Below are 57671 nucleotides of genomic sequence, written 5' to 3' on the forward strand. Positions count from 1 at the left end.
CCGTAGCGCCGATGGTAGTGTGGGGTCTCCCCATGCGAGAGTAGGGAACTGCCAGGCATCAAACAGTGAAGAAGCCCATCCTGACGGATGGGCTTTTTTGCGTCTGTGGCAGGCTGACAAGCGCAGCGCCATCAGGCAGAACAGCGCACATTGCCGGATGGCGGCTTCGCCTTATCCGGCCTACAGGCAGGGCGAGCCACCGTGGTAGCGTAAATGCAATAACGGATACGGCCGCCCAAGATCATCGACCTCTGCGCGCCCCGTCACCCAGAATCCCATCTTCTTATAGAACCCAACGGCTTGTTCATTCTGTTGGTTCACGTTAGTTGTTAACGCGGGTGCTAACGAAAGCGCATGCTCAATCAACAGCTTACCTACGCCACGGCCCCGAACGTCGGGATCAACAAACAGCGCATCCATATGATCACCGGTGAGTAACATAAATGCGACGGGCTCATCCTGCTCATTAGCGGCGACCCATAAAGGCGCTTCGGGTAAAAACGAGCGGACTAACTCCTCCAGCTCGATACGGTATTCTTTAGACAGAAAATCATGAGTGGCGTCGACCGAACGACACCAGATCGCAATCAGTTTTTCTCCTTCATCATGCCGGGATCGGCGGATGTTAATAACCATATTCTCTCCTTTTCGTTATGCTTATATTCTAACGTATCCGTCGTCGTGAAACTTTCTCACCTTTAACATGCAGACTCGACATTGGCGTAATTTCTGGGTATCTTCAGCTATCTGGATGTCTAAACGTTTAAACGTATGTAGTGAGGTTATCAGGTTATGCCGATTCGCGTGCAGGACGAGCTACCCGCCGTCAATTTCTTGCGTGAGGAAAACGTCTTTGTCATGACGACTTCCCGCGCTTCAGGTCAGGAAATTCGTCCGCTCAAGGTGCTAATCCTCAACCTGATGCCGAAGAAAATCGAAACGGAAAATCAGTTTTTGCGTCTCCTGTCGAACTCTCCGCTGCAGGTGGATGTTCAGTTACTGCGCATTGATGCTCGTGAGTCGCGTAATACGCCGGCCGAACACCTGAACAACTTTTACTGTAACTTTGAGGATATCTGCGATCAGAACTTCGATGGACTGATCGTCACCGGTGCGCCGCTGGGTCTGGTGGAGTTCAATGATGTTGCCTACTGGCCACAGATCAAACAGGTGCTGGAATGGGCGAAAGATCATGTCACCTCAACGCTGTTTGTCTGTTGGGCGGTGCAGGCCGCACTCAATATCCTCTACGGTATTCCGAAGCAGACCCGCACCGACAAGCTCTCTGGCGTTTATGAGCATCATATCCTTCACCCTCACGCACTGCTGACGCGGGGTTTTGATGATTCGTTCCTCGCCCCGCATTCGCGCTACGCTGATTTCCCGGCTGTGCTGATCCGTGACTATACCGATCTTGAGATCCTCGCCGAGACTGAGAATGGTGATGCCTACCTGTTTGCCAGTAAAGATAAACGCATTGCGTTTGTCACGGGTCATCCGGAATATGACGCTAACACGTTGGGCAGCGAATATTTCCGTGATGTGGAAGCCGGGTTAAGTCCAGAGATTCCGTACAACTATTTTCCGAAAAACGATCCCCAAAACAAACCTCGCGCCACCTGGCGAAGCCACGGTAATTTGCTGTTTATCAACTGGCTCAACTATTACGTCTATCAGATCACGCCATATGATCTGCGTCACATGAATCCAACGCTGGATTAATCGTCTGTCGCTGACGATCCTAAAGCGTTTCAGCATATTGAATCAGGCACCTTCGGGTGCCTTTTTTATTTCCGAAATACACCTCATCTTGTAATTAAACTTTATTTTTATTGTTATCAATAGGTTAATTGATAATTTAATTAAAAATGGAAATTGTTTTTGATTTTGATTTTGAAATGAGTAGTCTTAGTTGTGCTGAACGAAAAGCGCACAACGATCCTTCGTTCGCATTGGGAATGCTTTGTTATCAATGACGAGGAGTTACAGAATGAATCAACAGGCAACGACTACCGATGAATTGATCTTTACCAGGCCTTACGGTGAGTCAGAGAAGCAGATCCTGACCGCTGAAGCGGTCGAATTCCTTACCGAACTGGTGGCGCGCTTTACGGCAAAGCGCAATAAGCTGCTCGCGGCTCGTATTCAGCAGCAGCAGGATATCGACAACGGTATATTGCCTGATTTTATTTCGGAAACCGTTTCCATTAGGAATGATGACTGGAAGATTCGCGGCATTCCGGCGGATTTACAGGATCGCCGGGTTGAAATTACCGGGCCGGTTGAGCGCAAGATGGTTATCAATGCGCTGAACGCGAATGTGAAGGTTTTTATGGCCGATTTCGAAGATTCGCTGGCACCGGAATGGAGCAAAGTGATCGACGGACATATCAACCTGCGCGACGCGGTAAACGGCACCATTAGCTACACCAATGAAGCCGGCAAAATCTATCAATTGAAACCCGATCCGGCTTTACTGATTTGTCGTGTGCGCGGCCTGCACCTGCCGGAAAAACATGTGACCTGGCGCGGTGAAGCGATCCCCGGCAGCTTGTTCGACTTTGCTCTCTATTTCTTCCATAACTACAAATCATTACTGGCTAAAGGCAGCGGTCCCTATTTTTACCTGCCGAAAACGCAGGCGTGGCAGGAAGCGGCCTGGTGGAGTGAAGTCTTCAGCTATACCGAAGATCGTTTCAATCTGTCGCGCGGCACGATTAAAGCCACACTGCTGATTGAAACCCTGCCGGCGGTGTTCCAGATGGATGAGATCCTGCACGCGCTGCGCGATCATATCGTCGGCCTGAACTGTGGGCGTTGGGACTACATTTTCAGTTATATCAAAACGTTGAAGAATCATCCGGATCGCGTTCTGCCGGACCGCCAGGTAGTGACGATGGATAAGCCCTTCCTCAGCGCCTATTCGCGTCTGCTGATTAAAACCTGCCACAGGCGTGGTGCCTTCGCGATGGGCGGTATGGCGGCATTCATCCCGAGCAAAGACGTTGAACGCAACAATCAGGTGCTCAGCAAGGTGAAAGCGGATAAAGCGCTGGAAGCCAATAACGGCCACGACGGTACGTGGATTGCGCATCCTGGTCTGGCGGATACCGCGATGGCGGTCTTCAACGAGGTGTTGGGCGAGAACAAAAACCAACTGTTTGTGACCCGTGATGAAGACGCGCCGATTACCGCAGAACAATTGCTGGCACCGTGTGAAGGCGAGCGTACCGAAGAGGGGATGCGCGCCAATATTCGCGTTGCGGTGCAGTACATCGAGGCGTGGATCTCTGGCAACGGCTGCGTGCCGATTTATGGCCTGATGGAAGATGCGGCGACGGCGGAAATCTCCCGTACGTCAATCTGGCAGTGGATCCATCACGAGAAAACCCTGAGCAATGGTAAACCGGTCACTAAGGCGCTGTTCCGCCAGATGTTGGCTGAAGAAATGCGGGTCATCCAGGACGAACTGGGCGAACACCGCTACAGCAGCGGCCGTTTTGACGATGCCGCGCACCTGATGGAACAAATCATCACCTCTGACGAATTAATCGATTTCCTGACGTTGCCAGGCTACCGCCTGCTGGCTTAATTGCCCAGGCTATTTTGTTCGCCATTTTGGCCCTGGGCTGTGCTCAAAATCCTCACGTACTCTTAGTACGCTCCGGTTTTTTGCGCGCAGGCCGTGACCAAACTGCCTTCACCAATAACGCCTGGGAAGCCAGGAAGATAATATGGAGCATCTGCACATGAAAACCCGTACCCAACAGATCGAAGAATTACAGAAAGAATGGACACAACCGCGCTGGGAAGGCATCCGTCGCCCGTACAGCGCGGAGGACGTGGTGAAATTACGCGGCTCGGTCAACCCGGAATGCACACTGGCACAGTTGGGCGCGGCCAAAATGTGGCGCCTGCTGCACGGTGAATCAAAAAAAGGCTACATCAACAGCCTCGGTGCGCTGACCGGCGGCCAGGCGTTGCAGCAGGCAAAAGCGGGCATCGAAGCGGTGTATCTGTCGGGCTGGCAGGTCGCGGCGGACGCTAACCTGGCATCCAGCATGTACCCGGATCAATCGCTCTACCCGGCAAACTCTGTTCCGGCAGTGGTGGATCGGATCAACAACACCTTCCGTCGTGCGGATCAGATCCAGTGGTCCAGCGGTATTGAACCGAACGATCCGCGCTATGTGGATTACTTTCTGCCGATCGTTGCCGATGCGGAAGCCGGTTTTGGTGGCGTACTGAATGCCTTTGAGCTGATGAAATCGATGATTGAAGCCGGTGCAGCGGCTGTTCACTTCGAAGATCAGCTGGCGTCGGTGAAGAAGTGCGGCCATATGGGCGGTAAAGTGCTGGTGCCGACTCAGGAAGCGATTCAGAAACTGGTGGCTGCGCGTCTGGCGGCTGACGTCATGGGCGTACCGACACTGGTGATCGCCCGTACCGATGCGGATGCGGCGGATCTGATCACTTCCGACTGTGACCCGTACGACAGCGAATTTATTACCGGTGAGCGTACCAGTGAAGGCTTCTTCCGTACTCATGCCGGCATTGAGCAGGCGATCAGCCGTGGTCTGGCCTATGCCCCGTATGCCGACCTGGTCTGGTGTGAAACCTCCACGCCGGATCTTGGACTGGCGAAGCGTTTTGCCGATGCCATTCACGCGAAGTATCCAGGTAAACTGCTGGCCTACAACTGCTCGCCGTCGTTTAACTGGCAGAAGAATCTGGACGACAAGACCATCGCCAGCTTCCAGCAACAGTTGTCCGATATGGGCTACAAGTACCAGTTCATCACCCTGGCGGGTATCCACAGCATGTGGTTCAACATGTTCGACCTCGCGCGTTCCTACGCACAGGGCGAAGGCATGAAGCATTACGTTGAAAAGGTACAGCAGCCAGAATTCGCCGCAGGCCCGGACGGTTACACCTTCGTCTCTCACCAACAGGAAGTGGGCACCGGCTACTTCGATAAAGTCACCACCATCATTCAGGGCGGCGCATCATCGGTGACCGCGTTGACCGGTTCGACCGAAGAATCGCAGTTCTGATTAATGCCCGGTGGCGCTGCGCTTACCGGGCCTACGAAGGGATGTAGGCCGGATAAGCAAACGCGCCATCCGGCATGACGTTGTGCCGGATGGGGAGAAGCGATGACGCGTGGCCTGGAGTTACTGATTGCTCAGACGATTTTGCAAGGTTTCGACGCCCAGTATGGTCGATTTCTGGAAGTGACCTCCGGCGCGCAACAGCGCTTTGAACAGGCCGACTGGCATGCCGTGCAGCAGGCGATGAAAAGCCGTATTCACCTCTACGATCACCATGTGGGTTTGGTGGTGGAACAACTGCGCTGCATTACTGGCGGCAAAAGTACCGACGCCGCGTTTTTGCTGCGTGTAAAAGAGCATTACACCGGGCTCCTGCCGGATTACCCGCGCTTCGAGATTGCGGAGAGTTTTTTTAACTCCGTATATTGTCGGTTATTTGACCACCGCTCGCTCACTCCCGAGCGGCTCTTTATTTTTAGCTCCCAGCCGGAACGCCGTTTTCGGACGATCCCGCGTCCTCTGGCGAAAGATTTCTTCCCCGATCATGGATGGGAACCGCTGCTCACCCGCATTCTCAGCGATCTGCCGCTGCGTCTGCCCTGGCAGAACAAAGGGCGAGATATTCGCTACATCATCATGCATCTGCGCGAAACCTTTGGCGAAGAGACCTTGCAGCACTGTCGTCTACAGGTGGCAAACGAGCTGTTTTATCGCAACAAAGCCGCCTGGCTGGTGGGCAAACTCATCACGCCAACGGCCACGCTGCCTTTTTTACTGCCGATTCATCGTACCGATGAGGGTGAACTGTTTGTGGATACCTGCCTGACCACCACGGCAGAAGCCAGCATCGTGTTCGGTTTCGCCCGCTCCTATTTTATGGTGTATGCGCCGCTGCCCGCCGCGCTGGTGGAATGGCTGCGCGAGATCCTGCCGGGAAAAACCACCGCAGAGTTATACATGGCGATAGGCTGTCAGAAACATGCGAAGACCGAGAGCTATCGCGAGTATCTGTTGTATCTGCGCAACTGCGATGAGCAGTTTATTGAAGCTCCGGGCATACGCGGGATGGTGATGCTGGTCTTTACGCTGCCGGGCTTTGACCGGGTATTCAAAATTATCAAAGATAAGTTCGCGCCGCAGAAAGAGATGTCTGCCGCTCACGTACGCGCTTGCTATCAACTGGTAAAAGAGCACGATCGCGTGGGGCGCATGGCGGATACTCAGGAGTTCGAAAACTTCGTACTGGATAAACGCCAGATCGATCCGGCGCTGATGGCGCTGTTGTTTGAGGAAGTGCCGGAAAAGATTACTGACCTTGGCGAGCAGATTGTCATCCGTCATCTTTATATTGAGCGGCGGATGGTGCCGCTCAATATCTGGCTTGAGCAGGTGGAAGGCCAGCAGTTGCGGGATGCGATTGAGGAGTATGGCAACGCGATCCGCCAGCTTGCCGCGGCCAATATTTTCCCCGGCGACATGCTGTTCAAAAATTTCGGCGTCACCCGCCATGGTCGCGTGGTGTTCTACGATTACGACGAAATCTGCTACATGACGGAAGTGAATTTCCGCCATATCCCACCGCCGCGCTACCCGGAAGATGAGCTGTCGGGTGAACCGTGGTACAGCGTGTCGCCGGGCGATGTGTTTCCTGAGGAGTTTCGTCACTGGCTGTGCGCCGACCCGCGAATCCGGCCGCTGTTTGAGGAGATGCACGCCGACCTGTTCAGCGCCGACTATTGGCGCGGCCTGCAGACGCGTATTCGCGAAGGGCATGTGGAAGATGTTTACGCCTATCGCCGTCGCCAGCGATTCAGCGTACGGTTTACCTGATTACTGGAGGCCGGATAAGACGTTTACGTCGCCATCCGGCAATATGCGCCGATCTGCCTGATGGCGCTATGCTTATCAGGCCTACCATACTCCAACCGTAGGCCGGATAAGACGTTTACGCCGCCATCCGGCAATATGCGCCGATCTGCCTGATGGCGCTATGCTTATCAGGCCTACTGAAAATGCCTCTCAGGGGTATTTTGCTTACCGGATCCCGCCGTACGCCAGCGTGACTTCTTTCGCCGCCTTGATCACCATCGCGCCAAACTCGGTAACGCGGTCGTCGGTGATGCGCGAAATCGGGCCGGAGATAGAGATCGCCGCGAACGGCTCGCGATGCTCGTCAAAAATGCACGACGCCACGCAGCGCAAACCGAGTGCATGCTCCTCATCATCAAAGGAATAACCGCGCTTGCGGGTCTGGGCGAGGTCGTCCTTCAGATGAACCGGGGAGACCAGCGTCGCGTGGGTGTACGCATGCAGCCCTTTGCGGTGCAGCAACTGGGTTACCTGTTCTTCACTCAGCTGCGCTAAAAACGCTTTGCCTGCGCCAGAGGCGTGCATCGGCAGCTTACCGCCAATCGGTGCAGACATGCGCATCAGTTGGGTGCACTGCACCTGGTCAATGATAATCGCCTGATGGTCACTCTGATCCAACACCGCCAGATTTACCGTTTCACCGGAATCCTCCATCAGTTTGCGCAGAATCGGATGGACGATTGCCAGCAGATTGCGGCTCTGTAAAAAGCTGCTGCCGACGATGAACGCGTGCGCGCCTATCGCCCAGTGCCCAAGATCGCCCACCTGACGCACAAAGCCCTGCTGCTGCATGGTGGTGAGTAAACGGTGAGTGGTGGAGTTTGGCAAACCAGCCTGCTGTGCCAGTTCGGTCAACGCCACGCTGCCGTTGGATTCCGCGATCCATTCCAGTAGTTTCAGGCCACGGGTCAGCGACTGAACCTGTCCGGCAGCGGGGGCGGTTGTCGCAGCGGGTTTTCTGCCGCGTTTGGCGGGAACGGGTGCAACCATAGCGGACTCCTTTTTCTGTATCGTGGAAATCATTTTCGTTTTATTCAATTATAATGCAAGAAGTCTTGTACTGATCGGATGAGTGAAGCTGAACATGTCTCATGTTGCCCGTTGTTGGCTTTTCCGTCAGCCCTGTTTATGCCACTATGTTTTGTTGACTTTTTCGGTCTGGTTGAGCGTTGTCGGGAGCAAGTGTGAGCAGCAAAGTTGAACAACTGCGTGCGCAGTTAAATGAACGTATTCTGGTGCTGGACGGCGGCATGGGCACGATGATCCAGAGCTACCGTCTGAGTGAAGAGGATTTCCGTGGTGAACGCTTTGCCGACTGGCCGTGCGACCTGAAAGGTAATAATGACCTGCTGGTGCTTAGCAAGCCAGAGGTGATTGCTGCCATACACAACGCGTATTTTGACGCGGGCGCGGACATCATTGAAACCAACACCTTCAACTCCACTCCTATCGCAATGGCGGATTACCAGATGGAATCCCTGTCGGCGGAGATCAACTTTGCCGCCGCGAAACTGGCGCGCGCCTGTGCTGATGAGTGGACCGCACGCACCCCGGAAAAACCACGCTATGTTGCGGGCGTTCTCGGCCCAACTAACCGGACCGCGTCGATCTCGCCGGATGTGAATGATCCGGCATTCCGTAATATCACCTTTGACCAGTTGGTGGCCGCTTACCGCGAATCCACCAAAGCGCTGGTGGAAGGCGGCAGCGATCTGATTTTAATTGAAACCGTCTTTGATACGCTGAACGCGAAAGCGGCGATTTTCGCTGTTAAAGAGGAGCTGGAGGCGCTGGGCGTCGACCTGCCGATCATGATTTCCGGCACCATCACCGATGCTTCAGGCCGTACGCTTTCCGGTCAGACCACGGAGGCGTTTTATAACTCCCTGCGCCATGCCGAGCCTCTTACCTTCGGTCTCAACTGTGCGCTGGGGCCGGACGAACTGCGCCAGTATGTGCAAGAGCTTTCACGTATTGCCGAATGCTACGTGACGGCACACCCGAACGCCGGGTTGCCCAACGCTTTCGGTGAATACGATCTGGACGCCGATACGATGGCGGGTCAGATCCGCGAGTGGGCCGAAGCGGGTTTCCTGAACATCGTTGGCGGCTGCTGCGGTACCACTCCGGAACACATTGCGGCGATGAGCCGCGCCGTCGAGGGATTGGCGCCACGTCAGTTGCCGGAGATCCCCGTCGCCTGCCGCCTGTCCGGTCTTGAGCCGCTGAATATTGGCGACGACAGCCTGTTTGTGAACGTCGGTGAACGTACCAACGTCACCGGTTCCGCCAAATTTAAGCGCCTGATCAAAGAAGAAAAATACAACGAAGCGCTGGATGTTGCCCGTCAGCAGGTCGAAAGCGGTGCGCAGATTATCGATATCAACATGGATGAGGGGATGCTCGACGCCGAAGCGGCGATGGTGCGCTTCCTCAACCTGATTGCCGGTGAGCCGGATATTGCTCGTGTGCCGATCATGATTGACTCCTCAAAATGGGAAGTCATCGAGAAAGGGCTGAAGTGCATTCAAGGGAAAGGCATCGTTAACTCCATCTCCATGAAAGAGGGGGTTGAGATCTTCACCCACCACGCGAAGCTGCTGCGTCGCTACGGTGCGGCGGTAGTGGTGATGGCCTTTGATGAACAGGGCCAGGCGGATACCCGCGCGCGTAAAATCGAGATTTGCCGCCGTGCGTACAAGATTCTCACCGAAGAGGTGGGCTTCCCGCCGGAAGACATTATTTTCGACCCGAATATTTTCGCGGTAGCGACCGGGATTGAAGAGCACAACAACTATGCACAGGACTTTATCGGCGCGTGTGAAGACATCAAACGCGAGCTACCGCATGCGCTGATCTCTGGCGGCGTGTCCAACGTGTCGTTCTCGTTCCGCGGTAACGACCCGGTACGTGAAGCCATTCACGCGGTGTTCCTTTACTACGCCATTCGCAACGGTATGGACATGGGGATTGTGAACGCCGGACAGTTGGCGATTTACGACGATTTGCCGGCTGACCTACGCGACGCGGTCGAGGACGTGATCCTCAACCGTCGTGATGACGGCACTGAGCGACTGCTGGAACTGGCGGAGAAATACCGTGGCAGCAAGAGCGATGAGGCGGCCAACGCCCAACTGGCGGAATGGCGCACCTGGGAAGTGAAAAAACGCCTCGAATACTCGCTGGTTAAAGGCATCACCGAATTTATCGAGCAGGACACCGAAGAGGCGCGTCAGCAGGCCGCCCGTCCGATTGAAGTGATTGAAGGGCCGCTGATGGACGGTATGAACGTCGTCGGCGACCTGTTTGGCGAGGGCAAGATGTTCCTGCCGCAGGTGGTGAAATCCGCTCGCGTAATGAAACAGGCGGTGGCGTATCTCGAACCGTTTATCGAAGCCAGCAAAGAGAAAGGCTCCAGCAACGGTAAAATGGTGATCGCCACCGTGAAGGGCGACGTTCACGATATCGGCAAGAACATTGTTGGCGTGGTCCTGCAATGTAACAACTACGAGATCGTCGATCTTGGCGTGATGGTGCCGGCAGAGAAGATCCTCAGAACCGCGAAAGAGGTGAATGCCGATCTGATCGGCCTTTCCGGGCTGATTACCCCGTCGCTGGACGAAATGGTCAACGTGGCGAAAGAGATGGAGCGTCAGGGCTTCACCATTCCGCTGCTGATTGGCGGGGCGACGACCTCGAAAGCGCATACGGCGGTGAAAATCGAGCAGAACTACAGTGGCCCCACGGTTTACGTGCAGAACGCTTCGCGCACCGTCGGCGTGGTCGCCGCGCTACTTTCCGACACCCAGCGCGATGACTTTGTCGCCCGTACCCGCAAAGAGTATGAAACCGTGCGTATCCAGCATGGGCGTAAGAAACCGCGTACGCCGCCGGTGACACTGGCGGCCGCGCGTGAAAACGATCTGGCGTTTGACTGGGAAAACTATACTCCGCCGGTGGCGCATCGTCTGGGCGTGCAGGAGGTCGAAGCCAGCATCGAAACGCTGCGTAACTATATCGACTGGACCCCGTTCTTTATGACCTGGTCGCTGGCCGGGAAATATCCGCGCATTCTGGAAGATGAAGTGGTCGGCGTCGAGGCGAAGCGCCTGTTTAACGATGCTAACGACATGCTGGATAAACTGAGCGCGGAGAAGGCGCTGAATCCGCGCGGCGTGGTGGGGCTGTTCCCGGCAAACCGTGTGGGCGATGACATTGAAATCTATCGCGATGAAACGCGTACTCACGTGCTGACGGTCAGTCATCATCTGCGTCAGCAAACCGAAAAAGTGGGCTTTGCCAACTACTGCCTGTCTGATTTCGTGGCGCCGAAGCTGTCCGGTAAAGCGGACTACATCGGTGCCTTTGCGGTGACGGGAGGTCTGGAGGAAGACGCGCTGGCCGATGCGTTTGAAGCGCAGCACGATGATTACAACAAGATCATGGTGAAAGCGCTTGCCGACCGTCTGGCGGAAGCCTTCGCGGAATACCTGCATGAGCGCGTGCGTAAGGTCTACTGGGGCTATGCGGCCAACGAGAACCTCAGTAACGAGGAGTTGATTCGCGAAAACTACCAGGGGATTCGTCCAGCGCCAGGGTATCCGGCCTGTCCGGAGCACACCGAGAAAGGCACCATCTGGCAGTTGCTGGATGTGGAAAAACACACCGGCATGAAGCTCACCGAATCCTTCGCCATGTGGCCTGGCGCATCGGTCTCCGGCTGGTACTTCAGTCATCCGGACAGCAAGTACTACGCGGTCGCGCAGATTCAGCGCGATCAGGTAGAAGACTATGCTTTCCGTAAAGGGATGAGCGTCTCTGAGGTTGAACGCTGGCTGGCCCCTAACCTGGGCTATGACGCCGACTGATCGGTCCGGGCGTTTCCCGTCAGCGTCAGCCGTTCAGCGGCGCTGGTGGGAAACGTAATGGCAACGGAGGCCATGTAACATGTTTAGCCTGTTCAAAACCCGAAATAAAATTCTCTTATTCTGGGGGCTGATGGATCTGCTGGCGCTGGGCGCATATTTCTGGCTGTCCACGCGTCAGGGCAACGTACCCTTTTATTCGGATGTGGTTAATTTCACCCACACCTTTTCCGCTTTTGGGGCGAGTGAAGGACCCGGCGCAGCGATCCAGATCGTCTTCTTCGTTGGCCTGTTAATGAAGATTTCGCTCGTCTACACCGCATATTTGTTTCTGTTTAAAGATAAATTGAATTATATCCTGCTGGGCATTCAGGAGGTTTTACGCTTTGCGTCACTGACCTGCTCGGTCTCACTGTTTCCCCTGTTTTTCTCGCTCATCGGCAGCCATTCGGCAGCGTTGGCGCTGTCCGGATTTCTGTTATCCGAATGCGGCAAAGTGGGGTCGCTATGGTGGTATCACAGACGTTCGGCATGACGTGAGCGGGGAAATCCCGACAGGATGTCACGAAACTGTCATCTTTCCTTACAACTAACAGGGTGCTCACCGGGCACCCTGTCTCTTTCTTGCGTTTAAACCCTTATACTGGAAGAAGGCTCATGAACGTTACTTGCCGGATGGCGGCGTATGCGCCTTATCCGGCTTACCGGGCTTATTTGTAGGCCTGATAAGCGCAGCGTCATCAGGCATGATGCTGGCGCCATGAGTCCCGGGAACCTATAACAATAAGGAGTACCTGATTCCGTGTTAACTTTGCTCCACCTGCTTTCTGCTGTCGCCCTGCTGGTCTGGGGTACCCATATTGTTCGTACTGGCGTCATGCGGGTGTTTGGCGCTCGCCTGCGTACCGTTCTGAGCCGTAGCGTTGAAAAGAAACCGCTCGCCTTCTGCGCGGGGATTGGCGTCACTGCGCTGGTACAAAGCAGTAACGCCACCACCATGCTGGTGACCTCGTTTGTCGCCCAGGATCTTGTCGCGCTGACGCCTGCGCTGGTGATTGTGCTCGGCGCTGACGTGGGAACCGCGCTGATGGCGCGTATTCTCACCTTCGATTTATCATGGCTGTCGCCGCTGCTGATTTTTATCGGCGTGATCTTCTTCCTCGGCCGTAAACAGTCACGCGCCGGGCAACTGGGGCGGGTGGGTATCGGCCTTGGCCTGATCCTGCTGGCGCTGGAGCTGATTGTCCAGGCCGTCACGCCCATGACGCAGGCCAGCGGCGTGCAGGTGATTTTCGCCTCGCTGACCGGCGATATCATGCTGGATGCGCTAATTGGCGCGATGTTCGCGATAATCAGTTACTCCAGCCTGGCGGCGGTACTGCTAACGGCTACCCTGACGGCGGCGGGGATCATCTCCTTCCCGGTGGCGCTGTGTCTGGTGATTGGCGCCAACCTTGGCTCCGGCCTGCTGGCGATGCTCAACAACAGCGCGGCCAATGCCGCGGCTCGCCGCGTCGCGCTCGGCAGTCTGTTGTTCAAGCTGGTGGGCAGCCTGATTATTCTACCGTTTGTACACCCACTGGCGAATCTGATGGATGAATTGCCGCTGCCGAAATCCGAGCTGGTGATCTATTTCCACGTCTTCTACAACCTGGTGCGCTGCCTGGCGATGATTCCTTTTGCCGAGCCGATGGCGCGCTTCTGTAAGCGCATCATCCGCGACGAGCCGGAGCTGGATGCACACCTCAAGCCGAAGCACCTTGACGTCAGCGCGCTGGATACACCGACCCTTGCGCTGGCCAATGCCGCCCGTGAAGCGCTGCGCATCGGCGATGCGATGGAACAGATGATGGAAGGGCTGAAAAGGGTGATGCACGGCGAACCGCGCGAAGAGAAAGAGCTGCGCAAAATGGCGGATGACATTAACGTGCTCTACACCGCCATTAAGCTCTACCTGGCGCGAATGCCGAAAGAGGAACTGGCGGAGGAGGAGTCGCGCCGCTGGGCGGAGATTATCGAGATGTCGCTCAACCTTGAACAGGCGTCGGATATTGTGGAGCGCATGGGCAGTGAAATTGCCGACAAGTCGCTGGCGGCGCGCCGGGCGTTTTCGATTGAGGGGTTAAAAGAGCTGGATGCGCTCTATGACCAACTGCTCAGCAATCTGCAACTGGCGATGTCGGTGTTCTTCTCCGGCGACGTGACCAGCGCCCGCCGGTTGCGCCGTAGCAAACATCGTTTCCGGATCCTGAACCGTCGTTACTCGCATGCGCACGTAGACCGTCTGCATCAGCAAAACGTACAAAGCATCGAAACCAGTTCTCTGCACCTGGGGTTACTGGGCGATATGCAGCGTCTGAACTCGCTGTTCTGTTCTGTGGCCTACAGCGTGCTGGAACAGCCGGACGAAGACGATGAGCGGGATGATTACTAACCGGCGGTAATGCCGAATGGCGCAGCGTTTATCCGGCCTACAATGAGCGCAATCTGTAGGCCGAATAAGGCGTTTACACCGCCATCCGGCAACGTCGGTTAAAAGCAGTGACCAGCTTCAATGGCAACCGCATCTTTACCGGCTTCGAACACGTACGTGGTGTTCGGGCCGCCAAGCACCGCCTGGCCTTTGCTCACTTTAATCCAGTTCCCTTCCGGCAGACCGATCACCGTCAGTTCTGGCGCGACAACCAGTAGCTCGCGAATACGCTGTTCACGCGTTTCGCCTTTATGACCTTCCGGCAGCGCGTTGGTGAAATGCGGGTTAATCTGTAGCGGGAACAGGCCCAGCGCATCGAAACCTTGCGGATCGACAATCGGCATGTCGTTGGTGGTGCGGATGGTCTGGCAGGCGAGGTTCGCACCCGCGCTCCAGCCGATGTACAGCGCACCGCGTTTTACCACGTCAACCATCGGCGCCAGCAATCCGCGTTCGCGGCTCTCTTTCAGCAACTGGAAGGTATTCCCTCCGCCGACGATCACCACTTCCGCATTTTCAATTGCCGCCAGCGGATCGGCGACGCTGTGAATGCCCACCACCTTGACGCCCATGGGGGCGAAAATCGCTGCCGTTTTTTCCGTGTACTCATCCCAGGTCTGGGTCACGCCTGCGAAGGGAATAAACACCGCCGAGCGGCGACCGTTCAACTGTTCCGCAATCAGCGGCAGCGCGTGTTCCATCCAGTCTTTACCTGGCAACGTCGAGTTACTCAATAAAAGCAGTTCCATCATTTCTCCGTAAAATCAGAAAATTACAAAACGCGATAATGTACCACTGACAGTGTAGCGTCTTACTGACATGGCTCACGATGTTGGAAGGGGATTGTGGAAAGGCAAAGCCATGTTTTAACGATGCGCCCGGTTCCTGGCGCATTCATCAGCACTGACCGGTATTCACTGTCGGACGATTTTCTCGCTAATTTGCGATGAAACAGGCGCGACAGACGCATTAAACAGCGCGAGACATTTCCAATATTTAAGTTTGAAAATGATAACTATTTTTAATACGGTAAATGCAGAATAGCGTTTAGCGGTTTTATATTTATTATTGCTGATGTTTTTTATTCAATATTCCTGAAGGTTAAAAGGGATTCTTATTTTAAAATTTAGAAAGTGTTCTATTTAATAAGACAGTCAAAATGCGGCTCTGTCATAGCGTTAACCAGGAACAGACGGGCATTAAGTGGAAAAGGTATACGGCGCTCGCTCGCCCTCTGAAGCCTCGAACCCGGTGTCTGAAGGGGAGGTATCGTCTGGATGGGGCCATGCAAGCAATTTTCATATTTGTGTAACTAAATATTTCATATCGAATATATAATTTTACGTAACTAGCTGAAATATGGGAATTTTACCAAAAATTTAATTTTATGTATCTTTTTGTTTTACCTACAATCAGTAAGGTAAATTCCGAAAAAAAGATCGATTACAACGATCGATATTTCTTCAGTAATAGCCTTTGTCTATTGGTTTTGTTTTATCGATCAGGTTTGACAATCAATATTGCTCATGTACTATTCTGGTTGAATCAATATTATACCGACAGCAACAGAGTGGGCGTGCCGGACTATGTCAGAATAAATAATCTCGCCGGATAACAGACTCCCTACTGAGAATAAATGAACGGGCTGTCCTTGATATAGGGAGCATAATCTGTATGACAAAGGAATATGTAAAGAAGTGCCATATTGCCAGTTGGCCTGAAAATGATTTTTATTTTTCCAGGGGAATTTCCGTTCTGTCCAGGAAATTGATTAATTCTCATTCCGGCTCAGACTACCTGTTTATTCACCTTAATAGCTACACATTAAAGAGTTTCTTTCGATCATTCTCTCAATTGAGTAAGAGTGGTTATCAGCTGATCATTATTTCCAGCCAACGACTCATGCCACTGGCTTTTTTCTGGCACCTGAAATGTCAGGCTGTTAGCGCCATCTTTGAATCGCGTTGTTCTGTTAACGATATCATCCGCGGTCTGGACACTGTCGCGACGGGGCGTCAAATCGTATGGTCATTCCCGGGACCTGCCTGTCGACTCTCCTCAAGAGATGTTTTGCTTCTGCGACATTATCTTGAAGGCGGAAGTATGAGTTATTTGCAGGAGAAACATTGCCGCGCCTATTCCACCTTGCAAGGATGGAAAACCACTGTTGCTCGTAAATTCAAAGTAAAGAAACTCGAACATCTGCTTATTCCGAACTGAATAACACGCTCAAAAATCAGTTTTCTTTTCTTCGGCCGGCCCATGACACTTTCATAAGCCGCAGAGAAGTGCTCGTCAAATATGGACTTTATTAACTATGGATTTAGATATGAAACGCGTCTTTTACCATGCTTTTTTCCCTGCATTATGCTTAACGGCGTATCCGCTTGCGGCGGCAGAAACGCTCCCCACGCCTTATCCTCCCGTACAAACAACTACGATGCCGGGCGATCTGACGTCGAATCCGGACTATACCAATCACTGGGATTGGGTGAAAGAAACGTGGGAAAAAGGCTATTCCACTTTTTCCATCAAAGACAAAAAATATATTGCGAACCAGGAAATCGTCCTGCTTAACCCCGCATATTCCAAACAGGTCGTGACGTTATTAAATGAGTCGTACAGTTACAACAATACGTTAAACTCTGTTCAGCTTAATATCGGCGACGGTATTTATGATGCTGCGGGTTCTGAAGCGGTGAATACCACGGTTAAAGGCGAATACACCAATAGCAAAGGGAATATTGAAACGGGGGTTTTACAACTGAACAGTGGTGGTAAAGCCTTCCATACGCTGGTTGAAAATAACGGCGCCCTTACGCTGAATGGCGATTCCGAAGCCTATGACACCGTGGTGAAAACAGGCGGAAGACAGACTGTGGGGGGGCGTGGCTATGCCCAGGCGAACCTCATTGATGGCGGCACGCAGGTGCTTTCTGTCACCAGCACCGCGCGGGTTGAAGATACGATTGTGCAAAATGGCGGCCAGCAGATTATTTACAGCGGGACCGCGAAAAACTCGCATATTGGCGCGGGCAGCTATCAGCTTGCCAGCGGGCTGGCTCTGGACACATTCCTGTATAACGGCGCATTCCAGCAGGTTTATAGCGGAAAAGGCGCTGAATACGTCGCTGACCGGGATACCACGGTGTATGCGGGCGCGCGACAAACGATTACCTCCGGAATTTCAGAAAATGCGCAGGTTTATGGTACGCAGGTGATCACTGGCGTAGACGGTCAATGGAGCGGTGGAGACTGGATTTCCGACAGCAATTCAACAGTGCGCGTCAATGGACAACAGGCGAAGGACGCCACCATTCATGCGGGAGGGTTGCAACGAATTCAAACCGGTAATGCCGACGGGACGCAGGTCTATGGCACGCAACTGGTTAATGGTCAGAAAGGCGGTTGGTCCGGTGGAAGCTGGGTTGAGCAGGAAGGCTGGACGGGCGGTATTCGCGCCAACGCGACCAATACAACCGTTCATGCCGGAGGCCTCCAGCAGCTCGCCTGGTACGGTGAAGCCAGTAACACGGTCATTGATGGCGGACGCCAGGAGGTGCTCGCGCGGGGACATATTTCGAACACAACGCTTCGCAATGGCGGGAGCAGCCTGATTGCCTATGGCGGTTACTCAACTGACGCGCTGACGGTAGAAGAGGGTTCGCTGACGATGGAAGGCGGAAGCGTACATGACTGGACAGGGAATCTGGGCAAGGGGGCCTGGGCAGCCGCCGTGGACTTACAAAGCCCCTCGTCGGTTCTCTACCTGAAACACAATGCTGACACCACCGAATCCGTCGCGACGATTAAAGCCTTAACGAACAATGGCGTGGTCAATTTTAGCGCGTCAGAGGGTCACACGGCGGGGCAGTTTAACCGTCTGGAACTCACCACGCTTGAGGGTAACGGTACTTTCGTCATGAACACCAATTTATCCGGTGGCACAGGCGATTTTCTGAATGTTTCTGAATCTGTCAGCGGGCAATTTAATGTCACAGTGCAGGATTCAGGAAGTGAGTTACGTAGTCGCGCTGCTGCGCCTTACCATCTGATTTATGCGAACGGGAGTGTGGCCAATACGTTTGCGATGACAAACGGCAGCGTCGATCTTGGCGCATATAAATACTATCTGGTGCACGGCGCTGACAGCGACAAAGACAACTGGTATCTGTCGCCACAAGCGAATACGCCAGAGCCAGGCCCCAATCCTGATCCAGGCCCAGGCCCTTCTCCGACTCCAGAACCAGAGGTAAAACCGGATTTATCAGAAAGCGCTAAAGCGGTAATTGCCATGGCGAATGTGACCCCCACCCTATGGGATGCTGAGCTGACAACGCTGCGGACACGCCTCGGTGAAATTCGTCAGATGCGTGACCATGAAAATGGCGTCTGGGGCAAATATATCAGTAGCCGCTACCGTGTATCCACAGAGCACGTAGGTTACCGTCAGGATGTGAATGGCGTGATGTTCGGTGGTGATACGCGTTTTGCGTTGGAAGATAGCGCATTCATTGTGGGCAGTATGACTTCTTATACGCGTGCGGATCTCGACGCATCCAGCACAAATGGTAAAGCCGACAGTTATGGCATCGGGCTGTATACGACCTGGTTACACAACAGCGGTTATTACGTTGATGGCGTATTGAAAGCTAACTATTTCCGCACTGAGAATAACCCTTACTTCAACGGCGGACGCACACATGCGAAAGATAATACCGTTGGCGGCGGCCTGTCTGTCGAAGCCGGGAAGCATATTGCGCTGGAGAGTTGGTTTGTAGAACCGTACATTCAGGCATCGTGGTTTATGGGGGACAGAACCCATTACAAACTCGACAGCGGCATGTCGGTTAAAGCGGATGCAACCCGGTCTCTGAAAGGGGAAACGGGGTTAACCTTCGGTAAGAATGTGGCGTTGGCGGATGGGACAATGCTACAGCCTTACGCGAGACTGGCTGTTCGTCATGAGTTTATGAAGAACAATGATGTCGTTATTAACCACACCGAGAAGTTTACCAACGATCTGTCTGGCACAAGCGGTAAATACGGTCTGGGGATGACCGCAAAACTGAACGATCGGTGGTCCGCCTGGGGAGAGGTGAGCTACGAAAAAGGCCAACATATCGAGACGCCTTACAGTGGCCAACTGGGCATCCGCTACAGTTTCTGATTGCGCGGATTAATCGTTAATAAAAGCCCGCGCAGCAAACGCGGGCTTCATTATTTGAAAAAAACGTGTCGGTACCAGCATCCCCTTTAGAGAATCTCGTGCCCTGGTTGGATTAAGCTTTCTGTTCTGTCGTGGAGAGCAAGCCTAATATTCTTCGGGTCAGCTCTTCCTCGTAGCCCTCCCGAACAGGGTGGTTGAACCTGACAAGGGGAGCAGAACTTTTGGTTTGCTCATACGATTTTTCAAGCAAGCCCGGTTCGCTACTCATGCTGCTTATCACCGTGGATAACACATTGATAGCCACCTGTGAGGCATGCAGGTCGAGGGTCAAATCATCAATGGCTTTCTCAAGGATTTCAACGCGTTCATTTAAGTCAGTCATTTGATCTCCTGGTGGTTGTTAAAGGACTGCATTAAAAGGGATACGTCACACCTCTGCCTAAGCAGGCAGTGCCTGCGTCAACTTTTCTCCTGAAAGAAATGAGCGGCAAATAACGGGTTATAACGTCCCGGTACCGCCGTCAGAACACCAGACCTGCCCGGAGGTATAGCTGTTCTCCGCAGAAGCCAGGGTGACATACAACGGCGCAATCTCAACGGGCTGACCAGGACGACCGAGCGGCGCATTGGCACCAAATTGCTCGATTTTCTCCTGTGGCTGACCTCCACAACACTGCAACGCTGTCCAGTAAGGACCGGGGGCAACGGCGTTTACCCTGATACCTTTCGACGCCAGTTGTTTTGCCAGCGATTTCGTAAAAGCCACGATCGCCGCTTTAGTCTGCGCATAGTCCAGCAGGATCTCACTGGGCTCATAGGCCTGCACCGAGGAGGTATTGATAATTACGCTACCCGTCTGGAGGTGGGGGATTGCCGCTTTCGTAATCCAGAACATGGCGTAGACATTCGTTTTAAAGGTGGCATCAAACGCCTCCGTGGTGAGGTTTTCGATCGACTCACAAAATTGCTGGCGCCCGGCGTTGTTAACCAGAATATCGAGCCCGCCTAAAGACTCTGCTGCCTGATTAGCCAGCTGCTGGCAAAACGATTCATCGCGGATATCGCCAGGAAGCGCCACGGCTTGTCTTCCTGCTTGTTTAATCAGCGCGACGACTTCGCGAGCATCTTCTTCTTCATCGGGCAGATAATTGATTGCCACATCCGCCCCTTCGCGGGCATAAGCAATTGCCACCGCCCGGCCAATACCGGAATCCCCGCCGGTAATTAACACTTTTTTGCCAGTAAGCCGACCGCTGCCCTGGTAGCTTTCTTCACCATGATCGGGAAGTGGTTGCATTTTCCCGGCAAGCCCCGGAAAAGGTTGTTTTTGGTGTGGAAAAGGCGGAGCGGGAAAACGTGCTGAATTCGTTTTATTTGTTTCCGATTTCCCATTATATTTGTCAGCCATTCAGTTACCTCTCATTATTTTCTCATTAGAGCTATTAAGCGTAGAACAAAATTGACGAACTGTGTCTTAATGACTCCGCTGCGACTAAATTCTCTAAGGTCGAACGCGTGAATGATGAGATTTATCCTGATTTAATCACGAGGCTTTTAATTCTCTCTTATGTCAGTGCGTTAGTCTTACTTTATTGCAAAATAAAATAAAGAATAAACGAGACGGTGTTTTTCATAATCAGTTGAAAAATAACGCAACCTGCTCAGACGGCAAGCATGGATTTAATTTGACTAAACTCAGACAACCACTAACGTTAAGCACTGAACAACGATGGATACGAAATAAAATTTGTATCTGACTGACGCAACCGATATATGAGGTGATATATGGCAGAGCATCGTGGTGGTTCCGGTAATTTCGCTGAAGACCGAGATAAAGCATCTGAAGCGGGCCGAAAAGGTGGTCAGCATAGCGGTGGGAACTTTAAAAACGATCCGCAACGTGCATCTGAAGCCGGCAAGAAAGGTGGGCAGAACAGCCACAGTGGCGGTCGCAAATCTGATAATTCCTGAGGGTTAGCGTCAGGTTCATCTTTTAATTAAAAGAGTGTCCTGCGGGTCTGCTTAGGGCTCGCAGATATTTCTATCCACATAAGGTTTTTTATGAATATGAAAAGTATTGAAGATGTATTTATTCATCTTCTTTCAGATACCTATAGTGCTGAAAAACAATTAACCCGCGGACTGACGAAACTGGCAAGAGAAGCATCAAATGAAAAACTCAGTGCGGCTTTTACTGCACATCTTGATGAAACGCAGGGGCAAATAGAACGCATTGATCGGATAGTTGAGCAAGAACCGGCAATTAAAATTAAACGTATGAAATGTGTGGCGATGGAGGGATTAATTGAAGAAGCGAACGAAGTTATCGAGAGTACTGAAAAAAATGAAGTTCGCGACGCGGCGTTAATTGCAGCGGCGCAGAAAGTTGAACACTATGAGATTGCCAGCTATGGTACGTTAGTTACGCTTGCCGAACAGCTGGGGTATAAAAACGCGGTAAAACTTCTGGCGGAAACCCTGAATGAGGAAAAAGAAACCGACCTAAAATTAACGGATCTGGCGGTGAGTAATATCAATAAAAAGGCTGGGAATAAATAACCCTTTGACGACTCTCGTTTTGCTTTGTATCGGCAGAGCCGCACACTGACGGATCCCTGTCAGTGGCTTTGCCAGTGAGAGACTTTTTCCGCTAAGACTGCCAGGCTGTAACAGACCGCCTTTTTGATGACGGTCTGGCATTCCCCGGAAAAACGTTCCCGCCGGGTAAATGTTTGCCCACGGAAATTCCATGCGAACCAGACCGTACCGGCAGGCGTGCCGTCGTCACCACCGTCCGGGCCAGCATAACCGCTAATGGCCATGCTGATATCCGTACCCGCGCGTACGCGTACGCCTTCTGCCATCTCCCTGACCGTCTGTTCACTCACGGTGGTATATTTTTCCAGTGTGCTGGCTTGTACGCCCAGCATTTTTTGTTTTGCGCTATCGCTGAAGGTTACGACGCCAATATCATAAAATGCAGCGGTATCAGATTCGGCACAGAGCGCGGCAGCGAGATTGCCGCCCGTGCAGGATTCTGCTGTCGTTAAAGATAAGCCACGGTCAATAAAGATGTTGGCGATGTGTTTGGTTAACTCGCCTGTCGTTTTTGTTTCGCTATCTGCCGGTTTGCTCATCATCGTCCTCTTAATCATTATCAGGAATAACTGAAATATGGCCATTGCGTTCGAGTATGGCATATTTGATTTTTCCTGGCTCCGTAATACCCTGATTTTGCCGGGCGGCGACTAAAATATCATCGAGCGAGATATCGACCTTTTTCATTTTCTCCATTAGCGGTACACCGTGCTCAAAAAGAATAACGGGAGAACCGTCAAGCACAGATTCAGCATTCTTTATCTTTTTTTTCATCAACCCAAATAGCATATCAACCACGACCAGTGTGACAATAGTAATCATTGAACCCGTGACGGAAAAATCATTACCCAGTAATGCCTGTTGGGTGGCCTCGCTGATAATCAGTAGTAAAATCAGGTCGAAGCTGGTCATCTGTAATAATGCCCGGCGACCTGCAATTTTAAAGACGACCAGTAAAATAAGATAAATGGCTAACGCCCTGAGCACCATTTCCATACTGACCTCCTAGGGATAGATAAACTGCCTGAACTGAATCTCAGGTTCGTTATTTAATTGAATCACATTCTTTACATTACCAAATTTGATGGGAGTAACCTGTAACCAGATGGATAACTGATGCTCATTTTCTGTCGTGTTATAAACCAGATAGAGCGTTTCTCCTTCGCTATACATCGTGTCAGGTTGCGGCCAGATATGTTCTGTTTCAAAAAATGAATTAAATCCCCCGCCGATTCGGTAAGTGTTTTTTCCAGGGTGATTAAGTATGGCTGAAATTTTTAAAGGAAGCTGGGTTTGCAAACGTCCAAATCGTTCAAACTGTAATACCACATTCCCGGTGGTATTTCTGCTCATGGTCTCACTGAAATAACCACCAGAAAAAACGCCGAATAGCGCCAGGGTCATAATACAGAGTAAGGCAACGAATCCCCTCATATGAGATTTCGCTTCGAAGTTCAGAAAACGCTGGCTCTCTTCAATTCCGGGTATTTTGGTGTTTTCTCTGGCCATCGCTTAACCTCGCCGTTTCGCTTGTATTTTGCCAGTCAAATGATTCTTAACGATATTGTCTTTTAAGACACTTCCCGTTTGCCAGATTAAGGAATAGCAACCAGACTTAATAAGTCAAGTGGACGATGAAATGAGGGCAATATGAAATTATCCGTCGCACCCTTGTTATGGTGTTTTTTTATTCCTGCGGTTTTTGCAGACGATAATGGTGGGTTGAAACAAGATACGGCACCGCCGCCGCCACATGCGCTGGATGACGGGTATCGTGGTACCGAAGATGCACGCATCATGACGGTCCAACAAGCCAAAACCATGCATGACGGCGCTACCATCTCGTTGCGCGGCAATCTTATTGATGATCAGGGTGGGGATAAATTTGTTTTCCGTGACAAAACCGGCAGTATCCATACCCTCATTCCGCTTTCTGTCTTCGATGGCCGCACCGTAAAACCCGATCAAATGATCGGTATCAACGGCAGTCTGGACACAAAAACGCAACCGCCAGTGGTACGCGTTGACCGAATTCAGAAGTAGTTTCAACTCCCCCCGCGCATCGAATTGCGTGAAGGTTGAGACAAAAAAGAGCGCTCATTGGCGCTCTTTTTACCCCTTCTTATCCCGCACGGGCAAATTCCGCTGCTTCAACAATCAGCGCGTCATCCGGGCGCACGCCGGTGTACATCGCGAACTGCTCGACGGCCTGCAATGCAATCACTTCCGCGCCGCTGATGGTCTTTTTACCCAGCTTCCGTGCCAGCGTAATCACCGGGGTTTCCGGCGGCAGGGCGACGACATCGAACACCACGCTGGCGTTGGCGACCATTGGCTCGCTGTACGCCAGTTCATCGCTCTCTTTGCCACCGGCCATGCCAACGGGCGTGACGTTGACCAGAATGTCACAGGCAATGCCTTCCGGCAGCGGCTGCCACTGAAAGCCATACTGTTTTGCCAGCGCCGGGCCGCTGTCCCGGTTGCGAGCGGCGACGATCACATCGCGAAAACCGGCGTCGCGAAAGGCGGCAATCACCGCTTTACCCATCCCGCCGCTGCCGCGAATCATCACCCGCGCAGCGGTGTCGAGCTGGTGGCTGGCGATCAGGCTTTTTACCGCGATGTAGTCGGTGTTGTAGCCCGTCAGCCTGCCGTCGTCATTGACGATGGTATTGACGGAATCAATCACTTTCGCCGACGGATCGACGGCGTCAAGAAACGGCATGCAGCTCTCTTTGAACGGCATCGAGACCGCGCAGCCACGAATGCCTAACGCGCGAACCCCTTTCACCGCCGCTTCAATATCCTGGGTGGTGAATGCTTTGTAGATGAAATTTAACCCCAGCTTTTCATAGAGATAGTTATGAAAACGGGTCCCAAAGTTGCCGGGCCGACCGGCAAGCGACATGCACAACTGGGTGTCGCGGTTAATCATGTTAAATCTCCTCGGCATGCGACAGTAAATACTGTTCGGCTTCCTTAGACCAAATCCCGTGATGGCGTTCCAGAATAGCGCACAGCGCGGGATCGTCAATCTGGTTGAGGGCGGTTAACGGTAATGCTTTCCCGGTATAGACCAGCTTTTTACCGCCGCCCACTTTCGGCAATTCCAGCGTGGTCTCACCTGCGGCATTCAGTCCAAGAATGTGTGTCACCACTTTGGCCGCCTGCACTTTCTTCTCTTCAATCAGTGTGACCGCCGCGCGCATGTCGTCAGTATTTCCGCCCGAGGTGCCCACATAGTGAGTGAAGGCGTAATGTACGTCGTAGAAGTTGATCGGCGCGCTGAACTGCTTATCCTGCGGGCCGGCAAAGAAGTTCATGCAGCCGTCGGGAGCGAGCAGAGAAGAGGCCAGGGTGACCAGCTGTTCGCTCGGCACGAAGACAAAAATATCATCAAAACCGTGGCCGCCGCTCAGCGTCATCAGCGTGTCGTACGAGGCATCCTGCGCGTGCAGGTAGTGGATCAACGTTTGTGGTTCAGAAGGATAGTGTTTACGGGCATAGCTCAGCTTGTCGTCGTTGGTATCGGTCACCACCAGTAGCGCCGGGTTGACTGGGCCATGCAGCGCGTAGTCGATTGCCAGCAGCCCCATCGGTCCCGTCCCGCCGAGGATCAGCGTGCGACCCTGCGGACGAATCCCCATGTTGTGGTTATAGCTGCCTTCCTGCAGGTGATAGTTTGCGTTGAACGCGCCGATCACGCAGGAGAGCGGCTCAACCAGCGATCCTTCAAAGTAGGTTTCGCCTTCGTAAGCCAGCAGGCAGTCCTGCTCCATCACCACATTGGGGATCACGACGTGCGTGGCTTCGCCACCCACCCACGGGAAGGAGTAGCCGGGGCAATCCGGGCGATCCGCCAGTTGCAGGTTCGCCTGGATCACATAGCGCTGGCCGGGCTGAAACTTGTGCCGCCACTTTTTCCCCACGGCGATAATATCGCCGCAGAACTCGTGGCCGATGATGATCGGGTGGGTTGCCACATCGTCTGGCACCTTTTTATGATCCTCACCCTGATTGGCCTCTTTCCAGGAGGAGAGGCACAGGCTGTCGGTGACCACGGTTGCCAGAATTTCATCGTCCTGCATCTCAGGAAGTTCAAACGTTTCCAGGCGCAGATCGCGTTTGCCATAAAGGCGCAGAGCTGTCGTTAACATATATTCCACCTCATGTTGAGCGAGAGCCCCGGCTTACCACCGGGGCGAAAAAATCAGGACAGGAAGCCCAGTGCGTTACCGATAATCCCCAGACCAAACAGGGCGAAGATCAGCCATACCGGGTTAATTTTTTTGTTGAGCAGACGTACCATCAGCATCGTCAGCCCCAGCGCCAGCAGGCCGGGGCAGAGCTGGTCGAGGATGTTCTGTACGGTCATCGTGACGGTGCCGCCGTCTGCGCCAGGGGTTTGCGATACCACCAGCGGCACGTTGATACTGGTCCACTTGGTGACCAACACCCCCATCACGAACAGGCCGAGAATCGATGCGCCTTCGGTCAGTTTTTGCAGCAGGTTGCCGCCCATGTCGCTGACGATGTTGACTCCTTTGTTGAAGCCAATTTGCAGGCCGTACCACTTCATCGCCAGACGGACCGCGTTGAAAATAAAGAAGAACAACAGCGGGCCGAGAACGTTGCCGGACAACGCCAGCGACGCGCCGAGCGCGGCGGTGATCGGTCGCAGCGTGCCCCAGACCAGCGGGTCGCCAACGCCCGCCAGCGGTCCCATCAGGCCAACTTTGATGCCGTTGATCGCGCCATCGTCAATTTCCGCCCCGTTCGCTCGCGCCTCTTCCATGGCGGCGGTCACGCCAATCACCGGACCGCACACCGCGGGCGTGGTGTTGAAGAACACCAGATGACGCTTGAGAGCTGCCACCTGATCTTCCTTCAGCGGATACAGGCGCTTGATGGCGGGGATCATGTCGTAGCAAAAGCCCAGCCCATGAATACGTTCAAAGTTGAAAGACGCCTGCTGCAGGTTGGAGCGGACAAACATGCTAAACAGGTCAGATTTGGTCAGTTTTTTCTGTTCCATGATGGGCTCCGTTAGTCATCAAGCTGGTCAAGGGCGGTGGTGGAGGCGGTCTGCGCCTGCGGTTCGGCTTTACGCCACTGCGGGTTTAACTGGATGTAGACCAGCGCAATAATCGCGCCGACGCCGCCAAAGGCCAGCAGGCTCAGGTCGAGGTAACCACCGGCGATAAAACCGAGGAAGAAGAAGGGCATCAGGTACTTCACGCCCATCATGCGCAGCACCATGGCGTAGCCGACCACCACGATAAAGCCACCGGCAATTTGCAGGCCGCGAGTGACGAATTCCGGGATGGCATTCAGCATATTGCTGACCATATCAGCACTGACAAACAGCGAGACAATCAACGCCGGGATGGCGACGCGTAGCGCCTGTACGCCCAATGCGGAGACGTGGAGGATGTCGATGGTGCGAAAACGCGCGTCTTCTGCGGCCTTATCCGCCGCATGCTGGAACACCACGGTGATAGTACGAGCGAAGACGGTCAGGACCTGGCCTGCCGCCGCCACTGGCAGCGCGATAGCGATACCGGTCGCGATGCTCTGCTGGCCGACGATCACCAGAATGGCGGAGATAATACTGGCGAGCGCGGAGTCCGGAGACTGCGCGGCGCCGACGTTCATCCAGCCAAGCGCGATCAGCTCCAGCGTCCCGCCGAGCATCACCCCGGTTTTTAAATCACCGAGGATCAGGCCGATAACCGTACAGGCAATGAGCGGGCGGTGGGTCTGAAATTCATCCAGCACGCTGCCCATCCCGGCAATACAGGAAAATATAAATATGGCGATAATTTGTAGGGTACTGATTTCCATAATGGGTCACCTTAAAGTGTGAACATCCCTGCCTGTTAAAGCATACGTACACAGGCGCTTTTATTTATTCAGCGAACGACTGTTCTTTTATTTTTTCGAGAATATTAATGGATGGATCGGAGGCGACCACGCGCAAATCCAGGTTGACGCCAAATTTATCCAGTTCGCGAAACGCATTAATATCATCGTCATCTAAGGATACGGCTTTGGTTAATTGTTTTTTACCCGGTCGCCAGGCCATGCCGCCAATATTTAAGGTGGCAATTTTCACGCCCTGTTTGACCATTGCCAGCGCGTCCTGTGGGCGGGTAAATAAATAAAATACCGTTTCGTCCTGATATTGCGGATTATGATAAACCGCGACGGCTTTTTCGATATTCACCACGTTGACCTTCATCCCCGGCGGGGCGGCCTGGCGTAATAATGTCCGGCGCACTTCATCGTTATAAACCTCGTCATTACAGATAATAATCCGCTGAGCATTCGCCACCTTCGACCAGACGGTGGTGACCTGACCGTGGATCAGGCGGTCATCAATACGGGCAAGGGTAATATTCATCAGAAATCCTCTTCGGTCGTTTCCAGATGCTGCCAGACCACGCAGGTTTGTTGTGCAATGGTCGTCAGGTGTTCGCACAGTTCATCCACATTCATACTGCTCTGGTTATCCACCAGTTCCAGCGCCAGCGGCAGGGAAAGCCCGCTGATCACCCGAATATCCGGATTGCGCATCGCAAGCAGTGCCGCGGCGTTCCACGGACTGCCGCACTGCAGGTCAACGGCTATCAACCATTCACTATTGGTGTGAGTACTCACCAACTTTTCCAGCTTCGCGACGATATCGCTGGCGTTCTCGCCGGGGACAAAGGCTACCGCCTCAACGTTGGCGTCGCCGTAAACCATCTGCACCGATTCCAGCATGGCGCAGGCCAGTTTGCCGTGAGCACAGAAGATTGCATTAACCATAACGCCTCCTTAGCCGCGCGTTTTTCCGCCCGCAATGTTAGTGGTTACTCCGGTAATATAGCTGGCGCGTTCTGACAGAAGATAACAAACGAAATCAGCAACTTCGGTCAGGCGTCCTGAGCGACCAATCGGAATGGCGTTCTTGCTATAGCCTTCGCGCAACTGATCAACGGTGATATTGCGGGTCCAGGCCAGCGCCTCTTCATATTCCGGCGTGCGCAGTCCGGTTTTTTCCAGAATCCCGGGGGCAATGCCGACCACGCGAATACCGTGTTTACCCAGCTCTTTTGACCAGGAACGGGTGAAGCTATTCAGCGCCGCCTTCGTTGCGGCATAGCAACTCTGGCCTTCTGACCCTTCCAGCCCGCTTTCAGAAGAGACGTTAACGATAACGCCGTTACGTTGTTTCACCATCTGGCGCGCCACCGCTTGTGACATTAAGAACACGCCTTTCTGGTTGATATTGACCATTTTTTCAAATGCGGCTTCGTTTAATTCATACTTTCCAGCCGGGGCTTTTTCATCGACCAGTAGACGGGGGAAGTTAACGCCGGCATTATTGACCAGACCGTCAATTCGGCCAAAGCGCTGGATGATTTCATCCACGGTGTGATTAACGTCTTTAGCGCTGGAAATATCCGTTGGCCAGAAGTGATAACCGTTATTGCCTTCATGTGTTGCTTCACCGCCGTGAATATCCGCCATCTGGACATTCGCGCCTTGTGCTAATAACTCTTCGACAATAGCCAGGCCAATTCCGGATGCACCGCCGGTTACAATAATGACTTTGTCCTGTAGGTTTAACCACGTTTGCATAATTAACTCCCAATTTCAGAGAAGGGGATCCTGCATAAAATAAATTACGTCAGGATCAATATGAATATATCTACTTCAATAACAATTCAGCGGTATGGCTGTTAGTGACTAAACAATTAATATATTTTCCACGTAATGCACCGAGAATACCGCTTAGCTTTTCTTCACCCATTGCGATGCCGATGGAATAACGCGCCTGCTTTAATTTGTTGGTTTCGATGGAGAGTGTTTTTTCGCTCATATTGGTCTCCACCGTTACGCCGTTGATATCGTAAAAGCGCGAGCAAATGTCTCCGGCAACCTGCCGGGCGTGCAGGTCGTCGCTTTCTTCGCTACCGTAAAATGCGTGCCAGTTTGCGCCGTCGCGAATTGCCGGAGAACCGATCCCCACCAGGGCGACATCCAGATTCTCCCAGTAGGCAGAAATCGACTTAAAGTGCTGAGACTGCATAATACCGTTACGGATCAATGGGTTTTCCAGCAGCGCCGGAAAATCGGCCAGGTGTGATTCTCCTTTCAGCTTTGCCGCCGCGCCGTAGGTCAGCGTATTGACGTGATAGCGGCTCTCAAGCTTGCCGGACGGCCCGCCGATGATCGGCACACAGATCAACTGACGTGACTGGCTGGCTGGCGACAACCCCTCGACCAGCGCGCATACCGCGCGTCCCCAGGAAAAACCAATGATGTCGCCGGGTTCCAGTAAACGTTCCAGCAACTGCGCGCCATGCACGCCCATCATTGCGAGTTGTTCCTCTTCCTGCTCGCTGTCGCAGGTGATCACCACCGCCTCTTTAAGACCGAATCGTTGTTTGAGCTGCTGTTCCAGCCACAGGTTTTCGTTGTAGTCGTAGTTGATGGCAATAGTGACAATGCCCTGTTCGCGACCGCGTTTCAGCAGGCGGCTGATGGTGGTGCGATAAATCCCCAGTTCACGGGCGATCTGCGCTTGTGTCATATCCTGTTCGTAATAGAGCTGCGCTATTTTTACGATCAGGCGGATATCATCACTGTTTTCCGTCGCCATCTGTAGACTCCTGCACATTTGTGCAAATCACGAACCAGCCTTCTTGATCTGATATAACCTCATAAAAGTGGGAGTTCAAAGCGATTTTCTCTTCTTTCCACGTCCTGTACTGGCGGTTTATATTGCACATATGATGTGCGGGTTGATCGTTGTTGGCACAGATGTGCACGTCATCCTAATGTCTTGATTCTGCTGATTTTCATTCAACAAAATTGCAGGCTAAGATCGGCGACACTTTTGTGTCGAAAGGTGTGGCGGATCACAAATAGTGCAGAGGCCATTGCGCACGATTATTTTTTATCGCCAGCAAGGTAGGGTATATTCCGCATTTATTACACAAAGCATTCAGGCTGTATCAAGGCGGCAAGGGAGCGAATCCTCAGAACTATGTGACTGAGGTGAGTGCGGGCAGCCAACGCAGAGACAGCCTGAAGGATAAAGTGTACAAAGGAGAAATTATGCTGCCCGACTCATCATCCATTCGACTCAACAAATACATCAGTGAAAGCGGAATCTGCTCGCGTCGAGAAGCCGATCGCTTCATCGAGCAAGGGAACGTCTTCATCAATGGCAAACGCGCCACCATTGGCGACCAGGTGATGCCTGGCGACGTCGTGAAGGTGAATGGTCGGTTGATTGAGCCGCGTGAAGCGGAAGATTTGGTCTTTATCGCGCTGAACAAGCCGGTAGGGATCGTGAGCACCACCGAAGACAGCGAACGCGACAATATTGTTGATTTCGTTAACCACAGCAAGCGCGTGTTTCCGATTGGCCGTCTGGATAAAGACTCCCAGGGACTGATCTTTCTGACCAACCACGGCGATCTGGTGAATAAGATCCTGCGGGCCGGTAACGATCACGAAAAAGAGTATCTGGTCACGGTCGACAAACCGGTTACGGATGAATTTATTCGTGGGATGAGTGCGGGCGTGCCGATTCTGGGCACCGTCACCAAAAAATGTAAGGTGAAGAAAGAGGCGCCGTTTGTCTTTCGCATTACCCTAGTTCAGGGGCTGAACCGTCAGATCCGGCGCATGTGCGAACATTTCGGTTATGAGGTGACGAAGCTTGAACGTACGCGCATCATGAACGTTAGCCTCTCCGGTCTGCCGCTGGGTGAATGGCGTGACCTGACGGATGATGAGCTAATTACGCTGTTTAAACTTATCGAAAATTCCACTTCGGAAGCAAAACCGAAGGCGAAAGCGAAGCCGAAAACGGCGGGAATCAAGCGCCCGGTGGTGAAAATCGAAAAGACGGCGGAGAAAGAAAAATCACGCCCGGCGGCAAACGGTAAACGCTTTACCTCGCCGGGGCGTAAGAAGAAAGGGCGTTAACGTCTGCCTCGCGTTGGCGTATTCGCGGACCAGGAAAAAGAGGCCTCCGCATCCGGTTTATAAGCCTGCTTTTTCTTCAACTGGCGGGCTTTTTTTGCCTCGGCTTCGCGCAAGACCATCAGCTTATCAATGTACTCTTTCTTCACGCTGTTGGTCTCTGCGTTGGTCAACTGACGACCGTGCGCGATGCGGGCGCGATCAAGTAGCGTCTTCAGTTCGCGCTGTTCGCGCTCGGTCATCTCTTTTTGGGTAATGCGGGGGAGTGCCATACGGGTGCCCTCTGTCTGCCAGGTGATTTCAGTGTACGGCAATACGCCACGGGCGGATAGCGCTCAGTCAGCAATACGCAGTTTTCCTGCGAAATCCTGCTGTGTATAACCCGTTGTTTTAAATCCCTTATCCGTAATGACGTGATCAATCTCTTTGAGCGTGGCGATACACATCACGCCGTCCTGACCAAATTTAGTATGGTCGGCGAGAATCACGGATTTTTTACTCATTGCAATCATCGCTTTGGCAACGTAAGCCTCATCAAAGCTCTTCACGAGTATGCCATGCTGCGGTGAAATGCCGCCCGCACCGATAAAGCAGATATCGGCGTGAATCGCGTTAATCTGCTGGCATACCGAGACGCCCAGATTGGCGCGGAAATGGTAATCATATTCGCCGCCCAAGACATAGACACGCGCCTGGAGATTATGCTCTTTTATTTTATCGGCAATTAAGGCGGAATTGGTAATAACGGAAAATGCGAGAGGAGGTAAGTGTTCGGCAAGAATAAGATTCGTGGTACATGAATCAATAAACAGCGTATCGCGCTCGCTGACCATTCCCGCGGCGACTTTGCCAATTGCCATTTTTTCTTCACGATGCGCATCTATTCTTGCGCCAAATGCATCTTCCTGGACAACCTGTTTTTTGACTGCACCACCATGAATTTTGGTGATCTGACCTTCAGACTCCAGTAAAGAGAGATCGCGGCGAATGGTTTCTGAGGTCACATTTAGCGTTTCTGATAATTTAATAACGGTCACTTCACCGAATTTGTTTAATTCATCAAGAATATGTTTTCTTCTTTTAATCGGGTTCATTATTTTCCGCCTGGGTCGAGCTTTGCCGCATGGTAACTGGATGCGCAGAGCAACGCAACCACTCCAGCGCACAGACGATACCCTCATCATCATTCGTGGTTGTCACATAGCGGGCCTGACGTTTCACACTCTCTGGCGCGTTGCCCATCGCGATGCCGAACCCGGCAACGGCAAACATACTGACGTCGTTCTGCTGATCGCCAATGGCGGCAATCTCTGCGGTAGGTCGATTTAATTGCCGGGCGATTTCATTTATCGCATAGCCTTTATTAATCTCGCTACGTTGAATATCAATATAATTGCCGCCAGTGATCGTCGCCTTATAGTCATCAGGCAGCAGGCTGTTTATTTTCAGACACAGATCGTCGATTCTGTCGTGTTCTGCCACCAGCGTGATTTTAAATATATCGCGACGATTAAAAATATTCCCTGGTGCGGCGTTAATAAGCGGTAACTCAAATAAGTCGGCCTCATACGATGTCCACGGAGCGATAAGGCGATCGTAACGGTGATAAATTGCCTGCGGAGTAAAAAAATGGTGAGGATAGCGGGACAGCGAAATATGCCGGTCAATATCTCTGAGATCCATTCGGGTGAGCGCGGCAGAATGCAAAATGCGCTGCTGCGCCGTTTCAAGAATTTGCCCACCGTTGAAACCGGCGCACCAGCCAAACAGCGTCTCAACCTGCTGCTGTTGTAACAGGCGCGCCATGGAGGAGACCGGTCTGGCGGAACAGGCGGCCAGCAGACCGCCGTGCTGGCGAAATTCAACCAGCGCCTGACGCGTGCGTGAACTGATGGTCTTCTGCGACGTCAGTAATGTTCCATCCAGATCGGTAACCAGTAGCATTATTGTTCTCTGTGGTTATGCGTGCGCAATAAAGGGGGCTACGGCCTCTTTAGCGGCATTGCAAACCATATTGTCGATTGCCGTGCCGACGACCAGAATATTGACCCCGGTGTCCTTAAACGCTTTGGCATTGGCAAGGTTAATACCACCTTCTGCCAGCGTCGGAACCTCCACCGCGCCAACCAGCGCCCGGAGGCGGTCTTTAATCATCTGCGGGATATCGCCTGCCGCCACGCCTTCATAGCTCATCCCGGTCATCAGGCCGATCATATCGACACCTATCTCCTGCATGCGCTTTGCCACGCTGGCGACCTCTTCCGGGGTGCGTGCCGGAATTCCGAAGGTATGCAGGTCATCCGGATGACCAATGTAGGCGTCAACGGTCAGGCCATATTCATGGGCGAGGTTGACGATGTCCTGCAGGTCGTCCCAGTCAGATTTGTGGGTGTGTAAACCGTCGGCCCCGGCGCGGGCAATCTCAAGAATCTCTGTTTCACTGAGCGGGACGGGCAGCGTTTCGGTAAACCCGCCCGCAATACCCACGGTGATGAAGATGTCGTCCGGCACCACATTACGCACACCGTGCACCGCTTCAGCCATCTGACCGTTGGTGATTTCGTGGCGGATTTGCTCCGCGGCGTGCATGTTGCTCACCCCCTTGTGTCCGCGAGCCAACGCCAGTGCCGGATGGTTGGGCTCCAGCAGTTTCACGCCTGCTTCACACACCGCTTTCGCCAGGCGCGCATCGTCGCCGGTGATCCCCGTACTGAGGATGGTTTGCCCGCCGTGCAACGCGATGGCATCTTTCACTTTCTGTAACGCTTTGGCGCGTTTTTTATTCATATCGCCTTTAAACATGGTGTACCTCTGGTGTTGGTGCATTAATTAACGGGCAGACGGCACAGATTCACTCTGTACGACAGCCTTAAAACGGTTCGCAACGATGGTGGTAATGCAGGTCATGATCATGACGGTGGCCATCACGATAGCCATCTGCAGCGCATTGCTGGATAAGAACGGTGAGGCGAAAGCCGGAACGTAGGCCACCCCTTTGACGTTAAAGAAGCCGAGCATCATGCCGCCCATTCCTGCCCAGAAAATGGCGGAGCCAAAGACGATTTTGTTGGCGAACATGAAGGGGTAGGCGGATTCCACGAAGGTCCCGAAGCCCAGGTTGATAAGCAGTCCTGGTGTGGCAACGGCCGCTTCGCTTTTTTCGCGTGGCGCGATGACGTTGGCCAGGTTGATACCGGCTGCGACCATGACCAGACCGACCATGTCCACTGCACCGAGGAAGCTGACGCCGGATTTTTCCATCTCCAGCAGCACCAGTGGCAGGATGACCGCGTGATAGACGCCACCCAGAATGGCAGGCCAGATAACCAGACCGGCCAGCAACCCGGCAAGAATCGGACTGAATGCCAGCGTGCTTTCGATAGCCAGTTTGATGTAGTTACCCGCGGAGAGCGCCAGTGGGCTTAACAGATAGTGCATGATCAAGCCGGCAGCCAGACCCGAAATACCGCCAGCAACGATGTTGACGGTGGTCATCGGGAAGCGCCAGTTCAGGCACAGTTCAAACAACCAGCGCACAAAAATCCCGGCCATCACGCCGCCAATAATCCCGCCGATCAGGCCGCCTTCAACGGAAAGCACCCCGGCGACGACCCCGGCCACAATAGAAACTTCATCAAGTTCGGAAATCTGTTTTGCCGCCAGCACAGCAACCAGCACCGGCAGCCCTTTCAGCAGGATTTCAAAGATATCGTTGAGTTTTTCCAGCCCGGGAATGTGGCTCAGGGCGAGTACGATCGCCATCGCGATAAAGCCCGGTAGCGCTGGAATCATGATGCTGCGAATGTTAAAGCGCTTGAGCAGGCTCTTTCCGGAACCGCCCTGTGAAGGTGACGCGCTGCCCAACTGGGGTTTGTACTTGATGCCCCAGTATTTACACAGCGAGGCCACGAAGGAGACCGCGCGGGTGCGGCTGGTGGTGCCGGTTGTGCCTGAAGTCGCGACCACATTGGCGCCTTTTGCGGCGACCAGTGCCATCGACGTGCCTCCGGTGCCGACGATAGGGGTTTTCATCTCCACGGCGGCATCAAAAACGGCCTGGTTTGCTTTTACCGGATCGGCGCTCATCACGACGATCCCGTCGATCTCACCACGGCGGATCATTCCGGCTATCCGACTATCGCTCTCGACGACGGAGGCATTCACCTCAGAGAGTTTGCCCTGGAAGATGCGTTGTGGTTTTGTTTGGTTTTCTGTGGTTAATGCATAGACGGAGGCGGGGGTGTCAGGTTTAGCGACATCCATCGAGGCATCTGCCGCGATGAACTGCACGGCGGCGACATCCACACCTGCGGCTTCGCACTGCTGATAAATCTCCTGGAGTAACTTTTCTGGCTCGGCGCCACCCAGGTTGTAGAGGTTGCCTCCACTGCTTCCAATAATCGCAATTTTTTTCATAGCGGCCTCAAAGGTAGGGTAAGGGGTTATCTGTGTTGTAGTGGAATCATATTCCCAATCAAAACAAAATAAAGCAACATTTAAAGATCGGCGTTAGTTATCATTAAACTCAGTGAATTTGTTTAATATACTGAAAATAAAAATATTTATTCTATTTTTGTTTTGTGTTGATATTTGTTGTTTTGTGATGAGGTTCAAACAAGGAAGGTAAGAAATGGGGGGATTCCCCCCATTCACAGGTGATTAGTTTTCTTTAACAGCACTCCGCTGCTCATCAATCGGTTTACCGGACCAGTAGCCGGCCAGCAGGGAACCGGAAAGGTTGTGCCAGACGGAGAACAGTGCGCCAGGCAGCGCAGCGAGCGGTCCGAAGTAAATTTTACCCAGCGCGGCGGCGAGACCTGAGTTTTGCATTCCAACCTCGATTGCCAGCGTGCGGCAGGTTGACTCGTCAAAGCCAAACAGACGTCCCCCCCAGTAACCGCCGAGCAGGCCGATAGTGTTGTGCAGGATCACGGCGATAATCACCACGAATCCGACAGACGCGATATGCGCCGCGGAACCCGCGACCACCGCGCTGATGATTGCCAGAATGCAGACCATCGAAAACGCAGGCAGGTAAGGCTCAACTGCCTTCACCACGCGCGGGAACAGGTGGTGGATCACCAGGCCCAGGGCAATCGGGATCACCACAATCTGCAAAATACTGAGCAGCATGCCCATCACATCAACCTGAATATGCGCATCGACATACAAACGTGTTAGCAGCGGCGTGGCGACCACGCCCACCAGGGTGGAAACGGATGAGATCGTTACCGAGAGCGCCACATCCCCTTTCGCCAGATAGATCATGACGTTAGATGCCGTGCCGCTGGCCACGCTACCGACCAGCACCATCCCGGCAGAGAGTTCCGGCGGCATGTTAAACGCCAGCGCCAGTATCCATGCCGCGAGCGGCATCACCAGATAGTGCAGGAAGATCCCGGCCGCAACCGGCGCAGGGCGCGAAAGCACGCGTTTGAAATCATCCACTTTCAGGTGAACGCCCATACCGAACATGATCAGCATCAGCAGTGTCGTCACCCACGGGCCGACAGGCGTAAAGGTGGTTGGCGTGTAATACGCAATAACCGAGAGTAGCAGCGCCCATAGCGGGAACAGCCGGGTCAGTACAGCGAGCATGTTATATTCCTTGCGATAATGTTGTGTTTGCTTGTTATAAAAAAGCCGGGTTCGAGCCCGGCTATTGTTATTATTTATCGTGTGTTCGAATTTTATTCAAACAAATTATGCTCATGTTCTGACTTTGAGATTTTCCCAGCTCAGGCCGAACCGTGCCAGATACTTACGCAGACGGTCGGCATCGTTGGGATTGGCTTTTTTCTGTCGGGAGACGGCGAAGAGTTCACGTCCGGCTTCGGACAACGATGCGCTGCGTCGGCATACCTCGAGCACCGTTTCCAGTTGGCGGCGGTCAAAGAGGTCGAGTTCCATCTCCCGTTCCGGTTGCAACGCCGTCTCCCCCCAACTCTCCTGCAAAAGCGCGATCTCTTCTTCGACGAGGGCGGGCGTAATACGCCCTTGCTCAGCCAGCGTTGCCATTCGCGCGACGGAGGAGCTCAGCTCGCGGAAATTGCCGCGCCACTGCGCCTGGGGCGAACAGGCAAACGCCAGATAGCGTTCGCGCGCCTCTTTATCAAAGCGGATCTGATTCTGTCGACTGCGGGAGAAACGTTGCAACTCATACTCAACGTTAGGGGCAATGTCCTCACGCCGCTGGGCAAGGCCGGGCAAGGCAAAGCGCCACATGTTAATACGTGCGTAGAGATCTTCGCGAAAACGCCCTTCGGCGACCCACAGTGGCATATCGCGATGGGTGCCGGCAATCAACTGGAAGTCGCTGCGCACCTCTTTATCGGAGCCAAACGGGAAGAAGGTTTTCTCCTCAATCGCTTTCAGCAGCATGGCCTGTTCATCCAGCCCCAGTTCAGCGATTTCATCCAGAAACAGCACCCCGCCGTCGGCTTCGCGTAACAGTCCGGTTCGCGATGACAGTGCACCTGTAAACGCGCCTTTCACATGCCCAAACAGCGTCGACATAGCGTTATCGCCGCGCAGGGTAGCGCAGTTAACCGCTACCAGTTTTCCACCCACCAGATGTCGCGACTGGCGAAGCTGGAAAATCCGTTTGGCGAGGAAGGATTTCCCCGCGCCGGTCGGACCGGTGAGCAGGATAGGATCGCCAGAGCGCAAGGCCACGCGCTCAATGCGGTCAATCAGTTTGTTGAACGTAGCATTGCGCGTCTCGATACCGGCTTTGAGGAAGGAGACCGACCGCTGCTGCTCACGCTGAAAGCGACTGGTGAGCGTGGCATAGCGGCTTAAATCGAGATCGATAACAGAACAGGTGCCAGCGGCAACGTCCTCCGGTGGAGCGCCCTTCGGCGCGGGGCCGGTTTGCAGCAGGCTGGCGGGCAGATAGCGGGCTTCCGTCAGCAGGAACCAGCAAATTTGTGCCACGTGGGTGCCGGTGGTGATGTGCACCAGATACTCTTCGTTCTCGGTATCGAAGGTGTAGTGCGTGGCAAAGTCGAGGAACGCGGCATAGACCTCTTCGAAATCCCACGGATCGGCAATGGTGATCGCATGCGGGCGGACCTGGGTATGCGGGGAGAGCAGGTTGATATCCTCCGCCAGTTGCTGACACATCCCGGCATCGCGTGGCTGGTGGATAAGCTCCAGGCGATCGACCGGGAAATCCGGCTGTTGACACAGTCCGACCGTTGGTCGCCATTTCTTGAGCCGGTTTGCCCGCTTGCCGCGTTTATCCAGCACCGTGCCCAGCACGCCAATCACCACCCGCCGCTTTTTCATGGTTTATCCCAAAAGATAAATATCGATATTGAAAGATAAAAAATACGGAAGGCATCTGCAATCACCATTATTGGCGATAAAAATTAATCCATTATTAATCAGATAATTAAAAATTAATTTTGTCTTTTTTTCGTTCTGGCACGCTTCTGGCAATAACACTCTCGTCAACACGTTGAAAGCGCAGGGGGTTAAACCCCGCCGGCACGTCAGGAACGGCAGCGGCTGTTTTCCGGAGGTGTTCCGTCAACCGATGACACCTGAACAATGGGTTCGATTCCCGATTCATTCTCCCAATGAAACTGGTTGTTAATCATAGAAATAAAAACGGGTACTGCGCAGTCAGCAGGCCCCAAAACAGGTTGCCGGTCACGATGCCGCGCCGCAGGCAAAAGGGAATTCCCCTGTAGCTTCGCCTCCCGCACCCGCACCTGACTTTGATAAGGAAAAGAGAAAAATGACGAAGAAAATCACTATCCGCAAAGGACAATTAGGCCTGTTAGCGAAAAACGGCGACTACTATCAGGTTCTGGAGGCGGGTGAACACCGTCTGCCGTGGTTCAATACGCCAGAGGTGCTGGTGGTTAATCTGGACGGTAGCGAAGTGCCGGAAGCGCTGGCGAATTATTTACGCCGTTTTCAGCCGGACTGGGTAACGCGTTACGGTCTGACCGTCGATCTTAACGACAGCGAAGCGGGGGCGTTATACATGAATGAGGTGTTGCAGGAGATCCTGCCGCCGTCCACGCGCCGTTTGTACTGGCGAGCCGACGAGGCGTTGAAACTGGTACGTATGGATACGCGTCAGGTTCAGGTGCCCACAGAGGTCATGAATGCGGTCCTGCAACCGCGACGTAACAGCGCGGTTAAAGGTCGAGAAGCGATGCTCACCGTGCAGGTTCCGGCCTGGCATGCGGGTGTGTTGAAAATTGACGGTGAGACGCAGGCGCTGTTGCCGCCGGGTCTGACGGCGTACTGGAAAGTGAATCATCTGGTTGACGCGGAAGTGGTGGATACCCGTTTGCAGGTACTGGAAGTGGGCGGTCAGGAAATTTTGACCAAAGATAAGGTCAACCTGCGTCTGAATCTGGCGGCGAACTGGCGTTACCGCGACGTGCTGCAGGCTTTTGCGCAGCTCACTAAACCGCTCGATCATCTGTACCGCGAACTGCAGTTTGCACTGCGTGAAGCCGTCGGGACGCGCACGCTGGATGAGTTGCTGGAAGATAAGCAGGTGATTGATGACGTAGTCAGCGCGCAGGTGAAAGACCGTATGGCGCCCTATGGCATCGACGTGGCCTCGCTGGGCGTGAAGGACATCGTGTTGCCGGGGGATATGAAAACGATTCTGTCCCGTCTGGTTGAAGCGGAAAAATCGGCGCAGGCCAACGTGATCCGCCGTCGTGAAGAAACGGCCGCGACGCGCTCGCTGTTGAATACGGCGAAAGTGATGGAAAACAACCCGGTAGCGCTGCGCTTAAAAGAGCTGGAAACCCTCGAAAGAGTGGCGGAGCGTATCGATAAAATCTCGGTATTCGGTGGCCTGGACCAGGTTCTGCACGGCTTAGTGAACATTAAAGGATAAGAAACATGGCACATAACGACTATGCGCTGTTGGCGTCGCAGAACGCGGCGCCGGTGAAAATGTGGACGCACGGCGTTCCGGTGGAGCCCGAAGCGCGCCAGCAACTGCTGAACACGGCGAAGATGCCGTTTATTTTTAAACACCTGGCGGTGATGCCGGATGTGCATCTGGGGAAAGGGTCAACTATCGGCAGCGTGATCCCAACCAAAGGGGCGATTATTCCGGCGGCAGTAGGGGTGGATATCGGCTGTGGGATGATCGCAGTGCGTACTTCGCTGCTGGCCGGCGATCTGCCGGATAACCTCAGCGGGTTGCGGAGCGCGATTGAGCAGGCCGTTCCACACGGGCGTACGAATACGCGCTCCCGTCGCGACAAAGGCGCGTGGGATACGCCGCCAGAGGAGGTGAGTACTCACTGGGGGATGCTGGCACCGCGCTTTAAGCGCCTGACTGACAAGTATCCCTCGTTGCTGAAGACCAACAACTATCAGCATCTGGGAACATTGGGAACCGGTAACCACTTCATTGAGGTTTGTCTGGATGAGCAGCAGCGCGTCTGGGTGATGTTGCACAGCGGCTCGCGCGGCGTGGGGAATGCCATCGGCAACGTTTTCATCACGCTGGCGCAGCAGGATATGCAGCAGCATATCGCGAATCTCCCGGACCGAAACCTGGCGTACTTCCAGGAAGGGAGCCAGCACTACAACGACTACATTGAAGCGGTGGAATGGGCGCAGGATTTTGCCCGGCAAAACCGGGAGGTGATGATGTCCCGTGTCCTGGCCGCGCTGTCGCGCATCGTGAGTAAACCGTTTATCACCCAGCAGGAAGCGGTGAATTGCCACCATAACTATGTGCAAAAAGAGCGTCACTTTGGTGAAGAGGTGCTGGTGACGCGTAAAGGCGCTGTTTCAGCGCAGAAAGGCCAGATGGGGATTATTCCGGGGTCGATGGGGGCGAAAAGCTTCATCGTGCGTGGGCTGGGGAATGAAGAGAGCTTCTGCTCCTGCAGCCATGGGGCGGGAAGAACCATGAGCCGAACGGCGGCCAAAAAACGCTTTACTGTAGAGGATCAGATTCGCGCGACGGCCCACGTTGAATGCCGTAAAGACAGCGAGGTGATCGATGAAATTCCAATGGCTTACAAAGACATTGATGCCGTGATGGCGGCGCAGTCTTCACTGGTGGAGATCGTGCATACGCTGCGGCAGGTGGTGTGTGTAAAAGGATAAAAGAAGATGGCGAAAAATGCAGTGAGTGCCGCGATGCGCGAACGGGTCGCGCGGCAACTCAAAGACGTGGAAACGCGTTACGGCGTCAGGGTGCTGTATGCCTGCGAGTCAGGGAGTCGCGGCTGGGGATTTGCCTCGCCGGATAGTGATTACGATGTGCGGTTTTTATATGTTCATCCGCCACAGTGGTATCTGCGGGTCGACGCGCCGCGCGATGTGATCGAGCTGCCGATAGACGATGAACTGGACGTGTGCGGCTGGGAGTGGCGTAAAGCGCTGGGACTGCTGAAGGGGGCTAACCCGACGCTGATCGAGTGGCTGGATTCCCCGGTGGTTTATCAGCAGGATGATGTCACGGTCAGCGCACTTAAAACGATGATACCGCAGTGGTTTTCTCCACTTCGCGCACGTTGGCATTACTACTTGATGGCGCGAAAAAACTTTCGCGGCTATTTGCAGGGAGAAGAGGTGCGGCTGAAAAAATACTTCTACGTCCTGCGTCCGCTGCTGGCGGTGCGTTGGGTCGAAGCGGGTAAAGGCGTTCCGCCCATGCGCTTTGCCGAACTGCTGGCGGGAAGCGAACTGGAGGCGCCGTTACGTCAGGAGATAGACGAACTGCTGGCGCGCAAACAGCGTGCGGGAGAGGCGGAGTATGGTCCGCGCCGTCCGTTGCTGCATGCGTTCATCCACGCTGAACTGGCGAGAGGCGAAATCCCGCCCACGCTGCCGGACAGCCGGGAAGGCGACGTGAAGGCACTGGATAAACTGCTTTATGAGACGGTGATGGTATGACTACGTTGCCCGATGGCGCTGCGCTTATCGGGCCTGTGTGGGCAAAATTTGTAGGCCGGATAAAGCGCAGAGCGCCGCCATCCGGCATTGACGCTATATTACTCAAACAAATTTTGGTGCAGCTTCTGCACAACCTGTTCAGCCTCGGTGCCAGGCACCAGGAAACAGAGGTTATGGCTGGAAGCGCCATAGCAAATCATGCGGATATTGAACGGTTCCAGCACGCCGAACACCTCTTTGCCGACGCCGCAGGCTTTCGACAGATCGTTACCAATCAGCGCAACCAGCGCGAGACCCTCTTCAACCTCCACCCGACACAAGGCAGACAGTTCCATTAGCAGCGACTGTGTCAGCAGCGTATCGCCAGTGGAGGTCGAGCCGGTGGTATCCAGCGTTAGCGCCACGCTCACTTCGGAGGTGGTGATCAGATCGACCGAGATATTGTGGCGCGCCAGAATACCGAATACTTCGGCCAGGAAACCGCGCGAGTGCAGCATATTCAGGCTGTGCAGGGTCAGCAGCGTCTGTTTGCGACGCAGCGCCAGCGCGCGGAACAGCGGTGGATTTTGGGTTTTATTGCAGACCAGCGTACCGCCCGCTTTCGGATCTTTACTGGAGCCGACGAAGACCGGGATATCGCTGCGCACGGCGGGCAGCAGGGTGGCCGGGTGCAGCACTTTCGCACCAAAGGTGGCCATTTCCGCCGCCTCTTCAAAGGCGATTTCATCAATGCGCTGCGCCGCAGGCACCACGCGAGGATCGGTGGTGTAGATGCCTGGGACGTCCGTCCAGATATCGACACGCGCGGCATGGAGCGCTTCGGCCAACAGGGCCGCCGTGTAGTCGCTGCCGCCGCGTCCGAGTGTGGTTGTGCGCCCTTTGCCTTCGCTGCCGATGAACCCCTGAGTGATCACCAGCCCTTCGTTCAGACGTGGGGTCAGTTGCAGCGTTGCCAGTTCTGCCAGCGCCGCGACGTCAGGTTCGGCGCGACCAAAACGATCGTTGGTACGCATCACTTTACGCACATCGAACCACTGCGCCTGAACGTGACGCTCACGCAGGATTTCAACAAACAGCAGGGTAGACATCAGTTCGCCGTGGCTGACCAGTTCATCCGTCAGCGCGGTGGAAGTGGCGAGTGAGGCCGCTTCCGCCAGCGTGGTGATATTTTCCAGCAGACGTTCGATCTCTTCACGAATAACGTTTGGATAACGCAGACGTTCCAGGATATCGAACTGAATTTTGCGGATAGCGTCGAGTTTCTCGAAGCGTTCGGTGGGTTCCAGACCTTCAGCCAGTGCAACCAGTAAATTAGTGATGCCTGCGGAAGCGGAGAGCACCACTAAACGCACGTTTGCATCGGAAAGCACCACGTCGGCGCTGCGGTTCATGGCATCGAAATCAGCGACGCTGGTACCGCCAAATTTGGAAACAACGATTTCTGTCATAACAACCTCGTGTCAGGGAGTGAGAAAGCGACCTGGGCACAAAGGCAGAACAGAAACCGGTGCAGGCGCAAATACCGTATTTATAAATAAAATGTGTGGCCTGGACTGTCAACGCCGGGATTATGCGGATTTTTCATGCTGCGTTTAGCCTCAGTAATGGTGCTTATAACAACGATACTTTTCGGCGGCATTTGACCGTGGCCAGGCAACGGCACTAAAACAATCACACTTTTCTGTGACTGGCGTTACAATCGATCCCAGTCACAATTCTCAAATCAGAAGAGTATTGCTAATGAAAAACATCAATCCAACGCAGACCTCTGCCTGGCAGGCACTACAAAAACACTTTGACGACATGAAGGACGTTACTATCGCGGATCTGTTCGCGAAGGATAGCGATCGCTTCAGCAAATTCTCCGCAACGTTTGACGATCTGATGCTGGTGGATTACTCCAAAAACCGCATCACCGAAGAGACGCTGGCGAAACTGCAGGATCTGGCGAAAGAGACCGATCTGGCGGGCGCCATCAAGTCCATGTTCTCCGGCGAGAAAATCAACCGTACTGAAGATCGTGCCGTGCTGCACGTGGCGCTGCGTAACCGTAGCAATACCCCGATTATCGTGGACGGCAAAGATGTGATGCCGGAAGTCAACGCGGTGCTGGAGAAGATGAAATCCTTCTCTGAAGCCATTATTTCGGGCCAGTGGAAGGGGTATACCGGTAAAGCGATCACCGACGTGGTTAACATCGGTATCGGCGGCTCCGACCTCGGCCCGTTCATGGTGACCGAAGCGCTGCGTCCGTATAAAAACCACCTGAATATGCACTTTGTTTCTAACGTCGACGGCACCCATATCGCCGAAGTGCTGAAGAAAGTGAACCCGGAAACCACCCTGTTCCTCGTGGCGTCCAAAACCTTCACGACGCAGGAAACCATGACTAACGCCCATAGCGCGCGTGACTGGTTCCTGAAAACCGCCGGTGACGAAAAACACGTTGCGAAACACTTCGCCGCGCTGTCTACCAACGCGAAAGCGGTCGGTGAGTTCGGTATCGATACCGCCAATATGTTCGAGTTCTGGGACTGGGTGGGCGGTCGTTACTCGTTGTGGTCAGCGATTGGTCTGTCGATCATCCTGTCCGTCGGTTACGACAACTTTGTGCAACTGCTGTCCGGCGCGCATGCGATGGATAAGCACTTCTCGACCACGCCTCTGGAGAACAACCTGCCAGTGCTGCTGGCGTTGATTGGTATCTGGTACAACAATTTCTTCGGTGCAGAAACCGAAGCGATCCTGCCGTATGACCAGTACATGCACCGTTTCGCGGCCTATTTCCAGCAGGGCAACATGGAGTCTAACGGGAAATACGTTGACCGTAACGGCAACCCGGTGGATTACCAGACGGGCCCAATCATCTGGGGTGAACCGGGAACCAACGGTCAGCACGCGTTCTATCAGCTGATTCACCAGGGAACCAAAATGGTGCCTTGTGATTTCATCGCCCCGGCGATTACCCATAACCCGCTGTCCGATCACCATCCGAAGCTGCTGTCTAACTTCTTCGCCCAGACGGAAGCGCTGGCGTTCGGGAAATCGCGTGAAGTGGTTGAGCAGGAATACCGTGACCAGGGTAAAGATCCGGCTCAGCTTGACCACGTTGTGCCGTTCAAAGTGTTCGAAGGCAACCGCCCGACCAACTCCATCCTGCTGCGTGAAATCACTCCGTTCAGCCTGGGGGCGCTGATTGCGCTCTATGAGCACAAAATCTTTACTCAGGGCATCATCCTGAACATCTTCACCTTCGACCAGTGGGGCGTTGAGCTGGGTAAACAGCTGGCGAACCGCATTCTGCCGGAGCTGAAAGATGATAAAGCGATTGAAAGCCACGACAGCTCGACTAACGGATTGATTAACCGTTATAAAAACTGGCGTTAATCTGGCGCAGTGCCGGATGGCGACGCTAATGCGTCTTATCCGGCCTACTTTCTACCGTAGGCCTGATAAGCGAAGCGCCATCAGGCATTGAAGTGTCGGATGGCGTATCCGGCCCGGTCTGTAACGTAGGCCTGATAAGCGAAGCGCCATCAGGCATTGAAGTGTCGGATGGCGTATCCGGCCCGGTCTATAACGTAGGCCTGATAAGCGAAGCGCCATCAGGCATTGAAGTGCCGGATGGTGTATCCGGCCAGGTCTATACCGTAGGCCTGATAAGCGAAGCGCCATCAGGCATTGACGTGCCGGATGGCGTATCCGACCCGGTCCATAACGTAGGCCTGATAAGCGAAGCGCCATCAGGCATTGACGTGCCGGATGGTGTATCCGACCAGGTCCATAACGTAGGCCTGATAAGCGAAGCGCCATCAGGAAAGTTAATAATGAAATGAGCCGATATTATTATCGGCTTTTTTATAAGATAATTCCGGTTGTCCGTGTTGTTTCCCGCAATTTTATATTGAGCATAATCCTAAAATAATAAATAACCGTAAAATAACCCAGTGTTATTTTAGGATAATACGGATCGTTTAGCTAAATGGATTTAATGTTAATATACTGTTTTTAATGATTATTGTTATTTTTATAAAAATGAATTGTTCAGCAAAAGTCCAATTATCCTAAAACCACCTTGCTATTTCCCCCTGCCGTAATTCGCATGCTTTAGTTGTGTATACTCGATCCCGCCCGAAATGCTTTTGGGTAAATCTCCATTCATTCAATGAAGGGAAATTGTTATGAAAAAAGTTCTGTATGGCATTTTTGCCATATCTGCGCTTGCGGCGAGTTCTGTCTATGCAGCCCCCGTTCAGGTGGGTGAAGCGGCAGGGTCGGCAGCAACGTCGGTGTCGGCGGGTAGCTCCTCCGCATCCAGCGTGAGCACCGTAAGTTCGGCGGTGGGTGTCGCGCTTGCGGCAACCGGCGGCGGTGACGGTTCCAATACCGGGACCACCACCACCACGACCACCAGTACCCAGTAAGATCGGTACATTTAATCCTAACCACACTTCGGTGTGGTTATTTTGCCCCTCTGGAGAAGAGTCGTGAAGCGACCTGCACTCATACTACTTTGCCTGCTGTTACAGGCATGCTCAGCCACGACAAAGCAACTGGGCAACTCACTGTGGGACAGTCTGTTTGGCACGCCCGGCGTACAGCTAACGGACGATGACATTCAAAACATGCCCTACGCCAGCCAGTACATGCAGCTTAACGGCGGGCCGCAGCTGTTTGTGGTGCTCGCTTTCGCAGAGAACGGACAGCAGAAATGGGTGACGCAGGATCAGGCCACCCTCGTGACCCAGCACGGTCGTCTGGTGAAGACGCTGCTGGGCGGCGACAACCTCATCGACGTGAATAACCTCGCGGATGACCCGCTGAATAAACCGAATCAGATAGTCGACGGTGCGACCTGGACACGCACGATGGGCTGGACCGAATACAAGCAGGTGCGCTATGCCACCGCGCGCTCGGTCTTTACATGGGATGGCAACGACACGGTAAAAGTCGGCAGCGAAGAGACCCCGGTTCGCGTGCTGGATGAAGCCGTCACGACCGATCAGGCTCGCTGGCATAACCGTTACTGGGTCGATGACGAAGGGCAAATCCGCCAGTCGGAGCAATATCTGGGGGCGAACTATTTCCCGGTGAAAACCACGCTGATTAAGGCGGCAAAATCATGATGAAACGGACTATTGCGGCGCTGATCTTCAGTCTGAGCGCGTCATCTGTTTTTGCTGCGGGAACCGTTAAGGTTTTCAGCGCTGGGAGTGCCGAACCAAAAACACTTACCGGCGCTGAACACCTTATCGATCTGGTGGGACAGCCCAGACTGGCGAACAGTTGGTGGCCCGGCGCAGCGATCGCGGAAGAGAACGCGACGCTGGCGGCGAAGCGTCAGCAGCAGACGCTGCTGGGGCGTCTGGCGGTGTTAAGCGGCGAAGAGAGCGGGGAGGATGCCGCCGCCATTAACGCGTTGCGCCAGCAAATTCAGGCGCTGAAGGTGGCAGGTCGACAGTGGGTAAATCTCGATCCGGACATTGTGCGGGTCAGCGAGCGCGGCAATCCGCCATTGCAGGGCAACTACACGCTGTGGGTAGGCGCGCAGCCGACGGACGTCACAGTCTTTGGTCTGATAAGCCGTCCCGGAAAGCAGCCGTTTATGCCAGGACGCGATGTTGTCAGCTATCTCGAGGGACAACAGCGGCTCAGCGGTGCAGATCGCAGCTATGCATGGGTGGTTTATCCCGATGGACGAACGCAGAAAGTGCCGGTTGCGTACTGGAATAAGCGTCACGTTGAGCCGATGCCCGGCAGCATCATTTTTGTCGGCCTGGATGACGCTTTCTGGAGCAGCGAACCGGAAGCGCTTAACGCCGACATTCTTCACACCCTGACGCAGCGGATACCCGAATAATGAAAAAAACACATCTGCTTAGCTTACTGGCGCTGGGCATCAGCGCAGCCTGCCATGCCGAAACGTATCCGGCACCGATTGGGCCCTCCCAGTCGGATTTTGGCGGCGTGGGATTATTACAGACACCAACCGCGCGCATGGCGCGTGAAGGGGAGTTAAGTCTCAACTATCGCGATAACGATCAGTACCGTTATTACTCCGCGTCCGTGCAGCTTTTCCCCTGGCTGGAAACCACGCTGCGCTACACCGACGTGCGGACCAAACCGTACAGTAGCGTCGAGTCGTTCTCGGGCAATCAGACCTACAAAGATAAGGCGTTCGACCTGAAGTTGCGGCTGTGGGAAGAGAGCTACTGGACACCGCAGGTGTCGGTCGGCGCGCGGGATATCGGTGGGACCGGTCTGTTCGATGCGGAATACGTCGTGGCGAATAAAGCCTGGGGACCGTTTGATTTCTCGCTTGGCCTCGGCTGGGGTTATCTGGGGACCAGCGGCAACGTCAGCAATCCGCTCTGTTCGTACAGCGATAAATATTGCTACCGCGATAACAGCTATAAACAGGCCGGCTCTATTGACGGCAGTCAGATGTTTCACGGTCCGGCGTCGCTGTTTGGCGGTGTTGAGTACCAGACGCCGTGGCAACCGCTGCGACTGAAGCTGGAATATGAGGGCAACAACTACCAGCAGGACTTCGCGGGCAAGCTGGAACAAAAAAGCAAGTTTAACGTCGGCACCATTTACCGCGTCACCGATTGGGCCGACGTTAACCTCAGCTACGAACGCGGTAACACCTTTATGTTTGGGGTGACGCTGCGGACCAATTTCAACGATTTGCGGCCATCGTATAACGATAACGCGCGGCCGAAATATCAGCCGGAGCCGCAGGACCCGATCCTGCAACACTCGGTGGTAGCGAACCAACTGACGCTGCTGAAATACAACGCCGGACTGGCGGATCCGCAGATTCAGGTGAAGGGCGACACGCTGTACGTGACGGGCGAGCAGGTGAAATACCGCGACTCGCGTGAAGGGATCGAACGAGCGAATCGGATCGTCATGAACGATCTCCCGGAGGGGATCCGCACGATCCGCGTGACGGAAAATCGCCTCAATCTGCCGCAGGTGACCACCGAAACGGACGTCAGCAGCCTGAAACGCCATCTGGAAGGCGAACCGCTGGGGCAGGAAACGCCGCTGGCGCAAAAACGCCTCGAGCCGATAGTGCCGGAAAGTACCGAACAGGGCTGGTATATCGATAAATCGCGCTTTGACTTCCATCTCGATCCGGTGCTGAACCAGTCCGTGGGGGGGCCGGAAAACTTCTACATGTACCAGTTGGGCGTGATGGCGACGGCGGATCTGTGGGTCACCGACCACCTGCTGACCACCGGCAGCCTGTTTGGCAACCTTGCCAATAACTACGATAAATTTAACTACACCAACCCGCCGAACGATTCGAAGCTACCGCGCGTGCGTACCCGCGTGCGTGAATACGTACAGAACGACGTTTACGTGAATAACCTGCAGGCCAACTACTTCCAGTACTTCGGTAATGGTTTCTATGGTCAGGTTTACGGCGGCTATCTTGAAACCATGTACGGCGGGGCGGGAGCGGAAGTGTTGTACCGTCCGGTCGACAGCAACTGGGCGTTTGGCCTGGATGCCAACTACGTGAAGCAGCGTGACTGGCGCAGCGCACAGGACATGATGAAATTCACCGACTACAGCGTGAAGACCGGACACTTGACGGCCTACTGGACGCCATCATTCGCCCAGGACGTGCTGGTGAAAGCGAGCGTCGGTCAGTATCTGGCGGGGGATAAAGGCGGCACGCTGGATATCTCTAAACGCTTCGACAGCGGCGTGGTGGTCGGTGGTTACGCCACTCTCACTAACGTCTCGCCGGATGAGTATGGCGAAGGGGATTTCACCAAAGGCGTCTACGTGTCGATTCCGCTGGATCTCTTCTCTACCGGTCCGACCCGCAGCCGTGCGGCAGTGGGCTGGACGCCGCTGACGCGTGATGGGGGTCAGCAGCTTGGACGTAAGTTCCAGCTGTATGACATGACCAGCGATAAAAGCGTGAATTTCCGCTGAAGTAGCGTGGCATTATCCAGCTGGAAGACGGCGTAATAATCTGGCTGGATTACCTGCATATACGCCTTTTTCAGTGATTGATCGGGTCACTACGCTACCCGCACCGATAACTACGCCATCGCAGATACTGACCGCCAGTATCGTTGCGCCGCTACCAATGGAGACATCGTCACCAAGAATAATTCGTCCCCAACTGCTGCTGTCTGAGTTAGGTTTTCCTTCCCGAAACATATCGTTAGCGAACATGACTCCGTGGCCGATAAAGCAGCGGGAACCGATGGTGACATATTCGCAAATGAAGGTATGTGACTGGATTTTTGTCTCTGCGCCAATCTGCGTATTTCCCTGAATTTCGACAAAGGGGCCGACAAAAACGTTGTCGCCAAGCCGGCAGTCGTAGAGATTGGCGGGTTCATAAATCACCACATTTTCACCACAGGCGACATTGCGGATGATGGACTGACGAATCATTGCCATTTTGGTTCTCTCAGAGCTGTTTTTCCATGACGTGAAGCGTAGCGGTCTGTGACGTGGTCGTAAAAAAAGTGTCTTTCACAAACGTCATTCCCTGCTGCTCATAGAACTGGCGTGCCCGCGGGTTATCCGCCAGAACATCCAGCCAGATCCGCGTTTCCCCTTGCGTTTTGGCCTGGCGAACCACTTCGGCAAAAATCTGTTCGCCGTACTGTTTTCCGGTTTCGCCAGGCAGGAGGTAGATCTTATGCAGCAATGTCCCAACCGGGCCCTGCGGCTCAATGGCCTGATGCAATGAATACTTCGCAAAACCAATTGGGGTGTCGGCAAAGGCGATAAGCCAGAAGGTGTCCGATTCCGCGAAACTGCTGGCGATTGCCGACAGGGAATATTCCTGTTCAAGATAAGCGGCCAGTTCGTGCGGATTTTTCCACAAATGGGCAAAATGATGACGATAGCTGGCATATCCCATCGAGCTTAGCAGGCTGGCATCGTCAGGTGTTGCCATTTGAAACCGGAGCATTTCGTTTTCCTTTCAGGATGTTAGGGTCAGAAGGATTGTTGCATCCTTTTCCTTTTGCACAAAACATAAACAAAAAATATAGATCTCCGTCACATTTTTGCGTTATACAGGAACCTCACCACTGAGATCGAGGTGCTGTTATGACGTCACTCTCTCGTCCGCGCGTGGAGTTTATCTCCACGATCCTACAGACCGTGTTGAACCTTGGGCTGCTGAGTCTGGGTATGATCCTGGTCGTATTCCTCGGTAAAGAGACGCTGCATCTGGCAGATGTGCTCTTCGCGCCTGAACAAGCCAGCAAGTATGAGCTGGTGGAAGGGCTGGTTGTCTACTTTCTCTATTTCGAATTTATCGCGCTGATTGTGAAGTACTTTCAGTCAGGCTTTCACTTTCCGCTGCGCTACTTCATCTATATCGGGATCACCGCGATCGTCCGGCTGATCATTGTCGATCACAAATCCCCTCTCGATGTGCTGATCTATTCGGCGGCGATCCTGCTACTGGTGATCACGCTCTGGATGTGTAATTCAAAACGCCTGAAGCGCGAGTAGGCCGGATAAGGCAATGTGTGTCGTGGTTGCCTGATGGCGCTGCGCTTATCAGGCCTACAATGGGCTGGAGCGCGAGTAAAAAGTGAGTAGGCCGGATAAGGCAATGTGTGTCGTGATTGCCTGATGGCGCTGCGCTTATCAGGCCTACAAACGTCTGTAGGCCGGATAAGGCAACGCCGCCATCCGGCAGACAAAAAAAAGGCGCTCCGTGGAGCGCCGAATTACAGTCACAAGTTGGATAAAACAAGTTGAGGGTGCAGTGGCATTACAGGGACTTCAATGAAACTTAACCTTTGACTCCGCCCGCCGTCAGGCCGTTGACCAGCCAGCGCTGTGCCAGCAGGAAGACCAGGGTGATCGGAATCGCAGAAAGCACGGCCGCAGCGGCAAAATCGCCCCACAGGTAGTTTTGCGGGTTGAGGTATTGCTGCATCCCGACGGCCAGGGTGTAGCTGTCCACATCACGTAGCAGCAGTGAGGCAACCGGCACTTCGGTAATGGCGGCAATGAACGACAGAATAAAGACCACCGCCAGAATCGGCACCGACAGCGGCAACAGCACCAGGCGGAAAGCCTGCCACGGGGTTGCGCCATCCAGTGCGGCCGCTTCTTCAAGCGACCCGTCGATGGTTTCGAAATAGCCCTTGATGGTCCACACATGTAGAGCGATACCGCCGAGATAGGCGAAGATCACCCCACCATGGGTGTTCAGACCAATAAACGGAATGTACTGGCCAAGGCGATCAAACAACGCGTACAACGCGACCAGCGACAGCACCGCCGGGAACATCTGGAAAATCAGCATCCCTTTAAGCAGCGTGGCTTTACCGGGAAAACGCATACGGGCAAAGGCGTAGGCGCAGGTCGTTGACAGCGCCACAATGCCGATCGCGGTGATTCCGGCGATTTTCACCGAGTTCCACAGCCATAACAGAACCGGGAAGGGGGGCGGCGTGATGCGGCCATCAGCATGTTCAACGCTGAAGCCCAGCGCCAGTCGCCAGTGCTCCCAGGAGATTTTTTCCGGGATCAGGCTCCCGGTGGCAAAGTTACCTTCACGCAGCGAGATGGCGATAACCATCAGCAGCGGGAACATGATGGCCGCGATAAAAATCAGGAGTAACAGGTGCGTCGTGAAAAGACGCAATTTTTGAGATTTCGGTTGTACCATAGCCATAATTTTTTACTCCTTAACATCGCTCCAGGCTATTTCACTTGCCATTCTGAACGCTGGCAGTGCTCAGAATCCTCACGTACTGCGTGTACGCTTCGGTTCTTCCGCGCTGGCAGCATCCAGACTGGCTGCGCCAATTACGCCTGGTGATTCTGATTAATCAAACTTCATGCGGGTGGCTTTCAGGTTCACGATGGCAAGCGCACCGACCAGCAGGAAGATCAGCGTGGCGATTGCCGCCGCCAGGCCGAAGTCCTGTCCGCCGCCGCCTTCAAAGGCGATGCGGTAGGTGTAGCTTACTAACAGGTCGGTATACCCGGCTGGCGTGGTCGTTCCGAGACGATCCGGACCGCCGTTGGTCAACAGTTGAATCAGCACGAAGTTGTTAAAGTTAAAGGCAAAGCTGGCGATCATCAGCGGCGTCAGCGGCTTAATCAACAGCGGGAGCGTAATCTTAAAGAAGTTCTGGAACGGGCCCGCGCCATCCATTGCCGACGCCTCGTACAGGTCGTCCGGAATCGCTTTCAGCAGACCCATGCACAGGATCATCATGTACGGGTAGCCCAGCCAGGTATTGACGATAATAATCATCGAACGCGCGGTGGTCGGGTCGCTAAACCATGCCGGCTTGATGCCAAACAGCGCGCTTAGCATCATGTTGATTTCACCAAAGCTCTGGTTGAACAGGCCTTTGAAAATCAGAATCGAGATAAACGACGGTACGGCGTACGGCAGAATCAGCAGGACACGGTAAATCGCTTTACCTTTCAGCGACTCCCACTGAACGAGACACGCCAGCACCATCCCGACCGCCACGGTCAGGATGACAGTGAGCACCGAGAACACCACGGTCCAGACGAAGATGGCGAAGAACGGCTTCTGGATCCCTTCGTCTGTGAAGACGCGGGTAAAGTTATCCCAGCCGATGGTCACGGTGTAGCCCGGACTGAGCTTTTCGTCACCCCAGTTACCGTCCGCATTGATGGACTGGTAGTAGCCAATGTCGTTATTGGGACGGTATTTCACGCCGCTCTGGTTGTTGGTTAACATGCCGTCATCGGCGAGCGCGTACAGCGGCTGCGTGCCGGAGAACTGGCGCAGCGAGCTCATGATCACTTTGCTGTCATCGGGCAGCACGGCGGTAATCTGGTTCAGCGCCTGGCGATTCTGGGTGATGATGCGTAGCGTCGCGCGCTCACCCTCTGGCAGGGCGTCCGTTTCTTTCAGCGCCAGTTTTTGTTCGCCGCCAAATTTAAAGGCGTCGGAGAGGTAATTCTTACCGGTTTCGCCGTCGGTGAGGGCCAGTTGCCACTCTTCACCTGCCGGATAGAGCCCGAAGTTATAGGATTTACCCGCCTGATAAGAGCGGTCCATCAGCACCTGTTGGGCGCGTTCGAAAGTGAGCTGGTTGGTGCTGCTGTAGTTGGTAAAAGCGATGGCGATGGTGCAAATCAGCGGAAACAGAACGAACAGTCCCATACCCGCCATGCCAGGATAAACGTAACGCCAGGCGTAGGCCTTACGGTTAGCGAAAATGTACAGGCCAGCAGAGCTTAAAATCAGCGTCATGATGGCGAACAGATATTCCCCTTGTGCATACATTAAAACGACAAGGTAACCCACCAGCAGGCCCAGCAGTCCGATCGCGGACCACTTCAGCATGTCGCTCTGCCACCAGTGACTCTTTTTAACGGCATCCATGGGGATCTTCCTCTACAACGGTGAAATCTTGTCGTAAATGTGCCGGATGGCGGCATAAATGCCTTATCCGGCCTACAGACGTTTGTAGGCCTGATAAGCGCAGCGCCATCAGGCACATCGACAGCATTACTTGGTGATACGGCCCTGCGCGTCTTTCAGCGCCGCGTCAACCGTCTGGCGACCGCTGGCGGCGTTGATGACCGCCGTACGCACGGCGTACCAGAACGCAGACATCTGCGGGATGTTCGGCATGATTTCGCCTTTCTGGGCGTTATCCATGGTGGCCGCGATGCGCGGGTCTTTCGCTAACTGCTCCTGATAGGATTTCAGCGCCACGGCCCCCAACGGTTTATCCTTGTTCACTTCTTCCAGACCCTGATCGGTCAGCAGGTAGTTTTCAAGGAACTCTTTCGCCAGCTCTTTGTTCGGGCTGGCGGCGTTAATACCGGCACTCAGCACGCCCACGAACGGTTTAGATGGTTTGCCTTTGAAGGTCGGCAGCAGGGTGACGCCGTAATTCACTTTGCTCTTGTCGATGTTCGACCAGGCCCACGGACCGTTGATGGTCATCGCCGTATCGCCTTTGTTAAAGGCCGCTTCTGCGATGGAGTAATCGGTGTCCGCGTTCATGTGTTTGTTCTTGATGAGGTCAACCAGGAAACCCAGGCCCGCTTTCGCGCCTGCGCTGTCGACGCCCACATCTTTCACATCGTACTTGCCGTTTTCAAACTTGAATGCGTAACCGCCGTCGGCAGCAATCAGCGGCCAGGTGAAGTACGGTTCTTGCAGGTTGAACATCAGGGCGCTCTTACCTTTCGCCTTCAGCGCTTTATCCAGTGCCGGGATCTCTTCCCAGGTCTTCGGCGGGGTCGGCACCAGGTCTTTGTTGTAAATCAGCGACAGCGCTTCTACCGCGATGGGGTAGGCGATCAGCTTGCCGTTATAACGCACTGCATCCCAGGTGAAGGGATAGAGTTTGTCCTGGAACGTTTTTTCCGGGGTGATTTCAGCCAGCAGGCCAGACTGTGCGTAACCGCCAAAACGATCGTGCGCCCAGAAGATGATGTCCGGACCATCACCGGTTGCCGCAACCTGCGGGAATTTCTCTTCCAGCTTGTCCGGGTGTTCAATGGTCACTTTGATACCGGTGTCTTTCTCGAATTTTTTTCCGACTTCGGCCAGGCCGTTATAGCCTTTATCGCCGTTAATCCAGATAACCAGTTTACCTTCTTCGATTTTGGCCAGAGCCGGTGCGGAAATCATCATTGCTGCGAGGGCGGACAATGCGAAAACGCGTGCGCCAGTCTTGATCTTCATATCTGCCATCCTTTTGGTGATGTGCTCGTGGTATGACTTCAGTGATTCAACGTGACTCAGTCTCCTTATTTGACATCCTCTTTCCATCCTCCTTACCCCTACGCCCCACCCCCTCTTTATGTGATCTGTGTTGCAGAAATGTGAGTAATGCGTACTGGCGCACATAAAAATAGACTCATTTTTGCGGGGGACTTCACGAAATTACGCGATCTCCCCCGGCCAGGGTCTCAGACTTCCTTCCCTCATCCTCCCGACTCCTCCCCCATGAAAAAGCCGGGGGTGGAGGATTTACGCACGCAGTGAATCCCGCATAGTCAGGCCATCATGAATGTTGCTGTCAATGACAGGTTGTAACGAAGGGAGAAGGCATGGCGAGCGTACAGCTGCGAAATGTAACGAAAGCCTGGGGTGACGTGGTGGTATCGAAAGATATCAATCTCGACATTCACGAAGGGGAATTCGTGGTGTTTGTTGGACCGTCAGGCTGCGGCAAATCGACCCTGCTCCGTATGATTGCCGGACTTGAAACAATTACCAGCGGGGACCTCTATATTGGGGAAACCCGCATGAACGATATCCCACCCGCGGAACGTGGCGTCGGTATGGTCTTCCAGTCCTACGCGCTCTATCCCCATTTATCCGTTGCCGAAAATATGTCGTTTGGCCTGAAACTGGCGGGCGCGAAAAAAGAGGTGATGAATCAGCGTGTTAACCAGGTTGCGGAAGTGCTGCAACTGGCGCACCTGCTGGAGCGTAAACCGAAAGCCCTCTCGGGGGGGCAGCGCCAGCGCGTGGCGATTGGCCGTACGCTGGTGGCGGAACCGCGCGTGTTCCTGCTCGATGAACCTCTCTCTAACCTCGATGCCGCGCTGCGTGTGCAGATGCGCATCGAGATCTCCCGTCTGCATAAGCGCCTTGGGCGCACGATGATCTACGTTACCCACGATCAGGTCGAAGCGATGACGCTGGCCGACAAAATCGTGGTGCTGGACGCGGGTCGCGTCGCGCAGATCGGTAAACCGCTGGAACTATATCACTACCCGGCAGACCGCTTCGTCGCGGGCTTTAT

At 53.8% G+C, this 57671-nt stretch carries 54 protein-coding genes and 3 pseudogenes (1 of these 57 running past the window's edge); 26 read left to right on the forward strand and 31 right to left on the reverse strand.

The window, feature by feature from the left end; genetic code table 11:
- A partial coding sequence (locus ACERJC_RS19935) for a hypothetical protein (protein ID WP_373672339.1) occupies positions 1–208 on the forward strand: 208 nt, incomplete at its 5' end.
- Here the strand turns inward: ACERJC_RS19935 and ACERJC_RS19940 are convergent.
- The gene (locus ACERJC_RS19940) at positions 181–636 is read right to left on the reverse strand and encodes an acetyltransferase (RefSeq protein ID WP_373672340.1); all 456 of its coding nucleotides are present in this window, start codon (positions 634–636) and stop codon (positions 181–183) included. The genes ACERJC_RS19935 and ACERJC_RS19940 overlap by 28 nt on opposite strands.
- 156 nt (positions 637–792) lie before the next feature.
- Between ACERJC_RS19940 and metA the strand changes: the two genes are divergently transcribed.
- From metA to aceK, 4 genes are all read left to right on the forward strand, one after another.
- Positions 793–1722 (forward strand): homoserine O-acetyltransferase MetA, encoded by a 930-nt coding sequence (gene metA / locus ACERJC_RS19945; RefSeq protein WP_152401349.1) that lies wholly within the window; start codon positions 793–795, stop codon positions 1720–1722.
- 268 nt (positions 1723–1990) lie between these two features.
- Positions 1991–3592, forward strand: a complete 1602-nt coding sequence (gene aceB / locus ACERJC_RS19950) for a malate synthase A (protein WP_373672341.1) — start codon at positions 1991–1993, stop codon at positions 3590–3592.
- A gap of 157 nt (positions 3593–3749) precedes the next feature.
- The gene (gene aceA, locus ACERJC_RS19955; protein WP_373672414.1) at positions 3750–5054 is read left to right on the forward strand and encodes an isocitrate lyase; all 1305 of its coding nucleotides are present in this window, start codon (positions 3750–3752) and stop codon (positions 5052–5054) included.
- A 102-nt stretch (positions 5055–5156) separates the two neighbouring features.
- Positions 5157–6881 carry a bifunctional isocitrate dehydrogenase kinase/phosphatase gene (gene aceK, locus ACERJC_RS19960; protein WP_286632475.1) on the forward strand — a complete coding sequence of 575 codons (1725 nt, stop codon included), beginning with the start codon at positions 5157–5159 and terminating at the stop codon, positions 6879–6881.
- A gap of 204 nt (positions 6882–7085) precedes the next feature.
- Here aceK and iclR read toward each other — a convergent pair whose 3' ends face one another.
- On the reverse strand, positions 7086–7910 hold the full coding sequence (gene iclR, locus ACERJC_RS19965; RefSeq protein WP_152401355.1) for a glyoxylate bypass operon transcriptional repressor IclR: 825 nt from the start codon (positions 7908–7910) through the stop codon (positions 7086–7088).
- Positions 7911–8104: 194 nt separating this feature from the next.
- On the opposite strand from iclR, the gene metH reads away from it, so the two are divergent.
- The gene (gene metH / locus ACERJC_RS19970) at positions 8105–11788 is read left to right on the forward strand and encodes a methionine synthase (protein ID WP_373672342.1); all 3684 of its coding nucleotides are present in this window, start codon (positions 8105–8107) and stop codon (positions 11786–11788) included.
- Positions 11789–11918: 130 nt separating this feature from the next.
- Positions 11919–12320 carry a hypothetical protein gene (locus tag ACERJC_RS19975; protein ID WP_152401359.1) on the forward strand — a complete coding sequence of 134 codons (402 nt, stop codon included), beginning with the start codon at positions 11919–11921 and terminating at the stop codon, positions 12318–12320.
- A gap of 129 nt (positions 12321–12449) precedes the next feature.
- Here ACERJC_RS19975 and ACERJC_RS19980 read toward each other — a convergent pair.
- A pseudogene (locus ACERJC_RS19980) lies at positions 12450–12530 on the reverse strand (hypothetical protein); the annotation flags it as partial.
- A gap of 57 nt (positions 12531–12587) precedes the next feature.
- Between ACERJC_RS19980 and ACERJC_RS19985 the strand changes: the two are divergent.
- A complete protein-coding gene (locus ACERJC_RS19985) occupies positions 12588–14219 on the forward strand; it encodes a Na/Pi cotransporter family protein (RefSeq protein WP_373672343.1) in 1632 nt (543 codons plus the stop codon).
- 98 nt (positions 14220–14317) lie between these two features.
- Here the strand turns inward: ACERJC_RS19985 and pepE are convergent, their stop codons facing one another.
- Entirely contained in the window at positions 14318–15007 is a 690-nt protein-coding gene (gene pepE / locus ACERJC_RS19990; protein ID WP_373672415.1) for a dipeptidase PepE, read from the reverse strand.
- 925 nt (positions 15008–15932) lie between these two features.
- Here pepE and ACERJC_RS19995 point away from each other — a divergent pair.
- The gene (locus ACERJC_RS19995) at positions 15933–16478 is read left to right on the forward strand and encodes a hypothetical protein (RefSeq protein WP_152401363.1); all 546 of its coding nucleotides are present in this window, start codon (positions 15933–15935) and stop codon (positions 16476–16478) included.
- A gap of 109 nt (positions 16479–16587) precedes the next feature.
- Complete coding sequence (locus ACERJC_RS20000) at positions 16588–19428, forward strand: autotransporter outer membrane beta-barrel domain-containing protein (RefSeq protein ID WP_373672344.1); 2841 nt, start codon at positions 16588–16590, stop codon at positions 19426–19428.
- Positions 19429–19540: 112 nt separating this feature from the next.
- On the opposite strand, the gene ACERJC_RS20005 is transcribed toward ACERJC_RS20000, so the two are convergent.
- Positions 19541–19810: a hypothetical protein gene (locus ACERJC_RS20005; protein ID WP_178825072.1), complete on the reverse strand. Its 270-nt coding sequence runs from the start codon at positions 19808–19810 to the stop codon at positions 19541–19543.
- A 117-nt stretch (positions 19811–19927) separates the two neighbouring features.
- Positions 19928–20836 (reverse strand): SDR family oxidoreductase, encoded by a 909-nt coding sequence (locus ACERJC_RS20010; protein WP_373672345.1) that lies wholly within the window; start codon positions 20834–20836, stop codon positions 19928–19930.
- Between the two features lie 377 nt (positions 20837–21213).
- On the opposite strand from ACERJC_RS20010, the gene ACERJC_RS20015 reads away from it, so the two are divergent.
- Together ACERJC_RS20015 and ACERJC_RS20020 are read left to right on the forward strand one after the other, a co-directional pair.
- Positions 21214–21399, forward strand: a complete 186-nt coding sequence (locus ACERJC_RS20015) for a con-10 family general stress protein (RefSeq protein ID WP_178825068.1) — start codon at positions 21214–21216, stop codon at positions 21397–21399.
- Positions 21400–21489: 90 nt separating this feature from the next.
- Positions 21490–21987, forward strand: a complete 498-nt coding sequence (locus ACERJC_RS20020) for a YciE/YciF ferroxidase family protein (protein ID WP_286632468.1) — start codon at positions 21490–21492, stop codon at positions 21985–21987.
- A 59-nt stretch (positions 21988–22046) separates the two neighbouring features.
- Here ACERJC_RS20020 and ACERJC_RS20025 read toward each other — a convergent pair whose 3' ends face one another.
- From ACERJC_RS20025 to ACERJC_RS20035, 3 genes are read right to left on the reverse strand one after another with little or no spacing between them, the layout of a single operon-like run.
- Positions 22047–22565 carry a 2-oxo-tetronate isomerase gene (locus ACERJC_RS20025; protein WP_373672416.1) on the reverse strand — a complete coding sequence of 173 codons (519 nt, stop codon included), beginning with the start codon at positions 22563–22565 and terminating at the stop codon, positions 22047–22049.
- Positions 22566–22575: 10 nt separating this feature from the next.
- Positions 22576–23022 (reverse strand): DUF421 domain-containing protein, encoded by a 447-nt coding sequence (locus ACERJC_RS20030; protein WP_178826161.1) that lies wholly within the window; start codon positions 23020–23022, stop codon positions 22576–22578.
- 9 nt (positions 23023–23031) lie between these two features.
- The gene (locus ACERJC_RS20035) at positions 23032–23535 is read right to left on the reverse strand and encodes a hypothetical protein (protein ID WP_373672346.1); all 504 of its coding nucleotides are present in this window, start codon (positions 23533–23535) and stop codon (positions 23032–23034) included.
- A 141-nt stretch (positions 23536–23676) separates the two neighbouring features.
- Here ACERJC_RS20035 and ACERJC_RS20040 point away from each other — a divergent pair, with 141 nt between their 5' ends.
- Positions 23677–24069, forward strand: a complete 393-nt coding sequence (locus ACERJC_RS20040) for a YdeI family stress tolerance OB fold protein (protein WP_373672347.1) — start codon at positions 23677–23679, stop codon at positions 24067–24069.
- 79 nt (positions 24070–24148) lie between these two features.
- Here ACERJC_RS20040 and ACERJC_RS20045 read toward each other — a convergent pair whose 3' ends face one another.
- The 8 genes from ACERJC_RS20045 to ACERJC_RS20080 all read right to left on the reverse strand — a co-directional run bounded on the left by ACERJC_RS20045 (position 24149) and on the right by ACERJC_RS20080 (position 30676).
- Positions 24149–24961, reverse strand: coding sequence for a shikimate 5-dehydrogenase (locus ACERJC_RS20045; RefSeq protein WP_152401367.1), 813 nt, complete (start codon positions 24959–24961; stop codon positions 24149–24151).
- Between the two features lies 1 nt (position 24962).
- Positions 24963–26183 carry an L-sorbose 1-phosphate reductase gene (sorE, locus tag ACERJC_RS20050; RefSeq protein WP_373672348.1) on the reverse strand — a complete coding sequence of 407 codons (1221 nt, stop codon included), beginning with the start codon at positions 26181–26183 and terminating at the stop codon, positions 24963–24965.
- A gap of 53 nt (positions 26184–26236) precedes the next feature.
- Positions 26237–27061: a PTS system mannose/fructose/sorbose family transporter subunit IID gene (locus tag ACERJC_RS20055; RefSeq protein WP_046493831.1), complete on the reverse strand. Its 825-nt coding sequence runs from the start codon at positions 27059–27061 to the stop codon at positions 26237–26239.
- Positions 27062–27072: 11 nt separating this feature from the next.
- Positions 27073–27870, reverse strand: coding sequence for a PTS mannose/fructose/sorbose transporter subunit IIC (locus ACERJC_RS20060; protein WP_152401372.1), 798 nt, complete (start codon positions 27868–27870; stop codon positions 27073–27075).
- Between the two features lie 64 nt (positions 27871–27934).
- Positions 27935–28429 (reverse strand): PTS sugar transporter subunit IIB, encoded by a 495-nt coding sequence (locus tag ACERJC_RS20065; RefSeq protein WP_152401374.1) that lies wholly within the window; start codon positions 28427–28429, stop codon positions 27935–27937.
- Positions 28429–28836, reverse strand: coding sequence for a mannose/fructose/sorbose PTS transporter subunit IIA (locus ACERJC_RS20070; protein WP_152401376.1), 408 nt, complete (start codon positions 28834–28836; stop codon positions 28429–28431). Before ACERJC_RS20070 ends, ACERJC_RS20065 begins: the two co-directional genes overlap by 1 nt.
- Positions 28837–28845: 9 nt before the next feature.
- A complete protein-coding gene (locus ACERJC_RS20075) occupies positions 28846–29652 on the reverse strand; it encodes an SDR family oxidoreductase (RefSeq protein ID WP_178828460.1) in 807 nt (268 codons plus the stop codon).
- Between the two features lie 70 nt (positions 29653–29722).
- Complete coding sequence (locus ACERJC_RS20080; RefSeq protein WP_373672349.1) at positions 29723–30676, reverse strand: sugar-binding transcriptional regulator; 954 nt, start codon at positions 30674–30676, stop codon at positions 29723–29725.
- Between the two features lie 458 nt (positions 30677–31134).
- On the opposite strand from ACERJC_RS20080, the gene rluF reads away from it, so the two are divergent.
- The gene (rluF, locus tag ACERJC_RS20085) at positions 31135–32013 is read left to right on the forward strand and encodes a 23S rRNA pseudouridine(2604) synthase RluF (RefSeq protein WP_373672350.1); all 879 of its coding nucleotides are present in this window, start codon (positions 31135–31137) and stop codon (positions 32011–32013) included.
- Here the strand turns inward: rluF and ACERJC_RS20090 are convergent.
- The 7 genes from ACERJC_RS20090 to rtcR form a co-directional block, all read right to left on the reverse strand.
- On the reverse strand, positions 32010–32282 hold the full coding sequence (locus tag ACERJC_RS20090) for a YjbD family protein (RefSeq protein ID WP_042321003.1): 273 nt from the start codon (positions 32280–32282) through the stop codon (positions 32010–32012). The two genes, rluF and ACERJC_RS20090, sit on opposite strands and share 4 nt — an antisense overlap.
- A 63-nt stretch (positions 32283–32345) precedes the next feature.
- A complete protein-coding gene (locus ACERJC_RS20095) occupies positions 32346–33104 on the reverse strand; it encodes a DeoR/GlpR family DNA-binding transcription regulator (RefSeq protein WP_178824315.1) in 759 nt (252 codons plus the stop codon).
- A complete protein-coding gene (locus ACERJC_RS20100) occupies positions 33091–33954 on the reverse strand; it encodes a Cof-type HAD-IIB family hydrolase (protein ID WP_178824313.1) in 864 nt (287 codons plus the stop codon). The genes ACERJC_RS20095 and ACERJC_RS20100 overlap by 14 nt, the downstream gene beginning before the upstream one ends.
- A gap of 15 nt (positions 33955–33969) precedes the next feature.
- A complete protein-coding gene (locus ACERJC_RS20105; protein ID WP_371895968.1) occupies positions 33970–34812 on the reverse strand; it encodes a beta/alpha barrel domain-containing protein in 843 nt (280 codons plus the stop codon).
- A gap of 27 nt (positions 34813–34839) precedes the next feature.
- A complete protein-coding gene (locus ACERJC_RS20110) occupies positions 34840–36426 on the reverse strand; it encodes a PTS sugar transporter (RefSeq protein ID WP_152754561.1) in 1587 nt (528 codons plus the stop codon).
- Positions 36427–36669: 243 nt separating this feature from the next.
- The gene (gene panS / locus ACERJC_RS20115; RefSeq protein ID WP_371895967.1) at positions 36670–37608 is read right to left on the reverse strand and encodes a ketopantoate/pantoate/pantothenate transporter PanS; all 939 of its coding nucleotides are present in this window, start codon (positions 37606–37608) and stop codon (positions 36670–36672) included.
- A 111-nt stretch (positions 37609–37719) separates the two neighbouring features.
- Positions 37720–39300, reverse strand: a complete 1581-nt coding sequence (rtcR, locus tag ACERJC_RS20120) for an RNA repair transcriptional activator RtcR (RefSeq protein ID WP_373672351.1) — start codon at positions 39298–39300, stop codon at positions 37720–37722.
- A 454-nt stretch (positions 39301–39754) separates the two neighbouring features.
- Here rtcR and ACERJC_RS20125 point away from each other — a divergent pair, with 454 nt between their 5' ends.
- Genes ACERJC_RS20125 through ACERJC_RS20135 form a run of 3 tightly spaced genes read left to right on the forward strand, consistent with a single transcriptional unit; the run spans position 39755 to position 42906 of the window.
- On the forward strand, positions 39755–40882 hold the full coding sequence (locus ACERJC_RS20125; protein ID WP_373672352.1) for a slipin family protein: 1128 nt from the start codon (positions 39755–39757) through the stop codon (positions 40880–40882).
- 5 nt (positions 40883–40887) lie between these two features.
- A complete protein-coding gene (locus ACERJC_RS20130) occupies positions 40888–42114 on the forward strand; it encodes an RtcB family protein (RefSeq protein ID WP_373672353.1) in 1227 nt (408 codons plus the stop codon).
- A 6-nt stretch (positions 42115–42120) separates the two neighbouring features.
- The gene (locus ACERJC_RS20135; RefSeq protein ID WP_373672354.1) at positions 42121–42906 is read left to right on the forward strand and encodes a nucleotidyltransferase domain-containing protein; all 786 of its coding nucleotides are present in this window, start codon (positions 42121–42123) and stop codon (positions 42904–42906) included.
- Between the two features lie 98 nt (positions 42907–43004).
- Here the strand turns inward: ACERJC_RS20135 and lysC are convergent, their stop codons facing one another.
- Positions 43005–44354, reverse strand: a complete 1350-nt coding sequence (lysC, locus tag ACERJC_RS20140; protein WP_046493873.1) for a lysine-sensitive aspartokinase 3 — start codon at positions 44352–44354, stop codon at positions 43005–43007.
- A 292-nt stretch (positions 44355–44646) separates the two neighbouring features.
- Here lysC and pgi point away from each other — a divergent pair, with 292 nt between their 5' ends.
- The 6 genes from pgi to ACERJC_RS20170 all read left to right on the forward strand — a co-directional run bounded on the left by pgi (position 44647) and on the right by ACERJC_RS20170 (position 50862).
- Complete coding sequence (gene pgi / locus ACERJC_RS20145; RefSeq protein WP_286632456.1) at positions 44647–46293, forward strand: glucose-6-phosphate isomerase; 1647 nt, start codon at positions 44647–44649, stop codon at positions 46291–46293.
- A gap of 92 nt (positions 46294–46385) precedes the next feature.
- Positions 46386–46742: a hypothetical protein gene (locus ACERJC_RS20150; RefSeq protein ID WP_373672355.1), complete on the forward strand. Its 357-nt coding sequence runs from the start codon at positions 46386–46388 to the stop codon at positions 46740–46742.
- A gap of 345 nt (positions 46743–47087) precedes the next feature.
- Positions 47088–47330, forward strand: a complete 243-nt coding sequence (gene yjbE / locus ACERJC_RS20155; RefSeq protein WP_042321038.1) for an exopolysaccharide production protein YjbE — start codon at positions 47088–47090, stop codon at positions 47328–47330.
- A 63-nt stretch (positions 47331–47393) separates the two neighbouring features.
- On the forward strand, positions 47394–48032 hold the full coding sequence (locus ACERJC_RS20160; protein ID WP_286632454.1) for a YjbF family lipoprotein: 639 nt from the start codon (positions 47394–47396) through the stop codon (positions 48030–48032).
- Complete coding sequence (locus ACERJC_RS20165; protein WP_371895963.1) at positions 48029–48766, forward strand: capsule biosynthesis GfcC family protein; 738 nt, start codon at positions 48029–48031, stop codon at positions 48764–48766. Before ACERJC_RS20160 ends, ACERJC_RS20165 begins: the two co-directional genes overlap by 4 nt.
- Positions 48766–50862, forward strand: coding sequence for a YjbH domain-containing protein (locus ACERJC_RS20170; protein ID WP_373672356.1), 2097 nt, complete (start codon positions 48766–48768; stop codon positions 50860–50862). The genes ACERJC_RS20165 and ACERJC_RS20170 overlap by 1 nt, the downstream gene beginning before the upstream one ends.
- A gap of 12 nt (positions 50863–50874) precedes the next feature.
- On the opposite strand, the gene ACERJC_RS20175 is transcribed toward ACERJC_RS20170, so the two are convergent.
- Both ACERJC_RS20175 and ACERJC_RS20180 read right to left on the reverse strand, forming a co-directional pair.
- A complete protein-coding gene (locus ACERJC_RS20175; protein ID WP_178826234.1) occupies positions 50875–51339 on the reverse strand; it encodes an acyltransferase in 465 nt (154 codons plus the stop codon).
- Positions 51340–51349: 10 nt separating this feature from the next.
- Positions 51350–51859, reverse strand: coding sequence for a GNAT family N-acetyltransferase (locus ACERJC_RS20180; RefSeq protein WP_178826236.1), 510 nt, complete (start codon positions 51857–51859; stop codon positions 51350–51352).
- Between the two features lie 140 nt (positions 51860–51999).
- Here ACERJC_RS20180 and psiE point away from each other — a divergent pair, with 140 nt between their 5' ends.
- Entirely contained in the window at positions 52000–52410 is a 411-nt protein-coding gene (psiE, locus tag ACERJC_RS20185) for a phosphate-starvation-inducible protein PsiE (protein WP_046493883.1), read from the forward strand.
- A 116-nt stretch (positions 52411–52526) separates the two neighbouring features.
- A pseudogene (locus tag ACERJC_RS20190) lies at positions 52527–52652 on the forward strand (hypothetical protein); the annotation flags it as partial.
- 44 nt (positions 52653–52696) lie between these two features.
- On the opposite strand, the gene malG reads toward ACERJC_RS20190, so the two are convergent.
- The 4 genes and pseudogenes from malG to malE form a co-directional block, all read right to left on the reverse strand.
- Positions 52697–53587, reverse strand: a complete 891-nt coding sequence (gene malG, locus ACERJC_RS20195; protein WP_373672357.1) for a maltose ABC transporter permease MalG — start codon at positions 53585–53587, stop codon at positions 52697–52699.
- A gap of 153 nt (positions 53588–53740) precedes the next feature.
- Entirely contained in the window at positions 53741–55285 is a 1545-nt protein-coding gene (malF, locus tag ACERJC_RS20200) for a maltose ABC transporter permease MalF (RefSeq protein ID WP_152401412.1), read from the reverse strand.
- A pseudogene (locus ACERJC_RS20205) lies at positions 55240–55401 on the reverse strand (hypothetical protein); the annotation flags it as partial. The pseudogene ACERJC_RS20205 and the gene malF, both read right to left, overlap by 46 nt.
- Before the next feature lie 10 nt (positions 55402–55411).
- Positions 55412–56602: a maltose/maltodextrin ABC transporter substrate-binding protein MalE gene (gene malE / locus ACERJC_RS20210; protein ID WP_152401414.1), complete on the reverse strand. Its 1191-nt coding sequence runs from the start codon at positions 56600–56602 to the stop codon at positions 55412–55414.
- A 368-nt stretch (positions 56603–56970) separates the two neighbouring features.
- On the opposite strand from malE, the gene malK reads away from it, so the two are divergent.
- Positions 56971–57671, forward strand: partial view of a maltose/maltodextrin ABC transporter ATP-binding protein MalK gene (gene malK, locus ACERJC_RS20215; protein ID WP_042321056.1) — the 5' portion only. 409 nt of this gene lie beyond the right edge of the window; the window shows 701 of its 1110 coding nt (coding positions 1–701); its start codon is at positions 56971–56973; its stop codon lies beyond the right edge, outside the window.

This window comes from Citrobacter telavivensis, assembly GCF_041807075.1.
Classification (GTDB): Bacteria; Pseudomonadota; Gammaproteobacteria; order Enterobacterales; family Enterobacteriaceae; genus Citrobacter_A; species Citrobacter_A telavivensis.

Bases quoted from the DNA above. Each gene is read 5' to 3' on its own strand.
- malE (WP_152401414.1), bottom strand. From the start codon at position 56,602: ATGAAGATCAAGACTGGCGCACGCGTTTTCGCATTGTCCGCCCTCGCA.
- ACERJC_RS20015 (WP_178825068.1), top strand. From the start codon at position 21,214: ATGGCAGAGCATCGTGGTGGTTCCGGTAATTTCGCTGAAGACCGAGAT.
- ACERJC_RS20040 (WP_373672347.1), top strand. From the start codon at position 23,677: ATGAAATTATCCGTCGCACCCTTGTTATGGTGTTTTTTTATTCCTGCG.
- ACERJC_RS19940 (WP_373672340.1), bottom strand. From the start codon at position 636: ATGGTTATTAACATCCGCCGATCCCGGCATGATGAAGGAGAAAAACTG.
- aceB (WP_373672341.1), top strand. From the start codon at position 1,991: ATGAATCAACAGGCAACGACTACCGATGAATTGATCTTTACCAGGCCT.
- aceK (WP_286632475.1), top strand. From the start codon at position 5,157: ATGACGCGTGGCCTGGAGTTACTGATTGCTCAGACGATTTTGCAAGGT.
- metA (WP_152401349.1), top strand. From the start codon at position 793: ATGCCGATTCGCGTGCAGGACGAGCTACCCGCCGTCAATTTCTTGCGT.
- aceA (WP_373672414.1), top strand. From the start codon at position 3,750: ATGAAAACCCGTACCCAACAGATCGAAGAATTACAGAAAGAATGGACA.
- malF (WP_152401412.1), bottom strand. From the start codon at position 55,285: ATGGATGCCGTTAAAAAGAGTCACTGGTGGCAGAGCGACATGCTGAAG.
- ACERJC_RS20065 (WP_152401374.1), bottom strand. From the start codon at position 28,429: ATGAATATTACCCTTGCCCGTATTGATGACCGCCTGATCCACGGTCAG.
- ACERJC_RS20130 (WP_373672353.1), top strand. From the start codon at position 40,888: ATGGCACATAACGACTATGCGCTGTTGGCGTCGCAGAACGCGGCGCCG.
- ACERJC_RS20005 (WP_178825072.1), bottom strand. From the start codon at position 19,810: ATGACTGACTTAAATGAACGCGTTGAAATCCTTGAGAAAGCCATTGAT.
- ACERJC_RS20010 (WP_373672345.1), bottom strand. From the start codon at position 20,836: ATGGCTGACAAATATAATGGGAAATCGGAAACAAATAAAACGAATTCA.
- rtcR (WP_373672351.1), bottom strand. From the start codon at position 39,300: ATGAAAAAGCGGCGGGTGGTGATTGGCGTGCTGGGCACGGTGCTGGAT.
- psiE (WP_046493883.1), top strand. From the start codon at position 52,000: ATGACGTCACTCTCTCGTCCGCGCGTGGAGTTTATCTCCACGATCCTA.
- ACERJC_RS20080 (WP_373672349.1), bottom strand. From the start codon at position 30,676: ATGGCGACGGAAAACAGTGATGATATCCGCCTGATCGTAAAAATAGCG.
- malG (WP_373672357.1), bottom strand. From the start codon at position 53,587: ATGGCTATGGTACAACCGAAATCTCAAAAATTGCGTCTTTTCACGACG.
- ACERJC_RS20000 (WP_373672344.1), top strand. From the start codon at position 16,588: ATGAAACGCGTCTTTTACCATGCTTTTTTCCCTGCATTATGCTTAACG.
- pgi (WP_286632456.1), top strand. From the start codon at position 44,647: ATGAAAAACATCAATCCAACGCAGACCTCTGCCTGGCAGGCACTACAA.
- ACERJC_RS20100 (WP_178824313.1), bottom strand. From the start codon at position 33,954: ATGCTACTGGTTACCGATCTGGATGGAACATTACTGACGTCGCAGAAG.
- ACERJC_RS20165 (WP_371895963.1), top strand. From the start codon at position 48,029: ATGATGAAACGGACTATTGCGGCGCTGATCTTCAGTCTGAGCGCGTCA.
- ACERJC_RS20180 (WP_178826236.1), bottom strand. From the start codon at position 51,859: ATGCTCCGGTTTCAAATGGCAACACCTGACGATGCCAGCCTGCTAAGC.
- ACERJC_RS20030 (WP_178826161.1), bottom strand. From the start codon at position 23,022: ATGGAAATGGTGCTCAGGGCGTTAGCCATTTATCTTATTTTACTGGTC.
- ACERJC_RS20095 (WP_178824315.1), bottom strand. From the start codon at position 33,104: ATGAACCCGATTAAAAGAAGAAAACATATTCTTGATGAATTAAACAAA.
- iclR (WP_152401355.1), bottom strand. From the start codon at position 7,910: ATGGTTGCACCCGTTCCCGCCAAACGCGGCAGAAAACCCGCTGCGACA.
- yjbE (WP_042321038.1), top strand. From the start codon at position 47,088: ATGAAAAAAGTTCTGTATGGCATTTTTGCCATATCTGCGCTTGCGGCG.
- sorE (WP_373672348.1), bottom strand. From the start codon at position 26,183: ATGTTAACGACAGCTCTGCGCCTTTATGGCAAACGCGATCTGCGCCTG.
- ACERJC_RS20020 (WP_286632468.1), top strand. From the start codon at position 21,490: ATGAATATGAAAAGTATTGAAGATGTATTTATTCATCTTCTTTCAGAT.
- ACERJC_RS20045 (WP_152401367.1), bottom strand. From the start codon at position 24,961: ATGATTAACCGCGACACCCAGTTGTGCATGTCGCTTGCCGGTCGGCCC.
- ACERJC_RS20125 (WP_373672352.1), top strand. From the start codon at position 39,755: ATGACGAAGAAAATCACTATCCGCAAAGGACAATTAGGCCTGTTAGCG.
- ACERJC_RS20060 (WP_152401372.1), bottom strand. From the start codon at position 27,870: ATGGAAATCAGTACCCTACAAATTATCGCCATATTTATATTTTCCTGT.
- ACERJC_RS20105 (WP_371895968.1), bottom strand. From the start codon at position 34,812: ATGTTTAAAGGCGATATGAATAAAAAACGCGCCAAAGCGTTACAGAAA.
- panS (WP_371895967.1), bottom strand. From the start codon at position 37,608: ATGCTCGCTGTACTGACCCGGCTGTTCCCGCTATGGGCGCTGCTACTC.
- ACERJC_RS20090 (WP_042321003.1), bottom strand. From the start codon at position 32,282: ATGGCACTCCCCCGCATTACCCAAAAAGAGATGACCGAGCGCGAACAG.
- ACERJC_RS20025 (WP_373672416.1), bottom strand. From the start codon at position 22,565: ATGAGCAAACCGGCAGATAGCGAAACAAAAACGACAGGCGAGTTAACC.
- ACERJC_RS20110 (WP_152754561.1), bottom strand. From the start codon at position 36,426: ATGAAAAAAATTGCGATTATTGGAAGCAGTGGAGGCAACCTCTACAAC.
- ACERJC_RS20135 (WP_373672354.1), top strand. From the start codon at position 42,121: ATGGCGAAAAATGCAGTGAGTGCCGCGATGCGCGAACGGGTCGCGCGG.
- ACERJC_RS20175 (WP_178826234.1), bottom strand. From the start codon at position 51,339: ATGGCAATGATTCGTCAGTCCATCATCCGCAATGTCGCCTGTGGTGAA.
- ACERJC_RS19995 (WP_152401363.1), top strand. From the start codon at position 15,933: ATGACAAAGGAATATGTAAAGAAGTGCCATATTGCCAGTTGGCCTGAA.
- ACERJC_RS20035 (WP_373672346.1), bottom strand. From the start codon at position 23,535: ATGGCCAGAGAAAACACCAAAATACCCGGAATTGAAGAGAGCCAGCGT.
- ACERJC_RS19975 (WP_152401359.1), top strand. From the start codon at position 11,919: ATGGATCTGCTGGCGCTGGGCGCATATTTCTGGCTGTCCACGCGTCAG.
- ACERJC_RS20070 (WP_152401376.1), bottom strand. From the start codon at position 28,836: ATGGTTAATGCAATCTTCTGTGCTCACGGCAAACTGGCCTGCGCCATG.
- pepE (WP_373672415.1), bottom strand. From the start codon at position 15,007: ATGGAACTGCTTTTATTGAGTAACTCGACGTTGCCAGGTAAAGACTGG.
- rluF (WP_373672350.1), top strand. From the start codon at position 31,135: ATGCTGCCCGACTCATCATCCATTCGACTCAACAAATACATCAGTGAA.
- ACERJC_RS20055 (WP_046493831.1), bottom strand. From the start codon at position 27,061: ATGGAACAGAAAAAACTGACCAAATCTGACCTGTTTAGCATGTTTGTC.
- ACERJC_RS20075 (WP_178828460.1), bottom strand. From the start codon at position 29,652: ATGCAAACGTGGTTAAACCTACAGGACAAAGTCATTATTGTAACCGGC.
- ACERJC_RS20170 (WP_373672356.1), top strand. From the start codon at position 48,766: ATGAAAAAAACACATCTGCTTAGCTTACTGGCGCTGGGCATCAGCGCA.
- lysC (WP_046493873.1), bottom strand. From the start codon at position 44,354: ATGACAGAAATCGTTGTTTCCAAATTTGGCGGTACCAGCGTCGCTGAT.